Source organism: Antrihabitans stalactiti (assembly GCF_012932915.1).
Taxonomy (GTDB): domain Bacteria; phylum Actinomycetota; class Actinomycetes; order Mycobacteriales; family Mycobacteriaceae; genus Antrihabitans; species Antrihabitans stalactiti.
Window position 1 is genome coordinate 1 of the sequence record NZ_VCQU01000016.1, and the last position, 56,887, is coordinate 56,887.

General features: G+C 62.8%; 59 protein-coding genes, 1 tRNA gene, 1 rRNA gene and 1 pseudogene (1 of these 62 cut by a window edge). 46 read left to right on the plus strand and 16 right to left on the minus strand.

Annotation, left to right across the window (positions count from 1 at the left end; all coding sequences use genetic code 11):
- The first annotated feature begins 3 nt into the window (after positions 1-3).
- From rrf to recN, 7 genes are all read left to right on the plus strand, one after another.
- A 5S ribosomal RNA gene (rrf, locus tag FGL95_RS30135) occupies positions 4-120 on the plus strand.
- A gap of 95 nt (positions 121-215) precedes the next feature.
- Positions 216-1,097, plus strand: coding sequence for a tetratricopeptide repeat protein (locus FGL95_RS30140; protein ID WP_420838101.1), 882 nt, complete (start codon positions 216-218; stop codon positions 1,095-1,097).
- Positions 1,094-2,119 carry an HAD-IIA family hydrolase gene (locus FGL95_RS30145; protein WP_169594369.1) on the plus strand — a complete coding sequence of 342 codons (1,026 nt, stop codon included), beginning with the start codon at positions 1,094-1,096 and terminating at the stop codon, positions 2,117-2,119. The genes FGL95_RS30140 and FGL95_RS30145 overlap by 4 nt, the downstream gene beginning before the upstream one ends.
- A gap of 11 nt (positions 2,120-2,130) precedes the next feature.
- Positions 2,131-2,328 carry a hypothetical protein gene (locus FGL95_RS30150; RefSeq protein ID WP_169594371.1) on the plus strand — a complete coding sequence of 66 codons (198 nt, stop codon included), beginning with the start codon at positions 2,131-2,133 and terminating at the stop codon, positions 2,326-2,328.
- 1 nt (position 2,329) lies between these two features.
- Positions 2,330-3,133: a TlyA family rRNA (cytidine-2'-O)-methyltransferase gene (locus FGL95_RS30155; RefSeq protein WP_169594373.1), complete on the plus strand. Its 804-nt coding sequence runs from the start codon at positions 2,330-2,332 to the stop codon at positions 3,131-3,133.
- Positions 3,130-4,047, plus strand: coding sequence for an NAD kinase (locus FGL95_RS30160; RefSeq protein WP_169594381.1), 918 nt, complete (start codon positions 3,130-3,132; stop codon positions 4,045-4,047). The genes FGL95_RS30155 and FGL95_RS30160 overlap by 4 nt, the downstream gene beginning before the upstream one ends.
- Positions 4,048-4,049: 2 nt before the next feature.
- Positions 4,050-5,801, plus strand: coding sequence for a DNA repair protein RecN (recN, locus tag FGL95_RS30165; protein WP_169594382.1), 1,752 nt, complete (start codon positions 4,050-4,052; stop codon positions 5,799-5,801).
- On the opposite strand, the gene FGL95_RS30170 is transcribed toward recN, so the two are convergent.
- Positions 5,770-6,201 (minus strand): SRPBCC family protein, encoded by a 432-nt coding sequence (locus tag FGL95_RS30170; RefSeq protein WP_169594384.1) that lies wholly within the window; start codon positions 6,199-6,201, stop codon positions 5,770-5,772. The two genes, recN and FGL95_RS30170, sit on opposite strands and share 32 nt — an antisense overlap.
- A 163-nt stretch (positions 6,202-6,364) precedes the next feature.
- On the opposite strand from FGL95_RS30170, the gene steA reads away from it, so the two are divergent.
- The 12 genes from steA (at position 6,365) to FGL95_RS30230 (ending at position 18,307) form a co-directional block, all read left to right on the plus strand.
- On the plus strand, positions 6,365-7,549 hold the full coding sequence (steA, locus tag FGL95_RS30175; RefSeq protein WP_169594386.1) for a putative cytokinetic ring protein SteA: 1,185 nt from the start codon (positions 6,365-6,367) through the stop codon (positions 7,547-7,549).
- Complete coding sequence (locus FGL95_RS30180) at positions 7,546-8,487, plus strand: copper transporter (RefSeq protein ID WP_169594388.1); 942 nt, start codon at positions 7,546-7,548, stop codon at positions 8,485-8,487. Before steA ends, FGL95_RS30180 begins: the two co-directional genes overlap by 4 nt.
- 120 nt (positions 8,488-8,607) lie before the next feature.
- The gene (locus FGL95_RS30185; protein WP_169594389.1) at positions 8,608-10,347 is read left to right on the plus strand and encodes a CTP synthase; all 1,740 of its coding nucleotides are present in this window, start codon (positions 8,608-8,610) and stop codon (positions 10,345-10,347) included.
- On the plus strand, positions 10,344-10,970 hold the full coding sequence (locus FGL95_RS30190; protein ID WP_338080094.1) for an NUDIX domain-containing protein: 627 nt from the start codon (positions 10,344-10,346) through the stop codon (positions 10,968-10,970). The genes FGL95_RS30185 and FGL95_RS30190 overlap by 4 nt, the downstream gene beginning before the upstream one ends.
- Entirely contained in the window at positions 10,912-11,895 is a 984-nt protein-coding gene (gene xerD / locus FGL95_RS30195) for a site-specific tyrosine recombinase XerD (RefSeq protein WP_169594391.1), read from the plus strand. The genes FGL95_RS30190 and xerD overlap by 59 nt, the downstream gene beginning before the upstream one ends.
- Positions 11,896-12,000: 105 nt before the next feature.
- Positions 12,001-12,897, plus strand: a complete 897-nt coding sequence (locus tag FGL95_RS30200; protein ID WP_338080095.1) for a ParA family protein — start codon at positions 12,001-12,003, stop codon at positions 12,895-12,897.
- Positions 12,894-13,709: a segregation and condensation protein A gene (locus FGL95_RS30205; RefSeq protein ID WP_169594393.1), complete on the plus strand. Its 816-nt coding sequence runs from the start codon at positions 12,894-12,896 to the stop codon at positions 13,707-13,709. The genes FGL95_RS30200 and FGL95_RS30205 overlap by 4 nt, the downstream gene beginning before the upstream one ends.
- Complete coding sequence (gene scpB / locus FGL95_RS30210) at positions 13,706-14,380, plus strand: SMC-Scp complex subunit ScpB (protein ID WP_338080097.1); 675 nt, start codon at positions 13,706-13,708, stop codon at positions 14,378-14,380. Before FGL95_RS30205 ends, scpB begins: the two co-directional genes overlap by 4 nt.
- 12 nt (positions 14,381-14,392) lie before the next feature.
- Positions 14,393-15,433, plus strand: coding sequence for a pseudouridine synthase (locus FGL95_RS30215; RefSeq protein ID WP_169594395.1), 1,041 nt, complete (start codon positions 14,393-14,395; stop codon positions 15,431-15,433).
- Complete coding sequence (gene cmk / locus FGL95_RS30220) at positions 15,430-16,110, plus strand: (d)CMP kinase (RefSeq protein WP_338080098.1); 681 nt, start codon at positions 15,430-15,432, stop codon at positions 16,108-16,110. The genes FGL95_RS30215 and cmk overlap by 4 nt, the downstream gene beginning before the upstream one ends.
- Complete coding sequence (gene der / locus FGL95_RS30225) at positions 16,107-17,531, plus strand: ribosome biogenesis GTPase Der (protein ID WP_169594398.1); 1,425 nt, start codon at positions 16,107-16,109, stop codon at positions 17,529-17,531. The genes cmk and der overlap by 4 nt, the downstream gene beginning before the upstream one ends.
- Positions 17,532-17,554: 23 nt before the next feature.
- Complete coding sequence (locus FGL95_RS30230) at positions 17,555-18,307, plus strand: acyl-[acyl-carrier-protein] thioesterase (RefSeq protein ID WP_169594400.1); 753 nt, start codon at positions 17,555-17,557, stop codon at positions 18,305-18,307.
- Here FGL95_RS30230 and FGL95_RS30235 read toward each other — a convergent pair.
- The 3 genes from FGL95_RS30235 to FGL95_RS30240 form a co-directional block, all read right to left on the minus strand.
- On the minus strand, positions 18,304-19,050 hold the full coding sequence (locus FGL95_RS30235; RefSeq protein ID WP_240963425.1) for a lipase family protein: 747 nt from the start codon (positions 19,048-19,050) through the stop codon (positions 18,304-18,306). The two genes, FGL95_RS30230 and FGL95_RS30235, sit on opposite strands and share 4 nt — an antisense overlap.
- On the minus strand, positions 18,972-19,427 hold the full coding sequence (locus tag FGL95_RS32625; protein ID WP_240963426.1) for a hypothetical protein: 456 nt from the start codon (positions 19,425-19,427) through the stop codon (positions 18,972-18,974). The genes FGL95_RS30235 and FGL95_RS32625 overlap by 79 nt, the downstream gene beginning before the upstream one ends.
- A gap of 62 nt (positions 19,428-19,489) precedes the next feature.
- Positions 19,490-20,914, minus strand: coding sequence for an HNH endonuclease signature motif containing protein (locus FGL95_RS30240; RefSeq protein ID WP_169594402.1), 1,425 nt, complete (start codon positions 20,912-20,914; stop codon positions 19,490-19,492).
- A 219-nt stretch (positions 20,915-21,133) separates the two neighbouring features.
- Between FGL95_RS30240 and FGL95_RS30245 the strand changes: the two genes are divergently transcribed.
- From FGL95_RS30245 to FGL95_RS30260, 4 genes are all read left to right on the plus strand, one after another.
- A tRNA-Pro gene (locus FGL95_RS30245) sits at positions 21,134-21,207 on the plus strand.
- 1,580 nt (positions 21,208-22,787) lie between these two features.
- Positions 22,788-25,394, plus strand: a complete 2,607-nt coding sequence (locus tag FGL95_RS30250) for a tetratricopeptide repeat protein (protein WP_169594403.1) — start codon at positions 22,788-22,790, stop codon at positions 25,392-25,394.
- Between the two features lie 369 nt (positions 25,395-25,763).
- Positions 25,764-26,603 carry a bis-aminopropyl spermidine synthase family protein gene (locus tag FGL95_RS30255; RefSeq protein WP_169594405.1) on the plus strand — a complete coding sequence of 280 codons (840 nt, stop codon included), beginning with the start codon at positions 25,764-25,766 and terminating at the stop codon, positions 26,601-26,603.
- Positions 26,604-26,634: 31 nt separating this feature from the next.
- Complete coding sequence (locus FGL95_RS30260; protein WP_169594407.1) at positions 26,635-27,162, plus strand: hypothetical protein; 528 nt, start codon at positions 26,635-26,637, stop codon at positions 27,160-27,162.
- Here the strand turns inward: FGL95_RS30260 and FGL95_RS30265 are convergent.
- Positions 27,152-27,826, minus strand: coding sequence for a hypothetical protein (locus tag FGL95_RS30265; RefSeq protein ID WP_169594409.1), 675 nt, complete (start codon positions 27,824-27,826; stop codon positions 27,152-27,154). The genes FGL95_RS30260 and FGL95_RS30265 overlap by 11 nt on opposite strands.
- Before the next feature lie 6 nt (positions 27,827-27,832).
- Positions 27,833-28,828 (minus strand): M48 family metalloprotease, encoded by a 996-nt coding sequence (locus FGL95_RS30270; RefSeq protein ID WP_169594411.1) that lies wholly within the window; start codon positions 28,826-28,828, stop codon positions 27,833-27,835.
- A gap of 810 nt (positions 28,829-29,638) precedes the next feature.
- Between FGL95_RS30270 and FGL95_RS30275 the strand changes: the two genes are divergently transcribed.
- Positions 29,639-30,199 carry an HD domain-containing protein gene (locus FGL95_RS30275; RefSeq protein WP_240963427.1) on the plus strand — a complete coding sequence of 187 codons (561 nt, stop codon included), beginning with the start codon at positions 29,639-29,641 and terminating at the stop codon, positions 30,197-30,199.
- Here FGL95_RS30275 and FGL95_RS30280 read toward each other — a convergent pair whose 3' ends face one another.
- Both FGL95_RS30280 and FGL95_RS30285 read right to left on the minus strand, forming a co-directional pair.
- Entirely contained in the window at positions 30,200-30,670 is a 471-nt protein-coding gene (locus tag FGL95_RS30280) for an NUDIX hydrolase (protein WP_169594413.1), read from the minus strand.
- A 14-nt stretch (positions 30,671-30,684) separates the two neighbouring features.
- A complete protein-coding gene (locus FGL95_RS30285) occupies positions 30,685-31,449 on the minus strand; it encodes a helix-turn-helix domain-containing protein (protein WP_169594415.1) in 765 nt (254 codons plus the stop codon).
- 179 nt (positions 31,450-31,628) lie between these two features.
- Here FGL95_RS30285 and FGL95_RS30290 point away from each other — a divergent pair, with 179 nt between their 5' ends.
- The 11 genes from FGL95_RS30290 (at position 31,629) to FGL95_RS30340 (ending at position 40,227) form a co-directional block, all read left to right on the plus strand.
- Positions 31,629-31,844, plus strand: a complete 216-nt coding sequence (locus FGL95_RS30290; protein ID WP_169594417.1) for a helix-turn-helix domain-containing protein — start codon at positions 31,629-31,631, stop codon at positions 31,842-31,844.
- Entirely contained in the window at positions 31,838-32,245 is a 408-nt protein-coding gene (locus FGL95_RS30295) for a hypothetical protein (RefSeq protein ID WP_169594419.1), read from the plus strand. The genes FGL95_RS30290 and FGL95_RS30295 overlap by 7 nt, the downstream gene beginning before the upstream one ends.
- On the plus strand, positions 32,242-32,763 hold the full coding sequence (locus tag FGL95_RS30300; RefSeq protein WP_169594421.1) for an RRQRL motif-containing zinc-binding protein: 522 nt from the start codon (positions 32,242-32,244) through the stop codon (positions 32,761-32,763). Before FGL95_RS30295 ends, FGL95_RS30300 begins: the two co-directional genes overlap by 4 nt.
- On the plus strand, positions 32,760-33,488 hold the full coding sequence (locus tag FGL95_RS30305; protein WP_169594423.1) for a hypothetical protein: 729 nt from the start codon (positions 32,760-32,762) through the stop codon (positions 33,486-33,488). Before FGL95_RS30300 ends, FGL95_RS30305 begins: the two co-directional genes overlap by 4 nt.
- A complete protein-coding gene (locus FGL95_RS30310) occupies positions 33,488-34,222 on the plus strand; it encodes a hypothetical protein (RefSeq protein WP_169594425.1) in 735 nt (244 codons plus the stop codon). Before FGL95_RS30305 ends, FGL95_RS30310 begins: the two co-directional genes overlap by 1 nt.
- Positions 34,223-34,287: 65 nt before the next feature.
- Positions 34,288-36,273 (plus strand): hypothetical protein, encoded by a 1,986-nt coding sequence (locus FGL95_RS30315; RefSeq protein WP_169594427.1) that lies wholly within the window; start codon positions 34,288-34,290, stop codon positions 36,271-36,273.
- Complete coding sequence (locus tag FGL95_RS30320) at positions 36,270-36,803, plus strand: hypothetical protein (RefSeq protein ID WP_169594428.1); 534 nt, start codon at positions 36,270-36,272, stop codon at positions 36,801-36,803. The genes FGL95_RS30315 and FGL95_RS30320 overlap by 4 nt, the downstream gene beginning before the upstream one ends.
- A 25-nt stretch (positions 36,804-36,828) precedes the next feature.
- Positions 36,829-37,335: a hypothetical protein gene (locus FGL95_RS30325; protein WP_169594430.1), complete on the plus strand. Its 507-nt coding sequence runs from the start codon at positions 36,829-36,831 to the stop codon at positions 37,333-37,335.
- Positions 37,336-37,384: 49 nt separating this feature from the next.
- A complete protein-coding gene (locus FGL95_RS30330) occupies positions 37,385-38,101 on the plus strand; it encodes a DUF2637 domain-containing protein (RefSeq protein WP_169594432.1) in 717 nt (238 codons plus the stop codon).
- A gap of 1,067 nt (positions 38,102-39,168) precedes the next feature.
- Positions 39,169-39,765: a hypothetical protein gene (locus tag FGL95_RS30335; protein ID WP_169594434.1), complete on the plus strand. Its 597-nt coding sequence runs from the start codon at positions 39,169-39,171 to the stop codon at positions 39,763-39,765.
- 138 nt (positions 39,766-39,903) lie between these two features.
- Positions 39,904-40,227: a hypothetical protein gene (locus FGL95_RS30340; protein WP_169594436.1), complete on the plus strand. Its 324-nt coding sequence runs from the start codon at positions 39,904-39,906 to the stop codon at positions 40,225-40,227.
- A 44-nt stretch (positions 40,228-40,271) separates the two neighbouring features.
- On the opposite strand, the gene FGL95_RS30345 is transcribed toward FGL95_RS30340, so the two are convergent.
- Both FGL95_RS30345 and FGL95_RS30350 read right to left on the minus strand, forming a co-directional pair.
- A complete protein-coding gene (locus FGL95_RS30345; RefSeq protein ID WP_169594437.1) occupies positions 40,272-41,123 on the minus strand; it encodes a hypothetical protein in 852 nt (283 codons plus the stop codon).
- A gap of 53 nt (positions 41,124-41,176) precedes the next feature.
- A complete protein-coding gene (locus FGL95_RS30350) occupies positions 41,177-42,094 on the minus strand; it encodes a hypothetical protein (protein WP_169594439.1) in 918 nt (305 codons plus the stop codon).
- Positions 42,095-42,438: 344 nt separating this feature from the next.
- Between FGL95_RS30350 and FGL95_RS30355 the strand changes: the two genes are divergently transcribed.
- Entirely contained in the window at positions 42,439-43,227 is a 789-nt protein-coding gene (locus FGL95_RS30355; protein WP_169594440.1) for an NRDE family protein, read from the plus strand.
- Here the strand turns inward: FGL95_RS30355 and pgfA are convergent.
- The 6 genes and pseudogenes from pgfA to FGL95_RS33220 all read right to left on the minus strand — a co-directional run.
- Positions 43,199-44,305 (minus strand): cell envelope lipid trafficking protein PgfA, encoded by a 1,107-nt coding sequence (gene pgfA, locus FGL95_RS30360; protein ID WP_169594442.1) that lies wholly within the window; start codon positions 44,303-44,305, stop codon positions 43,199-43,201. The genes FGL95_RS30355 and pgfA overlap by 29 nt on opposite strands.
- Positions 44,302-45,213: a hypothetical protein gene (locus FGL95_RS30365; RefSeq protein ID WP_169594443.1), complete on the minus strand. Its 912-nt coding sequence runs from the start codon at positions 45,211-45,213 to the stop codon at positions 44,302-44,304. Before FGL95_RS30365 ends, pgfA begins: the two co-directional genes overlap by 4 nt.
- Positions 45,210-45,764, minus strand: coding sequence for a hypothetical protein (locus FGL95_RS30370; RefSeq protein WP_169594445.1), 555 nt, complete (start codon positions 45,762-45,764; stop codon positions 45,210-45,212). The genes FGL95_RS30365 and FGL95_RS30370 overlap by 4 nt, the downstream gene beginning before the upstream one ends.
- Positions 45,764-46,222 (minus strand): hypothetical protein, encoded by a 459-nt coding sequence (locus tag FGL95_RS30375; RefSeq protein ID WP_169594446.1) that lies wholly within the window; start codon positions 46,220-46,222, stop codon positions 45,764-45,766. Before FGL95_RS30375 ends, FGL95_RS30370 begins: the two co-directional genes overlap by 1 nt.
- Positions 46,223-46,366: 144 nt before the next feature.
- Positions 46,367-46,834 carry a hypothetical protein gene (locus tag FGL95_RS30380; protein WP_240963428.1) on the minus strand — a complete coding sequence of 156 codons (468 nt, stop codon included), beginning with the start codon at positions 46,832-46,834 and terminating at the stop codon, positions 46,367-46,369.
- Between the two features lie 57 nt (positions 46,835-46,891).
- Positions 46,892-47,182, minus strand: a pseudogene (locus FGL95_RS33220) (helix-turn-helix domain-containing protein); the annotation flags it as partial.
- A gap of 239 nt (positions 47,183-47,421) precedes the next feature.
- On the opposite strand from FGL95_RS33220, the gene FGL95_RS32820 reads away from it, so the two are divergent.
- From FGL95_RS32820 to FGL95_RS30430, 10 genes are all read left to right on the plus strand, one after another.
- The gene (locus FGL95_RS32820; RefSeq protein WP_169594449.1) at positions 47,422-49,038 is read left to right on the plus strand and encodes a hypothetical protein; all 1,617 of its coding nucleotides are present in this window, start codon (positions 47,422-47,424) and stop codon (positions 49,036-49,038) included.
- Complete coding sequence (locus tag FGL95_RS30390; RefSeq protein ID WP_169594451.1) at positions 49,035-49,613, plus strand: DUF8176 domain-containing protein; 579 nt, start codon at positions 49,035-49,037, stop codon at positions 49,611-49,613. Before FGL95_RS32820 ends, FGL95_RS30390 begins: the two co-directional genes overlap by 4 nt.
- Complete coding sequence (locus tag FGL95_RS30395) at positions 49,610-50,530, plus strand: hypothetical protein (RefSeq protein ID WP_169594453.1); 921 nt, start codon at positions 49,610-49,612, stop codon at positions 50,528-50,530. The genes FGL95_RS30390 and FGL95_RS30395 overlap by 4 nt, the downstream gene beginning before the upstream one ends.
- Positions 50,527-51,441, plus strand: coding sequence for a DUF8176 domain-containing protein (locus FGL95_RS30400; RefSeq protein WP_169594454.1), 915 nt, complete (start codon positions 50,527-50,529; stop codon positions 51,439-51,441). Before FGL95_RS30395 ends, FGL95_RS30400 begins: the two co-directional genes overlap by 4 nt.
- A 62-nt stretch (positions 51,442-51,503) precedes the next feature.
- Positions 51,504-53,360, plus strand: coding sequence for a cutinase family protein (locus FGL95_RS30405; RefSeq protein WP_169594456.1), 1,857 nt, complete (start codon positions 51,504-51,506; stop codon positions 53,358-53,360).
- Between the two features lie 27 nt (positions 53,361-53,387).
- Positions 53,388-54,947 carry a peptidoglycan DD-metalloendopeptidase family protein gene (locus FGL95_RS30410; RefSeq protein ID WP_169594457.1) on the plus strand — a complete coding sequence of 520 codons (1,560 nt, stop codon included), beginning with the start codon at positions 53,388-53,390 and terminating at the stop codon, positions 54,945-54,947.
- Positions 54,944-55,504 carry a hypothetical protein gene (locus FGL95_RS30415; protein ID WP_169594459.1) on the plus strand — a complete coding sequence of 187 codons (561 nt, stop codon included), beginning with the start codon at positions 54,944-54,946 and terminating at the stop codon, positions 55,502-55,504. The genes FGL95_RS30410 and FGL95_RS30415 overlap by 4 nt, the downstream gene beginning before the upstream one ends.
- Positions 55,501-56,022 (plus strand): hypothetical protein, encoded by a 522-nt coding sequence (locus FGL95_RS30420; protein ID WP_169594460.1) that lies wholly within the window; start codon positions 55,501-55,503, stop codon positions 56,020-56,022. Before FGL95_RS30415 ends, FGL95_RS30420 begins: the two co-directional genes overlap by 4 nt.
- Positions 56,022-56,339: a hypothetical protein gene (locus FGL95_RS30425; RefSeq protein WP_240963431.1), complete on the plus strand. Its 318-nt coding sequence runs from the start codon at positions 56,022-56,024 to the stop codon at positions 56,337-56,339. Before FGL95_RS30420 ends, FGL95_RS30425 begins: the two co-directional genes overlap by 1 nt.
- 44 nt (positions 56,340-56,383) lie before the next feature.
- Positions 56,384-56,887, plus strand: partial view of a DUF8175 domain-containg protein gene (locus FGL95_RS30430; RefSeq protein ID WP_169594462.1) — the 5' portion only. The gene runs 258 nt beyond the window's last position; only the first 504 of its 762 coding nucleotides appear in the window; the start codon lies at positions 56,384-56,386; its stop codon lies off the right edge, out of view.

The window sequence follows — 56,887 nt, forward strand, 5'->3', positions numbered from 1 at the left end:
AGTTACGGCGGCCATAGCGGTGGGGAAACGCCCGGTCCCATTCCGAACCCGGAAGCTAAGCCCACCAGCGCCGATGGTACTGCACCCGCCAGGGTGTGGGAGAGTAGGACACCGCCGAACATACTTACCGAAAGGGGACCCATATTATGGGTCCCCTTTCGTCGTTTGTGCCGAATAATTGCTGTGCCGGATAGTTTCTGCGGACAGCCATATCCATGCGAAGGGAAATTGCTTTGACGGACAGCAGCGGCGACCGCAAATCCTTCCGTGGCGGTGGCAATCCGAACAAGCCACCAGCGCGCCAAGGGCAAGGATCGGGCGCCCCGCGCCGTCGTGGCGGCGAAGGCAGTTTCGCCGGCGGACGGCCGAGCGACCGTCCAGGAGGCAGCGCCCCCGGTCGGCGGCCACCTCGCCCCGAAGAGCCGGACCTTCCCGACGACGTTCAGGCGACCGACCTCGAACCGAGCGTTCGACGCGATCTGCTCAGCCTCGACAAAACCAACGCCGACGCAGTCGCACGCCACCTCGTGATGGCTGCCCGACTCGTCGACGACGACCCCGTTTCGGCACTCGGTCATGCACGCGCCGCACGGCAGCGCGCGGGTCGTATTGCCGTCGTCCGCGAGACCGCTGGGCTCACCGCCTACCACGCAGGCGAATGGGCCGAGGCCTTGTCCGAACTGCGGGCAGCACGCCGGATGTCCGGCGGTCCAGGACTTTTGGCCGTCATGGCAGATTGCGAGCGCGGTCTCGGCCGTCCCGAGCGTGCCATCGAACTTGGCCGCAGTGACGAGGCGCGAGCGTTGAAAGGTGACGACGCGAGCGAGCTTCGCATCGTCGTCGCCGGTGCCCGCATGGACCTCGGCGAATACGAACAGGCTGTCGTCACATTGCAGACGGCCGACCTCGATCCCGCGCGGACCGGTCCGGGTGCAGCACGCCTCTTCTATGCCTACGCGGACGCGCTCGTCGCTGCCGGACGCACCGACGACGGCGTCAAATGGTTCCTGAACGCGGCTGCCGCCGACGACGAGGGCGACACCGACGCCGAGGAGCGGGTGGCTGAATTGAGTGGTGGAATCGAGGGCGAGCAGTGACTCTGCTTCGCGACGCGTACGACACGCTCCTGCTCGATCTCGACGGCACGCTCTACAAGGGGCCCGATGCTATTCCTGGGGCAGCGCAGGCCCTCGCCTCCCTGCCACAGCGCCTGATCTACGTCACGAACAATGCGAGCCGTAGCCCGCTCGACGTCGCCAAGCACCTCGACGAACTCGGGTTCGTGGCGGACGAGGACGCCGTGGTGGCGAGCTCGCAGGCAGCGGCCCGAGTTCTTGCAGAGCGGCTGGACGCGGGATCCGCCGTCCTCGTCATCGGAACGGATGCATTGGCCGCCGAGATCGAGTTGGTCGGTCTGCGGCCGGTGCGCACAGCGGACGAGAAGCCTGTCGCGGTCGTCCAAGGACACTCGACAGCGACCGCATGGCCGAACTTGGCCGAAGCGTGCCTCGCCATCCGCGCTGGCGCCATCTGGGTTGCGTCCAACGCCGACACCACGCTGCCGACCGAGCGCGGACTTGCCCCGGGCAACGGTTCGATGGTTGCGGCGTTGCGCGCGGCGACGGACCAGGAACCCGTTATCGCAGGCAAGCCCTACGTGCCGATCATGGAAGATGCACTGCGTCGCAGTGGATCCCGCGTGGCGCTCGTTATCGGCGACCGGATGGACACCGATATCGCAGGCGCGAATGCGGTGGGGCTGGATTCACTGCTCGTGCTGACCGGCGTCAGTACAGTCGACAACCTGCTGCGCGCCAAACCGGAACAGCGCCCGACGTTCGTGTCGTTCGCGCTGGACTCGTTGAGTTCGCCGGTCGCAAGCAGCGACACCGAGTGGCGCGCCGAATTCGACGGAACCGATATCGTCCTGTCCGGCAGCGGCGATCCGATTTCCGCATTGACCGCCGCAGCAGCAGTTGCCTGGGCGAATCCCGGCTTCGGGACAGTCCAAGCGAAGGGTGATGCGGCCGGTCGCGCAGTGCGGGTGTGGAACGAATCATTCGAACGTGTGACCGATGGCGCGGTCGCGTCTCGCGCGTCTCGTACCGAAATCCGCTAGCGTTGTCGCCGATGAGTACCCCGATGCCACGACCCGGACAGCACATCCCTGGCCCGTCGCCGACCGTCGAACCACAGCACATTCATGCCGAGGTCGACGGGTTACTCGCGCGGCTCGATAGAGACGAGGCGATCCCACACCAGGCGCGGATTCTCGAGCAGGCACACGATGTACTGGTGCGTGCTTTGGCTGCCGTCGACAAGATCTGAGGTGGTTCGGCGGGCGCGCGTGGACGCCGAGCTGGTTCGCCGCGGACTTGCCCGATCCCGCGAACACGCGGTCGAGTTGATCGGCGCGGGACGGGTGTTGATTGCAGGTGCGGTCGCCAGCAAGCCGGCGACGGCGGTCGAGCCGGGTACGCCGCTGCTGGTTCGCGAGGTACCTGACGAGGTCGTCTGGGCGTCGCGAGGAGCGCACAAGCTGATCGGCGCACTCGATGCATTCGGGCTGGACGTGACCGGCCGCCGATGTCTGGATGCGGGCGCGTCCACCGGCGGTTTCACCGACGTCTTGTTGCAGCGCGGGGCGACCGAGGTCGTCGCAGTCGACGTCGGCTACGGGCAATTGGTATGGCGGCTGCAATCCGACGACCGAGTGAAGGTCATCGACCGAACGAACGTGCGGACTCTCACCGTCGATGCCATTGGCGGTCCGGTCGACCTGGTCGTCGCGGATTTGTCGTTCATCTCCCTTAGTCTCGTGCTGCCGGCGTTGGCCGCATGTGTCACGCCGAACGCAGACCTGGTTCCGATGGTGAAGCCGCAGTTCGAGGTCGGTAAGGACCGCGTCGGTACGGGCGGGGTGGTGCGCGATCCGGCGCAGCGCGCTGCCGCAGTGCTCGGTGTTGCCAACGCCGCAGCAACGCTAGGGCTGCGCACGGTCGGCGCAGTCGCGAGCCCGTTGCCGGGCCCGTCAGGCAATGTCGAATACTTTCTGTGGCTGCGTCCGGACACGGGGGACGAGGTCAACGTGCCGGAGATCATCGAACGAGCTGTCGAGGAGGGTCCGCAATGAGTAGTACGGAAGAGGACCGGCGCGAGATTCTGATCGTCGCGCACCCGGGTCGTGACGAAATTGCCGAGACCGCCCTTCGCGCCGCGAAGATCTTCGCCGACGCGGGTATCGCGCTGCGGGTTATCGAAGACGAGTCCTACAGCACCCAGATCGAGCCGACGCCCACGCAGGTCACGGTCGTCGAAGCAGGCCCGGAAGCGGCAGTCGGCTGCGAAATGGTGTTGGTCCTCGGTGGCGACGGCACCTTCCTCCGCGCGGCCGATCTGGCTCGCAGCGCGTCGGTGCCGGTTCTCGGAATCAACCTGGGACGCATCGGTTTCCTGACCGAAGCCGAGGCAGAGCACCTCGACGAAGCATTGGATCATGTCGTTCGGCGCGACTACCGCATCGAGAACCGGATGACCCTCGACGTCGTCGTCACCCTCGACGATGTCGTCCTCGACACTGGTTGGGCGCTGAACGAAGCAAGCATCGAAAACGAGTCACGGCTCGGCGTTCTCGAGGTCGTGCTCGAGGTCGACGGTCGGCCGGTGTCAGCATTCGGCTGCGATGGAGTACTGATCTCCACGCCTACCGGTTCCACCGCGTATGCGTTCTCGGCGGGTGGCCCGGTCGTGTGGCCGGAACTCGAAGCCTTGCTGGTGATTCCGAGCAACGCGCATGCGTTGTTCGCCCGGCCGCTGGTGACGAGCCCCGAATCGGTGATCGCGGTCGAGTCCGTCGCATCCGGTCACGCTGCGCTCGTTTTCTTGGACGGTCGCCGAACTCTGGCATTGCCGCGTGGGGGCAGGGTCGAAGCGCGCCGCGGGAGTCGGCCCGTGCGATGGGTGCGACTGGACTCTGCGCCTTTCGCAGACAGGATGGTTCGCAAGTTCGAGCTGCCCGTCACGGGTTGGCGCGGAAAGAGGATCTGATAGTGCTCGCGGAAATTCGCATCGACGGGCTGGGCGTCATCTCGAAGGCCAGCGCGCAGTTCCACGAAGGCCTGACTGTCCTCACCGGTGAAACGGGCGCGGGCAAGACGATGGTCGTCACCAGTCTGCATCTGCTCAGCGGAGCCCGGGCAGATCCTGGGCGGGTCCGGCTCGGAGCCGCTCGCGCTGTCGTCGAAGGCAGGTTCACAACGGACGACGTCCACCAGGCTGCACAGACCGAGGTCGGCCGGGTGCTCGAGGCGGCCGGGTCGGATCGCGACGAGGACGGCAGCGTCATCGCCGTCAGGACCGTAGGCAGTGACGGACGGTCGCGCGCGCATCTGGGTGGGCGAAGCGTGCCCGCAGGCGTGCTCGGCGAGTTCACGGATCCGTTGTTGACCGTGCACGGTCAGAACGATCAGCTGCGACTGCTGCGTCCCGACCAACAGCGAAACGCACTGGACCAGTTCGCGGTCGACACCGTCGCGCCCCTGCTGGCGCGCTATTCGAAGCTGCGTCGCGAATGGCTCGACGCACGGACCGCGCTGCTCGAGCGCACCGAGAAGAGTCGCGAGCTCGCGCAGGAAGCGGACCGGCTGCAGTTCGGTTTGAACGAGATCGACACTGTCGCACCGCTACCAGGTGAGGACACGGCGATCGTCGCGGATGTTCGGCGTTTGTCCGATCTCGATTCGCTGCGTGAGGCGGCGACGGGTGCCATGAGTGCCATCGCGGCGGATTCCGATGGTGCGCTGGATCTGCTCGGCACCGCGCGGTCGCGAGTCGAGACGTCCGACGACGTGGCGTTGTCGTCGCTCGGGCCGCGGCTCGACGAGGCAATCGCGATAGTTATCGATGTTTCGTCCGAGCTGAGCAACTATCTATCGGGGCTACCGTCCGACCCGAATGCACTCGACTCGCTGCTGACCCGGCAAGCCGAATTGAAGCAGCTGACACGCAAGTACGCAGCCGACGTCGATGGCGTCCTTGCCTGGGCCGACAAGGCGCGGGCGCGTCTGTCGAAAATCGATGTCTCTGCGGACGCGCTGGCTGAGTTGGCGACACGGGTGGAGACCACGCAGGCCGCCGTAGCTGCTGCGGCCGCGAAGCTGACCGCCGCGCGCGTGAAAGCAGCAGCGAAGCTTGCCAAGGCGGTCAGCACGGAACTGAGCGGGCTGGCCATGGGTAAGGCGACGCTCGAGGTCAACGTTCGCGAAGTTCTTGCAGGACCACAGGACTCGGCGCCGCTGACCGTCGGCGACAAAGTGCTGCATGCCGGTTCGGCAGGCGTCGACGAGGTCGAGTTGCGGCTGTCGGCGCACTCGGGCGCGCAGTCCTTGCCGATTTCGAAAAGTGCATCCGGCGGCGAGCTGTCACGCGTGATGCTGGCGTTGGAAGTCGTCCACGCCGGCAACGAAAAAGGCTCGACGATGGTGTTCGACGAAGTCGATGCCGGAGTCGGCGGTCGGGCTGCCGTGGAGATCGGAAAGCGCCTCGCAAGGCTTGCGCGCACCCATCAGGTGATCGTCGTGACGCACCTTCCGCAGGTCGCCGCCTTCGCGCACACCCACCTCGTCGTCGACAAGAGCGACAACGGCAAGGGTGTCGTGAACAGTGGCGTCAAAACATTGACCGACGACGAGCGTGTCGTCGAACTCGCCCGGATGCTCGCCGGTCTCGACGATACCGAGACCGGCCGAGCACACGCGGAGGAACTGCTGGCTACCGCGGCTGCCGAGCGGCTTCGCGCTTGACCCCGTTGACGAACGTTCCGATCAACTGCTTCAGGCCTGCCTTCAACACGGCCTCCGGTACAGGAAGCTTCGGCGTCGAATCCATCGTGTAGACGACCCGGGTGCCCTTGCCGGAATCGCTGAAGAGGATCGTTCCGGTGTGGCTCTTGACGGGCGCACCCGCGACGATCTTGTACTCGATGCGCTCGCCCGGTACGAGCTTGGTGATCTGCTCGGAGACGCCGACCGGGCCGAGGCCCAGGAAGTGCACCGCGCCTTCGCCTTGGCGTTCGGTTTTGCCTTCGGACTTGAGGCGGGTCTTGATCGGCAGGAACTTGCCGTTGTTTTCGCGGTCGGCGAATATGCCGTACACGACGTCGCGGGGAGCGTCGATGACGGTGTCGACGGTGTAACTAGCCATGTCAAACCTTTCGGAAGATCACACATGCGTGTGGGTCCTAGGCAGCATATCGGGCGCCATTTCGCTGGCAGTTCGGGTCCAACTGGTGCCGATGTGACTGATGTGGCTATTGTTTCGGCGCGCCTCCACGCTCTGAGATAGCGGCGGGGCCATCATCGGACACATGAAAATTGCGGCATTGTTGTCCAGGAGCACGGAGTCGCTGCCCGGCATCAGCGGCATGGCCAGAGTCGATCGCAACACCGCCAGGTTGCTGCGCCGGGTCGGACCCGGCGACATCGTGGTGCTGGACGAACTCGACCTCGACCGCATCACGGCCGACGCATTGGTGGAGGCGGGCGTGCTCGCAGTCATCAACGGGTCGCCGTCCATTTCGGGTCGCTACCCCAACCTCGGTCCGGAAGTCGTTGTGGCCAACGGCATCACGTTGATCGATGCGGAGGCGTCCGAACTTTTCAAGAAGGTGAAGGACGGCACCAAGATTCGGCTCGACGAAGGCGTCATCTATTCGGGTGAGCGCAAACTCGTCGACGGGCGTGAACTGCGCGAGGCGGAGATCTCCGACCGGATGATCGAGGCCAAGAACGGTCTTGCCACCCACCTGGAAGCGTTCACGGGTAACGCAATCGAGTTCATCCGAACCGAAAGTCCGCTGCTCATCGACGGTATCGGTGTGCCGGACGTCGACTTGGACATGAAGGACCGCCACGTTGTGGTCGTCGCCGACGGACCGGACCACGCGGCGGACCTCAAGAATCTGCGACCGTTCATCAAGGAATACGCACCGATCCTGATCGGTGTGAACGCGGGTGCGGACACGCTGTGCAAAGCCGGTTACCGCCCGGACCTCATCGTCGGCGATCCCGAGAACATCACCGCCTCGACGTTGAAATGCGGCGCGGAGGTTGTTCTTCCTGCCGATTCCGATGGGCACGCGAAGGGCCTGGAGCGAATCCAGGACCTCGGCATCGGAGCGGTGACGTTCCCGGCGTCGGGTGCGCCTGCCGACCTCGCGCTGCTGCTCGCTGATCACCACGGTGCAGCTCTGATCGTCACGGCAGGTGCCGCAGCGTCGCTGGACGAGTTCTTCGACCGCAGCCGTCGCAACACCAACCCCGCGACCTTCTTGACCAGGCTGAAGGTCGGCACGAAGCTCGTCGATGCGAAGGCGGTCGCGACGCTGTACCGCAGCCGGGTTTCCGGCGGTGCGATCGCGTTCCTCATCCTCGCTGCGCTGCTCGCCGTCATCGTTGCCCTCGTGGCGTCGAACATGGGCGGCGAAGTGCTGGACTGGGCTATCGCAACCTGGAATCACTTCGCGCTGTGGGTGCAGGGGCTGCTCGAGTGATCTCGATGAAGCAACACGCGATTTCGATTGCCGCGATCTTTCTGGCGCTGGCAATCGGAGTCGTGCTCGGATCGCAGACCCTGGCATCCGGTGTGCTGTCAGGGCTGCGAGACGACAAAGACGACCTGTCCCACAAGGTCGACGAACTGCAGAACGCGAACAACCAGCTCGAAGTGCAAATTGGCGCAGCCGACAGCTTCGACGCCACCATCGCGGATCGGACCGTCAAAGATGTGCTGGCACAGCGGTCCGTCATCATCGTGACGACGCCCGACGCCGACGCCGGCGACGTAGACGCCGTCACCAAGCTGATTCAGGCCGCGGGAGCGGCTGTGACCGGCAAGGTCGGCCTCACCACGGCCTTTGTCGACAACGTCAACGGCGAACGCCTCAAGACATCGCTCACCAACATCGTCCCTGCCGGAATTCAGTTGAAGACCGGTGCAGTCGACACGGGCAGCATCGCAGGTGATCTGCTCGGTTCGGTCCTGCTCCTGAATCCCACGACAGCGCAGCCCCAAAGCACGCCCGAAGAGCTCGCGCTTGCGCTCGACACGTTGCGTAGCGGTGGCTTCATCGAATACGACCAGGTGCGGCCGGCTCAGCTTGCTGTCGTCCTGACCGGCAACCCGACCGGCACCGACGAGGGCAACCGCGGCAGCTTGGTCGCACGGTTCGCCGGTGCGCTGGACGCACGCGGTGCCGGAGTCGTCGTTGCAGGCCGTGCCGGGTCTGCGGATCGCAACGGTCCCGTCGCGGTCGTGCGATCGGATGCGGGGCTGTCGTCGGCAACGTCGACGGTCGACAACGTCGATCGCCAGTCCGGCCGAATCACCACAGTCCTTGCGCTGCAGGAGCAACTGGCCGGGGGCGCAGGACGGTACGGCACCGGCACAAAAGCCACAGCAGTCACAGTCGGTGGTGCACCACACAGCTAGTTACGTTCGCGCGTCGTTTGCCGCAGATGGTGGTCGAAGTGTTACCGTGAAGTCCCGTGGGACGGCAGGCCCCAGTAGTACTCCAGAGCCAAGACCTGCAGCGTCGTCACGGGAGCAGCTGTGCAGAACACGAGCGCGCATCATTCACGCGTTCATTCGCGTATCGCCACCAAGCACATTTTCGTCAGCGGCGGCGTCGCGTCGTCGCTCGGCAAGGGTTTGACTGCGTCGAGCCTGGGCCAGTTGCTCACTGCGCGCGGTCTTCGGGTGACCATGCAGAAACTGGATCCGTACCTCAACGTCGATCCAGGCACCATGAACCCCTTCCAGCACGGCGAGGTGTTCGTCACCGAGGACGGTGCCGAGACCGATCTCGATGTCGGCCACTACGAGCGATTCCTTGACCGTGACCTCCCGGGCTGGGCGAATGTCACTACGGGCCAGGTGTATTCGACGGTCATCGCGAAGGAACGGCGCGGCGAGTACCTCGGCGACACGGTCCAGGTGATCCCGCACATCACCGACGAGATCAAATCCCGCATCCTCGCGATGAGCGGTCCTGACCTGCAAGGGCAGACGCCCGACGTGGTGATCACCGAAATCGGTGGCACCGTCGGCGACATCGAATCGCAGCCTTTCCTGGAAGCGGCCCGTCAGGTCCGCCACGACGTCGGTCGCGACAACGTCTTCTTCCTGCACGTCTCGCTCGTGCCCTACCTCGCGCCGTCGGGTGAATTGAAGACGAAGCCGACGCAGCACTCCGTCGCTGCGTTGCGCAACATCGGTATCCAGCCGGACGCGTTGATTCTGCGATGCGACCGTGAGGTTCCCGAGCCGCTCAAGAACAAGATCGCGTTGATGTGTGACGTCGATATCGACGGCTGTATTTCGACGCCGGATGCGCCGTCGATCTACGACATCCCGAAGGTGCTGCACCGCGAAGGCTTGGACGCGTACGTGGTTCGCAAACTGGGCTTGCCGTTCCGCGACGTCGACTGGACCGTGTGGGGTGACCTGCTCAAGCGAGTCCACGATCCGAGGGAGACGGTCGAGGTCGCACTCGTCGGCAAGTACGTCGACCTGCCCGACGCTTACCTCTCGGTCACCGAAGCGCTGCGAGCCGGCGGGTTCGCACACCGCGCGAAGGTCGAGATCAAGTGGGTGCCGTCGGATCAGTGTGAGACGCCTGCGGGTGCGCAAGCGGCACTGGGCGACGTTCATGCCGTGCTGATTCCCGGCGGGTTCGGCATCCGGGGCATCGAAGGCAAGGTCGGCGCAATCCGCTACGCCCGGACGAGGGGCATTCCGACGCTCGGTCTGTGCCTCGGCTTGCAGTGCATGGTCATCGAGGCTGCTCGGTCCGTCGGGCTCGATGATGCGAACTCTGCTGAGTTCGAACCGGAGACCGAGCATCCGGTGATTTCCACGATGGCCGATCAAGAGCAGATCGTCGCAGGTGAAGCCGATCTCGGTGGGACGATGCGGCTTGGTGCGTACCCAGCGACGTTGGTGCGCGGCTCGGTCGTCGCCACCGCCTACGGGGCGGAAAACGTCTCGGAGCGGCACCGTCATCGCTATGAGGTCAACAACGTCTATCGCGACAAGATCGGCCAGAGCGGGTTGGTGTTCAGCGGAACCTCGCCGGACGGCCACCTTGTCGAATTCGTCGAACTGCCGGCGAGCGTCCACCCGTTCTTCGTCGGTACGCAGGCGCATCCGGAGCTCAAGAGCCGCCCGACCCGGCCACACCCGCTGTTCTCGGCACTGGTGAGTGCCGCGCTGAAGTACAAGGACGCCGAGCGGTTGCCCGTCGACATTCACGGCGAAGACACGGCAGCGGTCGAGTCGGTTCATCAGTGACCAGGCACGAGTTCGAGACACTGTCCTCCAGAACGGTGTACGAGGGCGCGATTCTGGCGTTGCGGATAGACGAAGTCGCGATGCCTGGCGGTCGAGTCGCCGAGCGTGAGGTCGTCGAGCACCACGGTGCAGTGGCGGTCGTGGCAGTCGACGACGAGGGTCGACTGGTGCTGATTCATCAGTACCGGCATCCGTTGGGGGAGCGGCTGCTCGAATTGCCTGCAGGGCTGCTCGACGGCGTCGACGAAGATCCTCTCGAAGCCGCGAAGCGTGAGTTGGCCGAGGAGACCGGACTTGCCGCGCGGCACTGGTCGACGCTGGTCGACATTGCGGTGTCGCCGGGCTTCACCGACGAGGCTTTGCGTGTGTATCTCGCCGAGGACCTGGTCACGACGCATCAACCCACGCCCGAACACGAGGAAGCGGATCTCGAGATCGTCCGGATGACGGTCGAGGAGGCAGCCGCCGCGGCGTTGGAGGGCAAGATCGTCAACGCCACCGCCGTCGCAGGAATCTTGGCGTTGCAATCCGCACGCGCCACTGGTTTCGCACTGCGGCCCGCGAATGCGCCGTGGCCGGGCCAGCCGACGACGTTCGCACGTCGCAAGGCGCGCGAGGACTGACGTGCTCGATCGCGAACTGCAGGCCTATCTCGACCACCTCACCGTGGAACGCGGCGTGGCGGGAAACACCCTCAGTTCGTATCGGCGTGACCTCTCGCGCTACCTGGGCTTCCTGACCGATCTCGGCATCGACTCGCTTGCGAAGGTGCGTGAAGCCGATATCACCGCGTTCGTGGTCGGTCTGCGCCGCGGTGATCCCGAGGCGAAACTGCCTGCGCTTGCGGCAAGTTCGGCTGCGCGCGCGTTGGTTGCTGTCCGCGGACTGCACAAGTTCGCGACCTCGGAAGGCATGACCGACGCCGACGTCGCACATGCGGTGAAACCCCCGACACCTGGTCGGCGGCTGCCGAAGTCCTTGCCGTTCGACCAGGTGCTCACGCTGATCGAAGCCGCAGGAGGCTCCAGCGAGACCGACGGACCGCGCTCACTGCGCGACCGCGCCATGCTGGAGCTGCTGTATTCGACCGGTGCGCGGATCTCGGAGGCCGTCGGGCTCGATGTCGACGACATCGACGTCGAGGAACGCTGCGTCATCCTGCACGGCAAAGGCGGCAAGCAGCGGCTGGTACCGATCGGGCGACCGGCGGTCGCTGCTATCGACGCTTATCTGGTTCGTGGCAGGCCCGCACTGGTGTCGCGCTCGAATCCCGCGCTGTTCTTGAACGTCCGCGGCGGTCGGCTTTCGCGGCAGAGCGCCTGGCAAGTGTTGCAATCGTCGGCCGAGCGCGCAGGAATCTCGACGGGGGTCTCACCGCACACGTTGCGGCACTCGTTTGCGACGCACCTGCTCGATGGTGGCGCGGACGTTCGGGTCGTTCAGGAACTGCTCGGTCATGCTTCGGTGACCACGACGCAGATCTACACGCTTGTGACGATCAATTCACTTCGCGAAGTATGGGCAGGCGCACATCCGCGGGCGCGCTAAGGTCGTGCATCGAGACATGGGATGCGTGTCCGTCCACGCTTGATCGAGTGAGACGGTAGCGTTTACGCGACGTGGGGAACGACCATTGGACGAGGAGTACGGACCGTGAAGGCACCGCAGCGTAGCGCAGCGGCGGCCGAGCAGCCCGCCGGACTACAACCCGGTGATATGGGCCCGACCGGTCGGCCCTTGCGCGCGATTCCGATACCCGAACCGCTGCGCAGCCATGGCCCGGCTCAGATCATCGCGATGTGCAATCAGAAGGGTGGCGTCGGCAAGACGACGTCGACCATCAACCTCGGTGCTTCGCTGGCCGAATACGGCCGTCGGGTGTTGCTCGTCGACCTCGACCCGCAGGGTGCGCTGTCTGCAGGCCTCGGCGTCGCACATCACGACCTCGAACTGACCGTCCACAATCTGCTGATCGAGCGCAAGGTCGGCGTCGACGACGTGTTGATGCGTACTCGCGTCGAAAACCTGGACCTCCTGCCGAGCAACATCGACCTGTCGGCCGCCGAGATTCAGCTGGTCAACGAAGTGGGCCGCGAGAATGCGCTGGGTCGCGCGCTGCACCCGATCCTCGACCGCTATGACTACGTCCTGATCGACTGCCAGCCCTCGCTCGGACTGCTGACGGTCAATGCGCTGGCGTGCGCCGAAGGCGTCATCATTCCGATGGAATGCGAGTACTTCAGCTTGCGTGGCCTTGCGTTGCTCAACGACACGGTCGACAAGGTCCGCGACCGGTTGAACCCGCGTTTGGAGATGTCGGGCATCGTTGTCACGATGTTCGACCCACGGACCCTGCATGCGCGCGAAGTGATGCAGCGAGTCGTCGAGGTGTTCGGCGACATGGTCTACGACACCGTGATCAACCGGACTGTCCGGTTCCCGGAGACGAGCGTCGCCGGCGAACCGATCACCACCTGGGCGCCCAAATCCACTGGGGCAGAGGCCTATCGAGCTTTGGCGCGCGAGGTAATCTACCGGTCGACACAGTGACAGCGGTGGTCGAGCCCGAGGTGGCCGAATCTTCGAAGCAGGGCTTCCATGTGTCGCTGCGCAACTTCGAAGGACCGTTCGACCTGCTGCTGAGCTTGATCAATCAGCACCGGCTCGACGTCACCGAGGTTGCGCTGCACCAAGTGACCGACGACTTCATCCGGTACACGAAAGAACTCGGCAGCGAGTTGCCGCTGGATCAGACGACGGAGTTCCTCGTCGTCGCCGCGACCTTGCTGGATCTCAAGGCCGCGCGGCTGTTGCCGTCCGGCGATGTCGAAGACGCCGAGGACCTGGCGCTGCTCGAAGCTCGCGACTTGCTCTTCGCTCGCCTTCTGCAATACCGCGCGTACAAGCAGGTCGCGGAACTGTTCGGCGAACTCGAAGCCGCTGCACAACGTCGTTATCCGCGGTCGGTGTCGTTGGAGGACCGATTCGCGTGCTTGTTGCCCGAGGTGATGCTGGGCGTCGGGCCGCGTCAGTTCGCCGAAATCGCGGCAACCGCATTCACCCCGCGACCTGTTCCGACTGTCGGCCTGGAGCACCTGCATTCGCCTGTCTCTATCGCCGAACAGGCGCTGGTGGTCCTCGCCATACTGCAGGAACGTGGACCGGACACGTGGTCGACCTTCACCGAACTCGTCTCGGCGTGTGAGTTGCCTCTCGAGATCGTTGCTCGGTTCATGGCGCTGCTCGAGCTGTTTCGCGAGGACAAGGTCGAATTCGAGCAGCCGGAAGCACTGGCTCCGCTTTCGGTCCGGTGGACCGGCGAACATGGGTCTATCCGTGTCAGTGACGAGGATTACGCGTGACAGAAAACAACGTGGTCGACGAGGAATCGCCGCAGCTCGAGCTGCTGTCAGACACCGAGTTGCAGGCCGCTCTGGAAGCAATGTTGCTGGTAGTCGACTCGCCGGCGGCAACAGACCAGCTCGCAGCCGCGGTAGGTGACGGTGTCGAGCGGGTGGAGGCGATGCTGCGCCGTATGGCTGCCGACCTCACCGAACGCAACAGCGGAATCGACCTCAGATACGTCGGTGACGGCTGGCGTTTCTACACGCGCAGCGAATTCGCCCCGTACGTCGAACGCATGTTGCTCGACGGCGCTCGGTCGAAGCTGACGCGCGCGGCTTTGGAGACTTTGGCAGTTGTTGCGTACCGTCAACCATTGACGCGGGCTCGGATCAGCGGTGTTCGAGGTGTCAACGTCGATGGCGTGATCCGAACCTTGCTGGCGAGAGGGCTTATCGCCGAGTCCGGAACAGATGTCGATTCCAACGGGACGTTGTACGTCACGACGGAGCTTTTTCTGGAACGACTCGGTTTGGCTTCCCTCACCGACCTGCCCGCGTTGGCGCCGTTGTTGCCCGATGTCGACTTGATCGACGAGATCAATGACAGTGCTGAAATGGATACTCGAGTGGCCAGAATGCGTAAGACACCCGCATCGGCGACCGAGCCACCGATCGAAACCGAAGATTAACAGGAAGAAAAAGTGAAAACTCCCGCTCGCCGAGATGGCACACCGGACAGAAATAGACGAAACGAACCCAAGCGGTCGGATGGCGACAGGCCAGATCGCCGCAGGTCCGACGCAGCGCCCAAGGCGGCGCGCGCGGCCAAGCCGACCGAGGGTGGCAAGCCCGCACGACCAGCGCGTTCGGCGAATCCGAAGCCGGCAACCAATCCGACGAAGTCGACGAAACCGCAGCGCAAGCAGGTCCAGGCGCCGAAATTGAGCAACGCAAAGCCTGCCCGTCAGCAGAACCCGGAAGCCGGGCCCAAGAAGCGGCTCGCGTGGGGCGAGGGCATTCGGTTGCAGAAGGTCCTCGCGCAGGCCGGCGTCGCGTCGCGCCGCGCGGCCGAGGAAATGATCGATCAGGGGCGCGTCGAAGTCGATGGCCTGATTGTTCGAGAACAAGGCATGCGCATCGATCCTGCGACCGCGATCGTTCGCGTCGACGGCACTCGCGTCGTCGTGCAGGAAGAACTCGTCCACGTTGCGCTGAACAAGCCGCGCGGCTGGCAATCGACAATGGCCGACGACTTGGGCCGTCCATGCGTCGGCGACATTGTCGCCGAGCGGATCGCGGCAGGTCAGCGGCTGTTCCATGTCGGGCGACTCGACGCTGACACCGAGGGTTTGCTGCTGCTGACCAACGACGGTGACCTCGCCCATCGGCTCATGCACCCGTCGTTCGAAGTGTCGAAGACCTACATGGCGACCGTGCAAGGCATCGTCGCCAGGGGAGTGAACCGACAACTCAAGGACGGCGTCGAGCTCGAAGACGGTCCGGCGAAGGTCGACCAGTTCACGATCGTCGACGTCGGCGACGGCATCACGCTGGTCAGGGTTGTGCTGCACGAAGGTCGCAAGCACATCGTCCGCAGGCTCCTCGAGGCTGTGGGGCACCCAGTGATCCGACTCGTGCGCACGGATATCGGTCCCGTCGCGCTCGGTGACCAAAGGCCGGGGACGCTGCGCGTTCTGGGTCGAGACGAAGTCGGCAAGCTCTACGAGGGGGTTGGGCTGTGAAGCTTGTAGTTGCCATGGACGGACCGTCGGGGACGGGCAAATCCAGTGTTTCGCGCAAACTCGCGACCCGGCTGAATGCAAGTTACCTGGATACCGGCGCGATGTATCGTGTTGCGACGCTTCAGGTTCTGCGCGCAGGCGTCGACCTCGATGATGCCGAGGCAATCGCGGCCGCGGTCGCCGATTTGCCGCTGACGATCGGTACGGACCCGAGCGGGGAGGTCGTGCTGCTGAACGGCGAAGACGTCTCCTCGGAGATTCGTGGTGGCGACGTCACCAAGGCCGTGTCCGCGGTGTCGGCAGTCGGTCCGGTCCGCGAACAGTTGGTCGCGCTGCAACGTGAGTTGGCGGCGTCGGCAGAGCGGATCGTCGTCGAGGGTCGCGACATCGGGACCGTCGTGCTGACCAACGCCGACGCGAAGATCTACCTGACCGCATCCGCCGAGGCCCGCGCGCAGCGCCGCAACGAGCAGAACATCGCCGAGGGTCGGGGTGACGACTATGAGGCAGTGCTTGCCGACGTAGAGCGCCGCGACAACCTCGACTCCACCCGCAAGGTCTCGCCGCTGCGTCCCGCCGAGGATTCGGTGACGGTCGACACCAGCGAGCTGGGCATAGACCAGGTCATCGACCGGTTGTACGAAATCGTGTTCGAACAAGCGAGAGTTTCACCATGAGTGACGAAGTGCAGTACGCCGGCGACGGCATTTGGAACGAGGAAGCCGACTGGGCACTCGTCGATTCAGGCGAGGATGCGGACGGCGAGTCGTTCGTCCCGATGCCGACCCTTGCCGTGGTCGGTCGCCCGAACGTGGGCAAATCGACCTTGGTGAACCGAATCATCGGGCGCCGCGAAGCTGTCGTCGAAGACGTTCCCGGCGTCACGCGCGACCGAGTTTCCTACGAAGCCAACTGGTCCGGACGTAAGTTCATGGTCCAGGACACCGGCGGCTGGGAGCCCGACGCCAAGGGGCTGCAGCAGTCCGTCGCGAGGCAGGCCGAGTTGGCCATGCAGACCGCCGACGCGATCCTGCTGGTCGTCGACGCGGTGGTCGGTGCGACGGCAACGGATCAGGCGGTAGCGCGGGTTCTCCGGAAGTCGAAGACACCGGTGATCCTGGTAGCCAACAAGGTCGACAACGAACGTGGCGAGTCCGATGCGAGCGCACTGTGGTCGCTCGGGCTGGGGGAGCCGCGGCCGGTCAGCGCGACGCACGGTCGAGGCACCGGCGACTTGCTCGACGACGTCCTCGCTGTGCTGCCAGAGACGCCTCGCGAGGATTCTGGCGCGGTGGGCGGGCCCCGTCGAGTTGCGTTGGTCGGCAAGCCGAACGTCGGCAAGTCGAGCCTGATCAACAAGCTGTCCGGCGACGAGCGCGCGGTCGTGCACGACGTCGCGGGCACGACCGTCGACCCAGTCGATTCGCTCGTCGAACTCGGTGGCAAGACATGGCGTTTCGTCGACACCGCGGGACTGCGCAAACGCGTGTCCCACGCCAGTGGTGCCGAGTTCTACGCGTCGTTGCGGACGAAGTCGTCCATCGACGCCGCCGAGGTCGTCATCTTGCTGATCGACGCGTCCGAACCGCTGACCGAGCAGGACCAGCGAGTCCTCAGCATGATCGCCGACGCAGGTCGGGCGCTGGTGATCGCGTTCAACAAATGGGATCTCGTCGACGAAGACCGCAGGCTGCAGCTCGAGAAGGAAATCGACCGCGAGCTGGCGCGCGTGCCGTGGGCGCAGCGTGTCAACATCTCGGCGAAAACCGGTCGGGCCGTGCAGAAGCTGGTCCCTGCGCTAGAGACTGCGTTGGAATCGTGGGACAAGCGCATTTCTACCGGTCCGTTGAACACCTGGCTCAAGGAAGTCATCGCCGCGACGCCGCCGCCGATGCGTGGTGGACGCCTGCCTCGCGTGAAGTTCGCGACGCAAGCCGCGACGCGCCCGCCGACGTTCGTGCTGTTCACGACCGGCTTCCTCGAGGCCGGTTACCGCCGGTTCCTGGAGCGACGTTTGCGCGAGGAATTCAACTTCGACGGTTCGCCGGTGCGCATCTCGGTTCGCGTGCGCGAGAAGCGGGACCGCGGCGGGCGTTGATTTCGGTCTGACATCATCGTCGGATGGTTATCGCGAACCCGCTGCCCGACTGTCCCGAGGGCGCAACGCCGTTCGAAACCTCGTGGCCGGTACGACTCGGCGATACCGACGGTGATGAACGGCTGCGGCTCGACGCGGTCGCGCGGTACTTGCAGGACATCGGCTACGAGCATCTAGAGGCGTCCGTCGAGGGCCATCTTCATCGCGGCTGGGTGGTGCGGCGCAACGTCATCGATGTGCTGAAGCCGATCGAATTCGGCGAGCGAGTGGTGTTGCGGCGCTGGTGTTCTGCACTGTCCAATCGTTGGTGCAATATGCGCATCCAGATCAGCGGTAGCGGGGGAGGGCTGATCGAAACCGAGGCCTTCCTGATCCATTTCGGTGAGGAATCGGGCGTGCCCACCCGGATGAGCGACGCGTTCATGGCGCCGATGCTTGCGACCACCACCGAGCACCGGCTCCGGTGGAAGGCCGCGCTGTCGCCAGTGTTGCCGGAAGGCGACGATGTCGAGGTCATGGCTTACGGCCTGCGGGTCATCGACATCGATCGACTCGGTCACGTCAACAATGCCGTCCATTTCGCGGGGATCGAGGAGATGCTTGCGCACCACGTCGACGTCATGGCTATCCCGTACCGCGCAGTGTTGGAGTACTCGAAGCCGTTGATGGCGGGCGACGCTGTACGGCTGCACGGACGGCGGGACGGATCGTCGTTGGACGTCTGGTTCGAGGTCGGCGGCGAGGTCCGTGCGGTGGCGAAAGTCGCTGCGCTTTAGGGTTTGTCGAAAATCTTGTGCATGAAGGCAATCGCGTCGGGTTGTGACGAGAACACCGTGTCAAGGTGATTGTCCGGATAGACGCGAATGGTGACGTCCACGCCGTTGGCGATCAATTCCGCGCCGAAGTCGGCTGTCAGTGGGGGTGGAACGACGTCGTCGTTCAGACCCTGCGCGAGCATTAGCGGTCGGTCGTACCCCGATGTCGGGACCTCCACCATCTGGCGAAATGCGGAGACCAGCGCGGGGTCGTTCAGCGGCCGTGAGAGCAGGTCTCCGATGCCGCCGATATTCAACTTCTGCTCGGCATCGGCGTAACACGTCTCTTCGAGACCATCCAGTACCTCGACACCGTGTGGCGTCAGATAGCTGTCCAGGTTCAGTTCTGGGTGAGCTGCGCGAAGGGCGGTCAGAATCAGCGCGAAGAACGTCGTCGTACCCGAGAACGGGACTTTCGGAACGTACGGGCCCGCTAGCGGAAGCAGGCGCTCGAGCCTTGTCGGCGGAGCGATGGCGACTCCACCGCGATAGTCGAGATCCGGAGCCGTCGCGTTCGCCAGGTGCGCGGCGAACAGTGTTGCGTGCCCGCCCTGCGAATATCCGGTCGCCGCCCACTTTGTCGACAACCTCGGATCTACGGCGCGAGCAGCGCGTACGCCGTCGATCAAGCTGTGCGCTTCCGACGGCCCGTCCAAGTACGGATGAACACCCGGCGTACCGAGCCCGGCATAGTCGGTCGCCATGACGGCGAATCCCTCGTGCAAGAACCGGCCGACGTAATCGCGAGCTGTTGCCCCCACCCGAGGTACGTCGGAGCGCATTCGTCACCGATTCCCGTCGTCCCGTGTGCTCGTGCGATGACCGGCCAGCCGCCTGGTGGAGGATCGCCCTCGGGGATGTAGAGCGCGGCGTTGGAGAGCATCGGTTCGCCGTTCGCCCCCACGGTCCAATAGGTGACTTTCTGCGATGACGATGCCCAGGGGGTCCACTGGTCGTTTCGAAGGGCTCCGACGAATTCGACTGTGCCGGGGGCGGTTGTTGGTTCGGCATTCGCGGTCGCCTGCGTGGCGAGTAGTGCGACGAGCGCGAGGATGGCAAGTAGCCTGCGAAATGCGAACACAGCACGAGCGTTGCACATTCTTGTCGGCCACAGGCGCCTGCCCTGGTAATGACCTTGCGTGGCTATGGTTTTCGGGGTTCGTCATCGTCGATTCCTTCGAGTAGGTATTCGCCGGGGTGGTGGTAGTGGTTGATCCGCGGTTTCTGTTGCGGGTCGATGTGTTTCGGCGGGATCCAGAGGGTCCGGCCGGGGTAGCGGTGCCCGGGTGGGGCGACGATGGTTTCCCAGTCGGTGTCGTTGACCCCGACCAGCGGGTGGTGGATCGGGCAGGCGAAGGTCAGCTCATCGACGTTGGTCAGGCCGTGTTGGGCTTCCCATTCTCGGCAGTGATGACAGTCGCAGTGGCTGGCCGGGCGCGAACACCCCGGGAAGGTGCAGCCTTTGTGTTGAGCGAAGATCACGATCCGTTGATCGGGTTGCGCGAGACGTTCGCTGCGGCCGAGGTAGAGCGGGCGGCCGTCGTCATCGAAGATCGCCAGGTAGTGGTGGGCGTGGGCGGCGACGCGGATGGCGTCGCGCATCGGCAGCAGTGATCCGGTGTGGGTGGTGGCGTTGCCGGTCGCGTCTTGGAGTTCTGTGAGGGTCATGGTGACGACGACGGTGACGGGGAGGCCGCGGTGTTGGCCGAGGTCGCCGGAGGCGAGCATCGCCCGCGACATCGCTTTCAGCGCGTCGTGTTGGCGTTGTCCGGTGGTGCGGGTGTCGCGTTTGGCGACGTCGTCGGTGGGGTCACCGTCGACGATGGGGGCGTCGTCGTCGGGGTTGCACATCCCGGGTTTGGCCCATTTGGCGAACACCGCCTCCAGATACGCCCGCAGTTCGGGGTCGGCGCAGAACGAGCCTTTCGTCATCTTGTCGGGGCCTTGTTTGCCGAGGTCGAAGGACCGGCGGCGGGCGCGGTCTTTCTCGTCGGTCAGGGTGCCGTCGGGGTTGAGGTGGGCCAGCATCCGGTTGGCTGCGGCGCGGAGTTCGTCGGGTCGTAGCGTGCGTGCCAGTGTCGCCAACGCGGCTTCGGCCTGCTCGCGGGTGTCGATGTCGATCGTGTGCGGGAGGTTCTTGAAGAATTCGCGAATGACCTTGATGTGCGGGTCGCCGATCTGACCGGCTTTCTGCCCGGCGGCGGTTTCGGTGTAGATCGGGTCCAACGGTTGGCCGGTGATCGTTTGGCGTGGTCCGAGTTCGTCGGCGAGGTGGGTGCGTAACCGGGCATCGCCGGGGGTGATGCGCAGGGCGTCGGCGAGGACCCAGGTGAGGTTGCCGTTGCCGAGTTCGCGGTACACCCATTGTTGTTGGATCTGCGCGATCAGGGTGTGCCCGACCGAGGGGATCATCCGCGCCACCGTTTCCAGGCGTTGCAACACGATCACCCGTTCCGGGTTGGACAACGCCTCGAAGTTCAGATCGTGCAGTGCGGTGGCGGCGTTTTCGAGCGCGGTGAGGGCGGCGTCGACGGTGGTGTCGGCTACTCCGGTCGCGGTCGCAAGCATGTTCGTAGTGTATCGGGACCCACTGACACGTTTCGGTGAGCGATCAACGGCACCAACGGTTTTCGTGACAGATGTGACTGGACGGGTTGTTGTCTCCGGAGGGTCGGAAGTGACCCACGCTCCATCGCATCGACGCTTCGAGGGTCGCGGTAGGAAGTGATTAGTAACCGAGACATCGGCTGAGGTAGTCTCATCGAGCGCTCGCGGTGCGGGCGTGAACGGGCTGTGGCGCAGCTTGGTAGCGCACCTGACTGGGGGTCAGGTGGTCGCAGGTTCAAATCCTGTCAGCCCGACAAAGTTTGTGCAGGTCGGACGTCCTGGTAGCTAGACAACTCGGACTCTGTGCAGAATTCATGCAGAATGCGTCACCGCCAGTGCGGGCTGGCATGAGCGCCGAGCGGTGCCAAGAACCGAACGTAATTAGCGTCTACACACTCGCCGATGAATGGACAACCCTGAGACCTTGCCGACCGGACCAATCGGGATGTCGAAACTTCACGATCAGCGGATTGCGAGCTGGCCTGTCCTCGGGCAGCAAGTCACCGCACACACCGCGCTTGGCGGGTTGGGATTGACAGCATCAAAGCCGCCGTCGTCCCTTCACCACAGCGAGCTGCTCACCGACGCGGTATGCGGAATCACGAACGATGCAATCGTCCTCGAAGACGGCGAACCCTTCGCTCGACTCGACCAGCGTGACATGGGCTTAGGCTCAAATCGAACCACCGACGCTTATTAGTGGGGGTCTGTGGCCTACATCCCGGGGGAAGGCGTATGTCGATCGCCGATCCTGACGCTGCAGTTGGTTGTCGCTATGGGTGACAATACGGTGTGCCCTTCAATTGCCTCGCTCTCAACGTCATGTTGTCGGGACCCGGCGACGTGTCAGTTCCGATCGAAACGATCGAAAATGTGCTCTACGACTGGAACCGAGAACGTGCTACGAGTAGCAGTATTGTTCTGCTCCCTCGGCATTGGTCCACTGACGGCGTGTCTTCGTTCTCGCTCGGCGCAGACGGACAGGCGGAGATAAATAACCAACTCGTCGAACAAGCGGATATCATCTTTTCGGTTTTTCACGCCCGAATCGGCAGTGCCACAGCGCGATCCGTATCGGGAACAGCCGAGGAAATAGACAAAGCGATCGAGCGAGGCATCCGAGTGCACGTGTTCTTCTCGACAGCGGCGATTCCCCATAGCCATGATGCCGACCAATTCGCAGCTCTCAAGCGGTTCAAGGCTTCACTTGGCGCGCGCGGGCTGTACCGAGAGTTTCTCACAGACGACGATCTGCGTGGTCTCGTTCGGCAATCGTTGGAGGCAGACATCGTCGCGTTCAATTCAGCAGATCAAGTTTCGACATCGCGTGACGGGGTCCGCCTCATATCACGCTACGAGTATCGAGACGTCGTCGAAACCGATTCAAGCGGTCGTGTTCAAACTCGAAAGCACAGTCAGCGAATAGTGATTCGAAACGAAGGCGGTGCGACCGCTAGCGACGTTACATTGAGGTTCGACCCCGTGAGTGACGGCTCTGTTCCGATCTTGTTGACACAGGACCAATCCGCAGCACATTTCGCGGCTATGGACCCTGAATCGGAGGTTTCGGTGCCGATTGCACTCCCGTGGGGGACGGCATCAAACCAGCGCGCGACTCTTACGTGGTTCGAAGGGGGCACGCGAAAATCGCGAACGCAGACGCTGACCTTTTGATACGAGGTGTATCGGCGCGGGACTCCGGCGGACATGCGCGTAATTGCCTGATTTTGGTGCGTGCTGCGCGTTTGGCGGGTTGAATTGCGCACAGGCTGTTGCGACTCGGCTACGGGCGGCTGCTAGGAGATGGATGGTCGTGCGGACTCGGGGAGCCTTGGTGCGGTCGTTGCGGGGTTTGCCGCGCGGAGTGCTGCTCGCGGTTGTGGTGGCGTTCGCGGCGCTATCTTGGCAGTTGCTGGGCTTGCTCGATGCACACGTGTGGATTCGAGCTGCGGTTGCGGTTATGGCGTTTGTCGTCGCGGGCGCGGTGGAAGTGGATAAGGAATTGCTCCGCCGGCGTGAGGCGAGAGAAGTTAACGAGTCTGAGCAGAAGGAACGAGAAGAAGCGGAATTCCGCTGGCTACACGACGTGCGGGATTCGTTGCGTTGTTGGCCGCTGCCGACGGTCGATGATGTCGATCCGTACGCGTTGGGGGTGACGCGGTCGCGGCTGGCAGATAGATACACGTCGTCGGGGGAAGGTGTTGCGGAGTACATCGGTCGCGATGTCGATCGTCGCTGCGCCGAGCGGTTGCGGGGTAGTGGGCTTTTGCTCTTGGTGGGAGTGCCCGCCAGCGGTGTCACACGGAGCGCGTTCGAGTGCGCGCGGGGTGTCCGGTCAGGTGCGGTGGTACTCGCGCCGCGATCCCCGGATGGTCTGCGGGTTGCGCTCAACGACCTGGATGTGGTGTCACGATTGGCGGCTGGAACGCAGGTCTTAGTGTGGCTCGATCGAATCGACATGTTTAGCGAGAGCGGTTTAACGGCGGCGATGTTAGAGCTGCTGCGCGAGCAAACAGTGGGATTGCGGGTCGTGGCGACGATTGCCTCGACTCGGTACGAGATGTGGGTGACCGGCCACTCTGAGTTGGCGGAGTTGTTCGGCGAACCTGTGACTCTGGGCCGCGCGCTCTCGGCTTCCGAGCGGCACCGTGCGGAAAATAGGTACCCGAGTGTCGATTTCGGCGAGGGCATTGCAGGAGCGTTCACCGCGGTGACGGCGTTACTTCGCCGCTCGCGGGCGGGGCACTCCGGGTGTCCGTTCGAACCCGCTGGTGGTGATTGCGGATTATCCCGGGCGATGATTGCGCTCGCCGCGGACTGGCGAGCCACCGGGACAACTAGACCGTTGAGTGTCCATACCTTGCTACAGCTTGTGACACAGCCACTCGGTTCCAATCGGTCTGTCGATCCGGCGCACGCGGCCGAAGCGTTGCAGTGGGGGTTGGAGCCCCTTGTCGAGGGGCCCTCTTTGCTGTGTCAGGTCGCCGATTCCGATGGCGGCCAGTACGTGGCTATGAACGAGCAACTCGCCGAGGTGCTAATGGTCAATTCTGAGGGACCGTCGTACGAGGCGTGGTGCGGTGCGATAGCCGACGCGGAGAGCCGGCGTGATTCCGAAGCTGTGGGTCAAATTGGCTTCCGTGCGCACATGACTGGTTGCAACGTGATCGCGGGTTACGCGTGGGCCGCAATAACTGATCTCGATGAACCAGCCGCCGAATGGCTAAGCAAAGCCGCTGCATACAGCTTCACACACCGCGACCCGGCTGGTGAGTTACAACCCCACTATCGACTCCTAGACCTGATCGAAGCCACGTCGGGGCCTGACTCTCCGCGTGTAGCGATGACGCTCGACCAGTTAGGAAACGCATGGCGAAAATGTGGACAAGCCGCGACAGCTCGCGACTTGCACGAGCGGGCGTTGCGCATCGCCGAGACGACATACGGCCCTAGACATGTCAATGTCGCAGTCACCCTGGAAAGGCTTGGCAATGCATGGTTCGACCTCGGGCGACCAGACATCTCCCGCGACATGCACGAACGGGCGCTGCAGATAAAGGAGCACTTCTATGGGGTAGACCATGTTGAGATCGCTACTAATCTCGGGGAACTCGGCGGTGCATGGACATTCCTCGGGGAACCCGACAAAGCCCGCATTTTCTACGAACGGGTGCTGGTAATTCAAGAGCGGGAATATGGACCCGACCATCCAGACGTTGCGATTACTTTGGATAATCTCGGAATAGCATGGAGGAAACTCGCGCAGCCCGATACGGCCCGCAGCATGCTTGAGCGCGCTTTGCAAATACAAGAGCGGGCATTCGGGGATGATGACCGAGAGGTAGGCGCCACAGTTGCTAATCTCGGCGGAGCATGGTTTGACCTCGGGCAGGTCGCAATCGCCCGCGAAATGCTTGAGCGAGCATTGCGTATCGCGGTGCGTGAATATGGACATGATCACGCGAAAGTAGCGGGTTTGCTAGCGAACATCGCCAGCACCTGGAACACGAGCGGCGACCCCGGCGCTGCGCTCGGAATGTACGAGCGGGCGTTGCGAATCCAAGAGCGCGAATATGGCTCAACACATCCGGTGGTTGGCGCCACCATCGCCAATCTCGGAAGCACGTTATTTCAACTCGGCCGTCATTCGAACGCGTGCGAAAAGTTTGAGCGAGCGTTGCAAATTCAAGAAGGCGCATATGGGCCCGATCACCCCGAGCTCGCCACCATCCTGTTCAATCTCGGTACTGCACGTGGCGCTCTCGGACAACTTGCCGCGGCGCGCGACATTCTGCAGCGCGCGTTACAAATTCTGGCCATTCATTTCCCGGATGGGCATCCCGTTGGCAAGGCCATCGCGGAGAATCTTCGCATAATCGCGCCAGACCTAATCGTGTATGACAACGGTCGGATCTACAGTCAAACGGACACGACAATCTGACAGATCGGTCCGTAGATACGCCGCCGTCATGTCGACGTTTCACCTTCGATGCCAAATTCAACTTCAGGCGTGTCCTAGACGACGCTCGCCACTGACCGCCCGCGCGAACGTTCCATGGGCCACCGCAACTGCTTACTCAGCCGAGGCTGGAGTGCCTTAAGGGCTTCGAGGCACCCCGCACTGACGACGCCGACGCGAAATCGGCCGCAGCAGACGACTTGCAATTGGGCGCTCCGCGACGGACTGGTGTACGCGGGCAACGTCGAGGCGTGCCAGCCAGTCGCGAAGATCGGTGATGGCGCCTCGCTGATGCGGCCGATCTAATACTACTGTGGTGCGCACGATCGTTGCTCCAACGAAGGGGGAAGGGTGGCCGCCGCCGAGATCGATCTCAAAGCAGCTATTAATGCCGTGTCGGATGTAATTCAGAACCGTCCGCGTCCTATCCGCGAGTTCGACCAGATCTATATGAAGACTGGCGACATAGTGATGCAAAGCGAGTTCGTCGCCAACTGGGCTCGGGACAAGCAGCTCGCATTCATTGGCGATGGAGACGCAATCAGTGTTTGCGTTGCCTACTTGCACAATCGCGGGATAATCGACTATGGACCGTCGCGCATCACCGTGTTCGATTTCGACGAGCGAATTGTCGGGGCGATTAATCGATTTGCTGACCGCGAGCGCCTCGCCACGCTGGAGGGTGTTCTGTATAACTGTCTCGATCCATTCCCAGTTACTCGACAATTTGACAACTTCTATACGAATCCGCCGTGGGGCGCCAGCAATAACGGTGAAAGCGTCAATGTATTTGTGAAGCGCGGGATCGAGGCTGTCGGTTACTCAGGGGAAGGGCTCGTCGTCATAGCCGACGACGAAGAACTCGACTGGCCCAAGCAAGTGTTAGCGCAGGTCCAGGGCTACGCAGCCCAAAATGGATTCTTTGTGAGCAGAATGATGCCGCGCCTACATGAGTATCATCTCGACGACAATCCGGGACTCAGGTCTTGCAATCTCATCTTCGGCTCGTTACCAGGAAATAGCCGCAGCTTTGAAAGCGCGGAGGTGACGGACCCCGCGGTACTGGCTAACTTTTACGGTCGCTCCCAAGAGCCGCGCGTGCACTACGTCCGGGAAAAGAAGCGACTTGATTACGGTAAGGCGAACGACGGCGAGTATGAATTTGAATTGATTGAGAGAGGTAGTCAATAAGTTGTTAGAACCCGGAGATGCGTTGCTTTTCATGAAGATTGGAACACACGCGCAGGAGGACCTGCGCGAGATCATCGCGCGGAAGCGACTAGAGATTGAGCAGGAAGGCCTTGCGATGTGGGGGTATGGGGGAAACACGTGCCATCCGACCACCATGGTGCAACCGTTCGCGCGCGATCAAGCCAATTCTGGCCATAGGATCGTGCTTGCAATGGAGCCGATGGATTCCAAGCATTTCGCGGAGCCAATCAGGGCCGAGGAATACTCAGTTGATGGACTCCAGTGGGCCCCCGTTCCCGACGGAATTAACGTTTTAGGTTCGCGATATGCACTGTGCGTTCGCGACTTACGCGAGGTCGAGGACGAAGTGGACTTAAGCATGACGCGTGTCGCGTTGGGAAACAGCAAGGGAAAGATTGGAAGCCGTTACGTTCGTGGCAGGGTTGACAAAGCTTGTCTCGAGGTCACGGCCGGCGCTGGCCCGGACGGCTCTGCGCTGAAGCGGATCGGGCTTGTCGCGGAGTTGATCGAACCGTACGCGGTCTTTCTCAAGAACTAGGAAAAGAATCGCCTGGATGTAGCAATGTGGGTGCTGCGTTACGTAAGTTCTGTATGTAGCTTCTAAAGGCTCGGGCAACCGTCGCGTCATCGGGGAGAGACGGGTTCCAGCAAGAGAAGCAGATTGATAGTGCCGTGTCTACCGCCCTTTCCGCGCATACCTTGCTGCGACTTGTGCCGTACCCCGTGGCGTTCGATATTCCAACGATGACTTGTTCTAGGCATACCACGCGACCCGCCAAGGACTCAAGCGCAGGACAAAATACCTTAAGTTCTTCCGCAGCTTGAATTGCGCGTTTATCGCCCGTAATCAGTGTCTCAAAGCCGCGGGTAATGACGATGGCGCAGAGTTGACTTTCTCCCAAATCTAGGCCGACGGATTGCCGGTTTGCAAGCTCCTCAAGTTCAGTAGCTAGGTCGATTTCGGATGCAGTCGGCTCAAGCTCCTCGACGTCGGCGAGGAATGTCGTGAATTCGACCAAAGCCGCTGCGCGATCTTCGATCCCGAACTTGCGTGCAAGAACCTGCCTGACTACGAATCGCGCGGCCCCTAGGATCCCGACCGAATAGGCGCCGTCCGACAGGGCCGTGAGCTCGGATAACAGGCGATAACAGCTCATCTTGATGATTACGTCGTTGTCGACTGCACGTCGTGCCGTTGTCATTTCATCTCACTTTGACAAAATCCGACGCAAGTAGTCAGCGCGATCGAACCCGATGCTGCCCCATTGCAGTTGCCTGGCTGCGATGCTATTGATTGCGATACCGACATCCTCCGGCGATTGCTGACCGGGGATTATCTTGAGCGCACCTATTGATTCTCTCCAGCGGCCGGATGAGTAGGCTAAGCAAAGCGCGATGGTGCCTGGATCGATTCGTGTTGACTCCGCAGCGACCATCGCGGCATTCGCCACTTGCGTCGCATTATAGGTATCAACATCGGCGACAACGTCGACTGTGTCGTGGCCTGTAAGAAGGGCGAGGGCGTACCCATCGGCCTGTAGCTCCTCATCGTCACGTTCGGTTGATTCCAGAGGATTGTCTATATCAAGAATAGCGGCTGTGTCTGTGATATGTCCTGCGGCAATATGCCCCAATTCGTGCGCAATTATGAATGCTACCTGCGCGGGAAACCGCGAGTTTAGACCGATGAGTATCGCGTATCGATCGCCGAGTCGGATGCTCATGGCGTGCATCCGTTTCCGCCTCAATGGAAGGACATTCGTTTTGACGACCGGTATACCGATTCCCCAGCATGCAGCAAGTAGGTCGCTCAGTTGGATATACTGAGCCGAAGCCAGAATCGCTTCGCGGAGGCCAATCGCAGATCCTGGTAAGGCTACAGCGCTATCTGGCGCGGCCGAGATTAGCGCTCGACCGACCGCGACACCGAACGAAGTGAGGACAAGCTGCTCGTTTGGCGTTGTGCCGCCGAGGTTCTTGAACTTCGCCTCGTCCCTCCACATGAATACTGGTGGACCGTCGAAGAGCGATCGAGGCGAGATGCCGAGCCGGCGTGCAACCGTGTACCTTAGCTCGGCGGAAGCGGATGTAGACGATTCCGCGTCAGAACTCCACCACTCGGGCCAGACGGCATCGATTGCAGCCCGTGTTAGCCCGGTGTTCGTTAGCTCGCGTCTAAGCGACCTCTCAAGATTCGATGTCATCGCCCCACTTTCTCTGTCGTAGTGCCGGCTTTAACCGGAACTCTATCGGCGTGGCGTTCGCGAAAGAGCAGTTCCCTGCGTGTCGCACGACTTATGATTCGGGCGACACATCGAACAACGCTTAGGAGCCGCCGTTGCTACATCCAGATGCCTTCTGTTGGAGCAAGTTTGGTACTGAAGCCGGAGAGCCGGCCGAGAAGATTCTTGCGCGCAAGGAGCTGGAGCGGCAACGAAACGGCGGAACATTCTTGTGGGGTATCGGCACGAGCATTCGGCCGTCGTTGATGGCCCTGCTTCAAGAAACTAGCGATCCCCAAGTGCTCTTCACGCCGATGTTGTCCGCGCCGTCTCGTGTCGACGTCGCCCCAGACCAGGTTGTCCTCTGGACCGCCGGAATCGGCATGGATGGCACGAAGTACGAACTTCCGGCATATTCGAGGGTTACAAGTCGCGCTAGCCGGAGGGGTCATTTCGCCCTAGTTTGTTCGAACGATATTGGGTTGGACGAGTCGGGCCGGTCCGTGGGTTCGATAGATCGATCGGGAGTATGCAACTTGCTGACTGGCAGCGCTGTCGGATCGTCGCAAGTCACCTCGGTCGTAAGGCGGGTAGCTGGATCGCGCCGAATGCAACGACCGTACTGCGTCGCGTTCACCGCACGACTTACGTACCCGTATTTGGTTTCTCTACACTCGCCGGTCGATGTACCTGGACCTTCACCACGTCATCGGCTTGTGCGACGAGACGAATCGCCGGCTCGCCTGGCCTCGATTCCAGAGGTCGTCCGTCGCTGAGTTCGATGGAATCGCTATGCCGGTAGAATCGGCCCTCATGGTAGCGGTTGGTGCTCGCGAACTTGCGATGGTAGCGCTCGCTGGTCCATTGCCGCGACGCTGGTTGCATGTGCAAAGTGTGGGCGCCCACGCGGAACAAATCGCTGCAGCGTTCGGTGACGACGCCGAAGACTTGATTTCCGCTTGCTGGCTCCACGACGTCGGTTACGCACCTGCATTGGCGCACACAGGTTTTCATCCTCTAGACGGTGCGAGGTTCTTGCGATCCGAAGGCTGGTCCGAGCGCATTTGTGGCTTCGTTGCGCACCATTCATTTGCCGACCTTGAGGCCAACCTTCGTGGGATCGAGGGTCTGGACGAGTTCGAAAACGAGGACTCGGCGATTCGCGACGCCGTCTGGTACTGCGACATGACAACTGGTCCAAGTGGCGAGCGGGTCGATGTAGACCAGCGCCTGGAAGAGATCGTGTCTCGCTACGGCCCTGCAGATGTGGTGTCGCAGTTCGTAAGTCGTGCGCGAGGTGAGCTCGTCGCCGCGGTGGAGCGTACGGAGCGCAAGCTCCGCGCGGCGAGTTGATCAGCCGATATAAGGCTCAGCCGACTTGGCGTATCCGTGATCGATCCGAAGTCGCACTGACGGATGGATATCGAGACCGTCCAGTTCATCTTTATCCACCCAACGAACGATCTTTGACTCGTCAGATGGTCGGAGCTCTCCGCCAACAGGCTTGGCGCGCAAACAGATCGAGAACTGCTGTCGGACTTCGCCGTTGGAGTACGCCATGACGTGGTTGGGGTTAGTGTAAAGGCCGACAATGCCAATGACCTCGGTGTCAATGCCAGTTTCCTCGCGCGTCTCGCGTACTGCGGTCTCTGAGATGTACTCGCCGACGTCCTGGCCACCGCCGGGAATCGCCCACAGACCATTGTCGGTCCGCTGAATCAACAGCACCCGGTCTTGGTCGTCGAGTACGAATGCCGTCGCAGCAACGACGATGCTGTTGGCCGTAGGTGCGTCGGGGTCGTAGTAGTGCTCGATGCGTGCCATCGAAACGATTCTAGCTAGTTCCGTCGAGTCAGCAGCTCGGATGGCAACGGCTTCGAATCACCCCACACGGAGTTGAAGCTGTCGGCGTACGTATCGAAGAGGTCGCCGCCGGCTAGCTGGCGCAGATGTAGCACGGGGGAGTGTGCGGCCATGAGTCCGTAAACGTGAGTGTTGACAAGCATTTCGCTGTCGAAACGATATATCGAGTTGTACAAGGTGGTCTCGTGCAGCCGGAGCTCAACACCGGGCTCGTCCGAGAGTGACTGGAAGAAGAAAATCGCGTTGCGGATCTTCGCGGCGATTGCTTCTGGACCGATCTTCTCTTCTTTGCTGCGACTCGTGACGTTCAGGCTGTCTGGATCGCCGAATAGGAATCGGATTTTCGTTCCGGCTTGCGCCTTAGCGCGAAGCGTCTTGATCAGCTTGTGGTTCTCCGTCAGGAACAATCCAGCGTAGACGAGAATATCTAGTTGATTTGCAGCACTGTCTATTAGCCGAGACCAAACCTCACGCGGCATCTCGTGCCGATGGGGGTAGACGGCGACAACCTCGGACGTAGCCACTTCTGCTGCGCGTTCTGGCCCGAGCGCGTCCGGCCACAGGAAAGACTCTGATTCGCGGAGCAACGCTGCGAGCGCGTGCCTGTGTTTTGGATACGGCGTTCGGTCCTTCGTGATCCATCGTTCGATGGTCTTTGCGTCGACGCGAATCGCTTCCGCTGCCGTGTCGGGTGTCAATCCTTGGCGAAGTAGCGCGTCGCGTAGCCGGTCGTTCGTCACTGTTCCCCCTAGGAGTCGGGACGTCTAGGGACGAGTTTACCACAGGGACGTCTTGAGACGTCACATCATGTGGTGCTGTCGTCCCGTCTGCGCGCGCGAATCTGGTTGTGCCCGAACCGATCCAAATGCGACCGATCAGGTCACGCGGCCGGGCGTATTCGCAGAAGGGACTTCATCCAATGAGGACGCGTAATCGATCCGGCGGCGGGGCGCCAGTTTTGATCAGCATTCAGGAGGGTGCCGAACTTGTAAGAATTCATCCGAGAACTTTGCGCCGATGGATCGCGGAGGGCCGGCTGACGGGCTATCGATTGGGTACCCGCGCAATCCGCGTCGACCAGGGCGAGTGCCTCGCGCTCGCACAACCATTCGCGACTGCGGGTGGTGCATGGTGAACGCCGACGAGATGAAGTTCCGCGATCTCGGGCGGCTGTTCGACCTGTTCGAAGATATGGCGGCATCGGCCCAGTCAATAAGCCCCGATGGCAGGAAGCGTGAGTCTCAATTCTCTAACCAGCGGCTCATGCTCGCGGTCAGTGCGATGGTGGGCGTCGCCAACGATCAAACGGCAGTCTTGAATATCCTCCGCGAGCGCGCCAGAACCGGAGGGAACGCAGCGCGTGTGAGTCGAGGTGGGGCTGGCATCAGTCGCGGCGCGCAGCAGGGGACCGGCGAATTACGCGGGCTGCTCACAGAATTCGGCCGCGGACTTCGCTACGCCGACAGAGGTCCTCGCCCAGATCGCCGCCTTGGCGGTTCGGCGCGGGGCGTCACGCAGACTGGGTCCTTCCGATGATCGGGCCAGTACCCGCGAGCTGGCGGGAATTCAAGGAAGACCCGACGGGGGAGCGGCATCATGGGGTGCCGTTGCATTTCTGGCGCAATGTCCCGACTGGTCTCGCGACAAGACGGCAGCTCGATCGAATGGGGTTGCGCCGCAATGGACAAGACATCGCCGCTCAGGCCGTCTTGCTGCGGAAGCGCCGAGTCCCTCTGGTCGCCTATTTCTACCGGGTCGACCAAGCCGCGCCGAAACGAACCCCGAGCCAGCGCCAGCTTGAGGCCCTGACTTTGGCAACATGGACTCGGCAGGCCGACGCGATGGAACGCCACGGGCTCGACGCGACAGGTTTGCGTCAGCAGATCGAAGGTGCTCGCGCGGACATCGCTGAGCGAGCTGAATCTCGTTTGACAACAACGGACCTCGACTGCAGGGCGCCGAAGTCGGCGAGGACCAACACCATGACTCGTCCGTTTGCATCCGGTGACGGATTCGACGAGGTGACCCACCACGGTCAGGAGTGGGACCGATGACCGGCGACATGAGCAGCGACGGAGGAGAGTTTGTCCGCGATCCGTACGTCGATCTGCCGCCGGCCGAACGTATTTCGCAACTGGCCTGCGACCTGCACGACGCGCGGACACGGTTGGAGGAACTGCAGAGTCTGCTCACCCCAGGCGCTGAGGCAGGACGCCACTTCGTCGCAGCGCAACCCGAGATCGACCGGCTCGCCCATGAGGCGGATCGTCAGCGTCCGTATTGGCTTGCCGTCGAAGACGGCTGGGAACGCCTCTCCGACGCCGAGGAAGCGAATCTTGATGCCCGCCGACACTTCCACACCCTCCTCACCCGAATCGAGCAAGACCGCACCGATGGCGGCGAGACGGCAGTGCCTTGGTTGGACTCGCAGCTATCTGAGGCAGCCCGTGCGATTGGGGACGCGGAATCACGCCGAGACCAGGCCACGTCCGACTTGGCCGCGGCGTCGGAGACGTTGCTCGATCAGGTCGGGCTGGGCGGGTTGATAACCCACGACGACGTCGATAAGGCCCGCAACGACGCTATGGATCTCGACTACATCGAACGCAACCTCGCTCGTGAACGGGTCGAGGCGATCGAAGGGCAGCTGTTGCGCGCGAACGGAACGCTGCAGCGCTCCTCGCCGGGAAGTGAGCTGATCGAGGGCCACCCGTTCGCGCACGCCGCTAGCCGTACCTTCGGTGCCGAGTCTGGCCACGCCCACGAATGGGAGCGGTGATGAACACTCAAATCAACCTCGGCCCCCGCGACATGGACGCCTTGCTATGGCTCGCCGAAATGTACGGCCAACCGATGACCGTCGTCGCCGGACTGCTCGACGTGGACATTCACAACGCGTATCGGATCGTGCGGCGGTGGCGTGCAGCCGGCATGGTTGCGAAAGCGGGGTACCGGCCGGTGCCTGGACCGTCTTGGGTGTTTCCGACGCGATCGGCAGCGGAGGGTCTACTCGATTCGTATGTGCGGTACTGGATTCCAACCGCAAAGATGGCTGCTCATCACTCGACCGTCGGGTGGGTGAGGCTCGCGTTGACCGGGCCGAGCCTCGACCGATGGACCTCGGAGCGGTTGCTTCGGCTCGAGGTGGGACCGGCCAAAGCGGGGGAGACCCGCAAGCACATCCACGATGGCCGCTACACCGATGATCTCGGTAAGCGCTGGGCCGTCGAGGTCGAGCTGACTGAAAAGTCAAAAACAGCAGGCGAATTAGCGGTGCGGATGGCGTACGAGACCGCACGCGATGCCGGCCTGGACGGCCTCATCTACTACTACCGAACCACGGCCGTGAAGAAGGCGGTCACACGGGCAGCGGCATTGCTGGACGGTCCGGGGAAGGAGGGCGCACCGAAATTCTTCACCGTTGATCTGCAGGATCTGCTCGCGGACAGGACTTCGGCCCGCTCCTCGCAGGACGTCGCTCTCGACGAAGCCGATGGGGCGATGTCGTCATGACAGCGCAGACGCTAGTGGTCCCGCCGAATGGCCCACCTAGTGATCTCGTCAGACGGGGTAATGAGTTGCTGGACAAGCTATCCAGCTTGCACATCGGCGACATCCTGCACGTGATCGGGATTATCGCCGCGACATGGTTGGCGGTGCTCATCCTGGTGCTCGTCGCGGCCACCGTGTTCGGTTGGTCGCCGGCGCGGCTGCGGAACTGGAGCGTCGGATCGCTACTGATACCAAGCGTGGCCATGCTGACCGATGTCGGCTGGACCGCACCCATCCTGCAATTCCATGGCGGCACGGCCGAAGTGCTTCATGGCACGCTCTCGAACGGCATCTCCTCGATGGCGGTGTTGATTGTCCCAGCCGCCTGGATCGCAGCGACCGCGCTGTACACGCACAAGCGGGTCAAGCTCGCCACGACCGGCTATCAGAACGCGGCCCACACCGAACGTGCAGTGTGGGCGCACACACAACGTCAGTTGCGGTCGGCGGGGCGGATGTCGCGCCACGGAGTGCCATTTACTACCGGTGGTTTGAATCCTCAGCCCGTGCTCGGTCGTTTGGCGAGCGAGGATTCCTCGGCGCCACCCAAGTCGATGCTGCGGGAGTTGTTCGGCCGCAACGAATCGCTCCTTGTCATGCCGTTGATCAAATTCGCCGAACACCTGATCAGCGTGGGCAACACCGGGTCCGGAAAGACAACGTTGATGTTCAGGGCGATCCTGTCCTGGTACGTGACGGTGTGGACGCGGCATGGCCAGTGGTGGCGCACCAACCGCCAAGGTCGCCCGCTGGCGATCATCGTTGACTGCAACGGCGGCCCGAAGAGTGTTGATGCCGCGGAAGCGCTCCGTGACGTGTTCGTCAGCCGTCTGGGCGTCCCGGCGGATCGGTTCGGGATCTTCCCGCGCGACGTGCAGCTCGACCTGTGGAACATGGACCGTGACGACATGCGCGTCGTTTTGGGGTCGATGATCTCGGGTGGCAATACCCCGACCACGGACACCGAGAAGTACTTCCACGAGATCCGGGAAACGCTGATCCACCTGATCGTCGACGCCCCCAAGGAGTTTGACGCGGACCGGACGCCGATAGGGGAGAACCCACCCAGGGACGGGATCGAATTCTTATCCCGGTTCGAGCCGAACAAATTGGCCCGTCTGTGGGGCGGGGTGTTCGACGCGAGGGTGCCGTGGGGTGGCGCACCTGGGGTGGACTTGGAGATCGGCTCCTTGCTCGCGGGCAAGCAACCGGTGCTCCATTCCGCGAGAGCGGAATTCGGCAATCTGCTCCGGGTCATCGGCGCCGGATTCGACGGCGCCACGACGTTCACCGATTTCGACGTCCTCTACTGCGTGTTGGAAGGAACCAGCCAACCCGACCGCGCACGCGCCCAATTCGGCGCCCTCGGTTGCATGTTGGAGCAACTCGCCACCAAACAACATGGCCGCACGTGCCAGGTGTTCTTCGACGAGTTCTCCGCGGTGTCCGACGGCAAATCTCGTGCGGCGGCGTGGGTGCAACGATTCCGCAAGGCCTCGATCGGCACCGTCTGGTTCGCGCAAAACTGGATCGGCCTCGGCCCCGACGACGACAACCGAGAGAGCCTGGTCGACGCCGGGGCCGGCGGTGCACTGTTGGCCCGCCAAGAAGGTGGGGACAAGCTGTGCAAAAAGTTCGGTACCAAACGCGGTTTCGAGCTGTCCCGCAAGCTGATCCGCGGCGCCGCCCACGGCGACGAGGGAAATATGCAAGCCCACGATGGGTGGTTGGTCGACCCGAACCGACTGCGCACTCTGTCCAAAGGCGACATCGCCCATGCGTCCGCGGGCAGGGTCCGTTGGGGCCACATCACCCCGCTCGACCACGCCGCGCTCGCCGCACTGCGGCCCCTCGTCGGGATCGAGGCAATGGAAACCCGTCCCGTACAACCGCAAACGTCCGCCCCATCGGCCGCAGAGAACGTGATCGATCTGGCCTATCGACGCAAATCCGGCAGCCCAGAGTTCGAGAAACCATTCAACACTGACGAACAAGAAGGTGGCCGGTCATGACGAGCCCGGACGAGCACGGCGAAGAGTTCCGGAACAACGACGCGAACGAGATCGTCAACCGGATCATTGTCGACCAGTTCGAACCCGAGATGCACGGCACCGAAGCCGCCGACCTCGCGACCAAACTGGTCGCGGTCCCGATCATTCCGGACGGCGGATGCATCGGTCGGACGTTCGGAACCCGACTCCGCGAGACGAGCAGTGTCCGCGACGTATTGCGGGTGTGGTCGCCAGGTCTGAGCGCGACGGCCTTGTTCGTGTTGTGTGCGTTGGTGTTTCCGCTGACTCCGCCATTGGTGGCCTACGGGATCGCGATGGTCGGGTTCGGGTGGTGGCACGCCGCTGGGCGACCGCGGCTGGTCGCAGTCCTTCGAATGCTCTTCCACGCGTCCAAGTTGACTTTGCGACTCGGCGCGCAGGTCGGGCTGTTCCTGGTCCGCCTGGCCCGCGTCACGGGGCGGGCGATCGCTCGTAAGAAGAACGCCCGCCGCATCGCGTTCGGAGCCCGCCTCCGCCGCAGCACGAATTGACCGAACCCGACAGGAAGGAATTGCCATGTCAGAGAACGATGCCGATGAATACAGCACTGAAGTTGCTCGCGGGAGACTGGGGCCAACCTCCGACCGGGAAGTCGGTGTTGCGGCTGCCGACGCCGAGAAACTCAGCACCGCAACGGAATCGATCACCGACTCGGGGGGCGTCGATTCCGCCGTCGAGAGGAATGCGCTCCAGACCCGAAATGATCACCTTGCACAACAAGTGGAGGCCTTGACCCGGCAGAACGAGCGCCTCGTCGCGGCGCTGAAGTCCCAGAGCATCGAGCGCAATCAACTCACGACGACCGTCGCAGAACAAAGCCGAGCGTTCGCGTACCTGCAGGCCCGATTCGATCGTGTTACTACCGAGCTCCACCGGTTCGGCGATGAACTAGGAGGCGACTGGTCCGCGCAAGCCGAACCGCCCGGAACAGCCGATGAGCACGTCAACGGCTTCGCTGCCGCCGCATCGGAATCGGGCCGCGGATTTGGCGTTGGCCGCGACAGGGAGGGGATGGGGGAATGAGCACTGACGGTGAGCACGCCGACCGTCTGCTCCTCGTCGGGTGCGCGCTGTGACCGCCCCGGAGCGAGCTGCCCGCTACAGCGCTGTCACGACGACTGTCACCATCGGCGCCGCCAGCTTCGTGTTGTCGTTCGAGGCATTGCGTGACCTGGCGGCAATGGCCGGCCAACCATCGGGGTTGGCCTGGCTGTGGCCAGTCATTGTCGACGGCTCGATTTTGCAAGCGACTGTCGCGGTCGTCGCATCGTCCGGGCACGCCGTCGCAGCAGGATCGCGACGCTTCTTCTGGACAGTCCTGGGTGTCGCCGCGTGCGTGTCGGTCATTGGGAATGCACTGCACGCGACCGTGTCCGACGGGCGAGTACTCGCGCCGGTCGTCGCGGCTGGTGTCGCGACTGTCGCACCGGTGTCGTTGATGGCCGCAACGCACGGTCTTGCCGTACTGGTCAGGAACCCTGCGACAACGCGCGACAGTTGCGCGACGGGCATTGCGACAGCTGCCGACTCGGATCGGGCGGTCGACGACGCAACCGCGACGGGCGACGACGACGGCGCGTCGCGAAACGACACCGATCCGTCTGGTCCGGTTGATCGTGTCGCGCGCGTGCTCCAACTCGGCCGTGAAGGGTTGTCGTCTCGCCAGATCGCGGCTCGGATCGGTATCCATCACTCCACGGCCGCGCGCATTCTCGCCGACAACCGCGACACCAGCGGCGCCAGTTTCCGTCTCATCTCCGGCGAACGCGACGACGACCAACATCAGTGAACGCACATTTGTCGTCTGGAATCCAAATGAGACGACACCTCGGCGGCGTCGATGTGAAATGGCATGCGTGCCGCCCATCGTCTCGAAAAGTAAGCCCGTGAGCGCTTTTCGCCGACTGGACGACCCCCGACGCTCCACAAGTCGGGGGTCGTCTTGTTTGTCGCGAAGAGTCTCATTCGCAGTCAGCGTGCTGAATCACACCGGATACACGGTCGGGCTCGCGAAGTTGGCGGCACCCACCGGACCCGGTGTTGATCTTGCTTACCGGTGCGAATCGATGGTCCCTCGATGGTCAATCTATTGACACAACTTGTATCACCGAATGGCACCCGATTCTCGCCAATTTATTGGCCTGACCTGCGTCAACGCGCAGCCCCCACCCACCCACCCGAGTCCGGTATCTCATACCCACTTCGTGAACAGGCATGAGATACCGGACTCAGGTGGGTGGGTGGGGGCTGGAAAAGACGAAGAGATCAGAAGCGGAGGACGAAACGATAAAGCGACAAATGACTGAGTTTGGTTGGGTTGGGTACTGAGCTTGCGTTTTGTCGGTGCTTGCGTTGGGAAGGCGCGAGCTTCGCCGCGCCGTCGCGGGTGGACGAACGTACAAGGCGGCGGTCTACTGACGGCGCGGACGCGGTGTTGAGGGTTAGGTCGCGTGAACGCAGCGACGCTGAGGCGGGGCGCGCACGACAGCGTGGTGGCGCGGCGCGTGTCGGATTGACCTGCCGCGGTTGACGTGTCGGACGGGCAGTAGGGAATGCGCCGCCTTCGGCGGCGTGGGGTTGGGAGCGTGGTCGGGAGGGTCGTCGTCCGAGTCGCCCAAGCCCACCATGCCGGGGGCCCGTCCCGTCAACCCACGCTCCCGGGCCCTTCCGCGTGTTCTCCTTCGTCGCCCACGCGCTCCGACCACTTTCACCCAGCCTGCCGGCTGCGGTCGGCTGCATGTTCTCGCGAGGGAGAAAGTGGCCGACGACGGCCCTCCGCTCTTCGGGGTTGACGGGCCACCCTCGACCTGGTGTCCGTGTGCGTCTCTACCGACTCGCAGAAAGGCACCTACCGAAATGACCAAGAAAACTGCCCCGCAGATTGCCCCCCACGCTCCGCGCGCTGGCATCATCACCGACATCACCTTCACCCTTGCGGGTGAACAACGCGGCACTGTCGATGGATTCAATATCGGGACCTACGAAGCGAGGGTTGTGCTCCGTTTAGGCAAGCTGCGAATGACCTTCACCAGCGCGCAGCAAGCCCAGCATGTGCGCGGGTACTTCGCGATGGCGCGCCAAGGGATGCTGCTGGCTCCGCAGTTCGCGCCGATGCCGCGGGTCGAACTCGATGAGCACACCCAAACGAGCATCGTCGCGGTGGAGTGGGTTGCCACCCCCACCGGGAGTGCCAGCATCGAGCAGTTCCGCAATCCGCGCAGCGGGAAGGTGTCCAACTATGTGGCGCTTCGGATCGGGAATCTCACCTTCCGAATCCTGGACCGGATCGCGCTCGACAGGGTGACCGAGCTGCTCGCAAAAACTCACGGGCTGGCGTGCGTCGCCTTCCCCAGCGGTGAGGAGTTCACGGTTGATCCGACCGCCGCTGATTGGCACGAGCGAAAGGACGTGCGGTTCGCCCGGATGGGGACGGGGTGGGTGCCTACCCGCTAAGCGGGGCTCTTATCCACAGGCCCGGGGCTTATCCCCAAGTCCCGGGTCTTTCTCGGTCACGGCCATGGCCGAGAGCCAAAGCGGGGAAATACTCAAGACAGCTGCAACCGCAACCACTCACACGCAGGAGCGCACCTGATGACCACGACCGAATGGCAACTCACGGTTACAACCTTCGCCGGCGATCTCATCGACGCCCAGCGCGGATGCAGCAACGATCGCAATACCGCGATCTGCGAACTCTTCGCTGCCGCGCATGATCACGTCGTCGAGCGCGACACCGACATCTTGCCCGTGTACACCCTGATCCTCGCCGGCCAGATGATCGGCTTCGTGGCAACAGGTCAGACACCAAGAACCAGGCACCCCGATCTCGGCGGTGTGATCGATCAGCTGCAGGTAGTCGAGACCGCAGTGCGAACTGTCACTTTAGAACGGCGTGAGTTGATTCGGCGCCGATAGTGCCCGCGCACCCACGAGAGCCGTCTCGGGGTCGAAACGGCGGTCTACCGGTGCATTGTGAAGGTGATCGGCCGGTGTTGCCAGCGGTCATTCCAGCGGAACTGGATGGTCTTCGGCACTCCGTCCAATATCCATGTCAACGAATCGGGACGTTGAAGCACACCGAGCAGAGGATTGATCTTGTCGTCGTGTAGCAGGGCTTCGGACTGGTTAAAGATGCACATGGTGAAGCTAACTCCCGCGAGATCTACGATCCCTCCCAACAACGTCCGTGGATCGTGCTTGATGAGCGGCTGAGCGGACCACCATTCGTTGATCACAACTTCAGCCCGGGTGAACGGATCGAACTTCAGATGCGAGTTCGATAGGTTGCCTGTGACACCCAACCCCCAGGTTCGGGGCCACTCAGCGCGGTCCAACAGCAAATCGATCGACTCGTCGGGAATGATCGTGGTGACGCGCTTTCCGTCGCCCTCGGTAAAGACATCCGCGGCGGCGTGAGTGATGATTAGCTTAAGCACCCATCGCTGAAAGTCGTCCCCCGATACCTCGATCGTTTCCGCTGGGCCCCACTCGCCGCCGCCGTTCTTATATCGAATCGCTATGTCCCGAAGGAACGTTGCGAAATCTAGCGCCGTGCTGTCTGCGTCGGAAAGGTCGTTGTTGTGCCGTGTGCATAGCACGTTGGCGACAAAGTTCTTGGGCTTAATGTCGACAGGGATGCGATAGTTCGCGGTGGGCTTGATCACCACACTTGGATCGTCGAACGTGTAGAGCTTGATAAGAGCATGGGAGACGTAGTGTTCGCCCGATATCTTAGTCGAGCACCCGCCTCGCGAATTCGCATAACACTTCGGGTGCTTGTAGGTCAGGTCGGGCGGTTGCCGAACGGTCATGTGATCCCTTGTCGAGCGTGCGGTGCGCGTGCTGCCGTGTTCAGCGGCTCGCCCTATGTGTTAAGCCATGTCTGACCGGTCAATTGATCAAAGTCGAGAACGGTTGTCGTCTCGATTTCCTTCCCGGACACGTCGCGATAGGTGAGATTTGCGGTGTGTTTAGTGGGGAGATCGGTTGTGCTTCGTTTGGGCCCGTAGTCCCAGACAGCCTTCCATTCTTGGCCCGGAACCAAGCAACTGAGAGTGTCTGGAATCGGCAAGTCTTGGATCGGTCGGCCTTCGCTATCGGGGCTCGTTTGCGGTCGTGGATCGATGTTCGGGCGAATGTCGAAGGCCGGCGCAGTACCGAAATTCCTGATGATGAGGTTTGTGAAGTGCCGATTCTGTGGCTCAAGTTCGAGGTACGCCATTACGTAGGGCGCTAGGCCGCTTTGCGGCTCAGGGGCATTGGCTTCGAGTCGCAGGCCGTCCCGGACCTTCGCGACGATATCTTGTACTGCACGTCGCGCAAACTCTTCCGGGTCGTCGAATTCGTGGTAGATCGACGAACTGCCCATGCGATCTTTGTACTTTCGCAGAAGCTTCATCTGCTTTTCGTCGAACGTTTCCGGGGCCACTGGACGGCGCGAGAAGTACAACAGCGCTGGTTTCTTCGCGGCGACCACGCGGTCGATTTCGTGCTCACTCGCCGCTGTCTTCTTGTCGGGCATTAGTTGGCCAATTCGGGTCCAGAAGATCCCGACTACGAGGTCGCACGTGTCGACTAGTTGCTCGTCGAGGATGTCCTGAGGAAGCTGGCCGACCGTCGGGATGCTGTCTGTCTCCCACATTCTGGGAAGCAAGACAACTTTGCTAGTCGGAGTGTTGCGCGCGTTGTGTTCCCACATTTCGCGGCGGAGTGCGTCCCGCTCTTCGTGGACGTCGCCAGGCGACGCGATGAACACATGGACGACGTGGGCTGTGTAAGTCACGTCGACCGTTCTACTCGGCCGCTGCCTGCGTGAAGTTCTCGGGCATACCGATTTACATGGAAATGTCCCAAACTAACCAGTCCTGGTTGACACAAGATGCTCGTCGGCTCGCAGAATGTAGCCACGGAAGGCGCGCGCGAGCCATGTGTGCACCACCGCAAAGGGATCGTTGCGAGGTCCGCTGAAGGATTCCTACGTCCATTGGGCGCCGTTGTCGGAAACAACGAGCGAGGCGCGGGCGTCGCGAGTCAACCTCCCATATTGTGAGGGTTCGACACCAAGAAGTATGTGGTGCTAACTCGTTTGCAGCTGATTGATGTCGCAGCCTTGAAGGGGATGGTTCTGTGTGTCTGGTCCTGGTCGCATGGCAGGCGCATCCGGAGTTCCCTCTGGTCGTCGCGGCCAATCGCGACGAATTTTATTGGCGCGCAACAGACTCACTCGGATGGTGGGATGAACCCCGGCGCATCCTGGCAGGTCGCGACAGGTCCAGCGCAGGAACTTGGATGGGAATCACGTCGAACCTGAGGTTCGCAGCTGTCACCAATGTACGGAGCGGACCACGCAGCGGCGGTGATAAACCGTTGAAGTCACGCGGAAACCTGCCCACCGACTTCATGCGTGCCGACACGACTCCGCAGGACCAGGCTTCCGCCGTGCACGCCGAGGGTGGCGAGTATGGCGGGTTCAACATGATTTGCTCAGACCTGCGCGACCTGTGGTGGGTGTCGAACCGCTCGCCGAGGTCACCGCAGAACGTCGAGCCGGGTATCCATGGAATCTCGAACGCGGCATTGAACACGCCGTGGCCCAAAGTAACTGGCGGGAAGGCCGAGTTCGCGGCTGCGCTCGCGGCGGACGACGGCTCGGACTCAGCGGTCACTAGTTACTTAGATCTGTTGCACGACAAGAGGTATGCACCTCGAGCTGAGCTTCCACACACCGGCGTCGATCCCGTCTCGGAGAAGCTGCTGTCTTCTCGCTTCGTTCGGATGGGGTTCTACGGGACCAGGTCGTCGACAGTGCTACGCGTTCGTCGGGACGGGTCCTTCGATGTGACCGAGCGCCGGTTCGGGCCGCTCCGGCAGATTGGTGAAGCGCGGTTTACGAGCGCGGAGACGCAGCGCTTGTAGTTACCTGCCCGTCGGCCGCTGCCACTTCGCTATCGAAGCCTGGCTCCGGAACGCGGCCTCCCGATCGCCGGGTGAGGACCGCCGCGGCCGCGAACGACAGCAGACCGATGCCCGCGAGACCTATTGGTCCGTAACGATTTACGAGTAGCAAGTTCGAACGCGCCTCCTTAGCGACGCTCGTGAGGTGTTGGAGCGTTGTGTCGCCGAATTTCGTCCTCGCATCCAACGTCGTCAATGCGTGCGGGTCGTCGATGCTTCGTGCGAGGTAGCGATGCAGGTGTTCTTCGACCGCCACGATTGCGCCGGAGACCGGTTCTACCCAGAGGTCGCGTTCGTTCTCGTACCACAAATCGAATGTGACCTGCTGATCCCCGCCGGGGATGCCCCAGTTCGATGCCGCGAGAGTGAGTTTCGCGTCGGGCTGTCCAATCCTGAGGTTGATTGGATCGAGCTTCTGGTGGAAGTGGTAGAGCTGCATGCCACCTTCGACGCGGTCGTCGTCGGTATAGTCGATCGGTCGAGTGACCCGGGCGATGGTGTCGAAGTACGGGTATGACGTCCGCTCAGTGTCGAATGGAAATTTGTACTGAAAGCCTTTCCTGACAGCGGAATCCGGTGGCTTGTTCTGCACCGTCTGGAGGAAACCGGGTGGGTCGGCGACGGGCACCCCCGTCGATCGGTCGAGGGTGACTCGGTCGACCGAGGCGCTAATCGGGTCGTTGTCGGGCCGGTCGGCGCGATTCATCGACGTCGCCGCTTGCAGGGTGACGACGTCAGCGTCGGACGGGTCTTGAACGGTGACATACACGCGGAAGATCAGGGGGACACCGGTTTCAGTGGCGGCATGGCCGTTCGAGGTCTGGGTGATATCGACCAACGAGGACCCGGGCGCGACGGACAGCGTGTTTGCCTCGATGTCGAGTGGGATCTTTTCGAGCTTCGGAACGGCGTAAGTCGGAAGGAGAATTGCCGCTGTCAATGTGAACGCACCCAACGCAATCAGCGCACAAACGCCGGTGCGACGTCGTCGCGATGTGAAGGTCGTCCGGTCGCCGTCTGCGGCCGAGTGTCTGGTCATGGCGTGACTCCAGCGTCGAGAATTTCGATCATCATGCGATGGGCGGCGAGCGGGTTTCGGCTCGCTTGCCACGCCGCGTGCCGGGTCCGGGGGATGAGACCGGTTTCGAGTACGGCGTTGGATTTCGGCGTCACGGCGTGCCAGTGCATCGTCAGTTGTCGAATCTGGCGGTACCGGCGCAGCCGCTCAGGCAGTTGGGTGCGCGCGTATATGACTGCGACACAGCAGAAGAGCAGTGCAGTCAATGACAATAGCGATCGAGATATGAGGATCGTGTGGTCGGTGTACCAGTTGGTGAAACCGAGATCGTCGAGGACGAAGAAGCTGACCTTGTGTACACACCACAGGATCAAGCTCCAACACGTTCCTGCGACAGCGATCAGAACTGTCCGGATAGGGCCATTCTCGACCAGCCGCCAGACCCGACGAAGATAGAAGAGGCACACAATTGGCGTTGCCGCAGTTGTCGCGAGTATCGCCGCCCAGAACACAGCGAGAGGTCCCGTCGCCCGCAATGGTTCTGTGGGCGCCTCGATGTCCGGTGCAGGCGAAAGCATGAAGGTCACGATCAGGATCGTCCACAGGATCAGCGTGCCTGCCACGACTCGCCGCATCGATAGTTGATGGCCGGCGACGCGCAGCACGAGCGTCAATCCATTCCACAAGGCCGCCGTAAGTAGCAGCCAGGCGACAAGACCGGAGATGCCCCAGACACTAGTCAGGGTGTGAAATCGGGGGTCGATCTGCCCGTACGCGATCGGTTCGATTTGCAAGAGGCTGAAACCCGCCAGCAGCATGAGCAGGTTGGTGAAAGTTCGTGTGTTCGGTCTGTCCCGATAGGTCGGCAACCGCAGAGCGATTATCGCAACCAGCATTGTCGGAGCGAGCCACTGAATGAGTCCGTTCATACTCGCCACCCGATCAGAGCCGCGACCCGACGTACCAACTCCCTGTCACGTTGCTCGGCTGGTTCGCTATACAACTCTTGGCGTAGCTCGTCGGCGTGCCCCATGATGAGGGTGGCTAGCCATTCCGCTTCGCGTTCGATCGGATGGGTGAAGTCGGTGCGGGCCAAGCACACTGGGGTGCCTGCGAGGCGCTCGACCATTTCCGGGGTGATTCCCGGTGCGGCTCGCGACAGTGTCTGTTCGATGTAGGACTTCAGGCGGGCGGAGTCGGCTCGATGCGCCATCACCACATGCGCGATTTCGTGGCAGATGATGTGTTCTCGGTACTTTCCGGCGGCGCCCTGTTTGACCAAGACGACATCAACGAGGTCGGTCGGAACCCACAGGCCGGAGATCTCGCCGCGTTCGGAGATGGCGCGGGGGAGTTCTTCGACCTTGATCAACCTGCCAAGTTGGAATCCGAGGTCGGCGATGAAACGTTCGATCGACCAGGGACGCGAGAACGGCAGTCGTTGGAGTGCAACGGCCGCTCGGTTGTACGCGGGATCCATCAGCTCGGCGATGGTGGCGGACTCGCGTATTTTGCTCGGACATTTTTGATGAGAGCACAGAGGTCAGCGACGGTGTCAGTGCTCAAGCCGTCCGTTCTGCTTCTCAGACCGAGCATGGCCATGTCCTCGTCACGAAGAACGAGGTAGAGGTCCAAGTTTCGATCGATGAGCAATTGGTCGTCGATCGTGCCGACGAGGTAGTTCTCGTCGGCTGCGAAGTGCCGCGCGATCGCGGACAGCATCGTTGGGTCGGCCTTATCGGTCGCCCCGGACCGTAACGCTGCGATCGTTTGCGGAATGACAGGTTTGCCTAGGAGCGTCGAGACCCCTGCGGCGACCTCGGAATCGGTCGGAATGGGCTCATCTCGACGCCGGCTGACCTCGAAGAGTCGGCTGATGCGGTAGGACAGGGCAAGACCGCCTTGCGGCAGATCGATTGATGTTCTCTTTTGGCTCACAACGGACCTCCGGAAATCTCTCCGAATGACAATTGGCATGGTGGAGATTGGTACCAGCAACGTTGCCGCAATCTCGAATGAACTCACCGACTGCGCTCAGGCAGTCGATGTCTGTGCTTACTCCACCGGGCGACGTTCCGCCACTTATCGGGTCGCCGTCGAGTCGTCTCGCTGTGATTCCTCCCATCGTTTCCGAAACGAAGTCTCCATCTCGTCGTCGACATCGAGCAGTCGACCAGCCAGCCATCTGCGATAGAGCCGCTGCTCACGTTCGTGTGGATCGTCAGAGTCAGGTGGGGAGTCCAATAGGTGTCCGACTGCGAACTCTACGATCGGATGCAACGCGACGCCCGGGCCTCCGTTCCGTTCGAGAAGCACTGTGACGTACGCGCCGGAGACGCGAGAGGTGAACCGGTTCAGGTCTTCGCGGGCGGCCGCCAATTTCGGAATCAAGCCGCCGTTCAACGCTTCTTGTTCAGCGAGGCTGTCATTCAGCACACGTTGGAGTTTGAGCAAATCCGTGAGGTCGCGGTCCGTCATCACCATTTCGCGGGGACCCAGCGCCAAGGTTTTCACCGCCGACGATGGTTGCTGCGAGTCCTCGATTCGCATGGGCGTTCCTCCGGCCCAAGTCCGCGCTGCGCTGCCGGGCACCCACTGAAGACTTTCGTCTAACTTTCGGAGCGTGCTGTGATTGGGCCTCTGGCCCGCGCCGGATTCAATCTTCCGCAGCGTCGGCCCACTCGGCCCACCGGCTTCCGCGACCTCGTCCTGCGATAGGCCCAAATCCTCACGCCGTGCCTTTGTGACCTGGCCGAAGTGGATCGGTGAGGGCGCACCAGGGTCGTCCATGAACGCCAGCATACGACACCCGGGGGCGTATGTGGGAAAGCTAACCGAAAGTTTCAGGCCGATTAAGTAAACAAGCGAGGAGTTTGTTTCGTAGTTTTTTCGTTGCATTTACGTATTCGGCTGCTTAGGGTCCTGGTGTGCAGGGAGTTCAGCCAAGGGTTCAAGGCGGCAGAGCTTACGCACGGTAGACAGCGCAGTTTGCTTTCGATGAGCGGGAACGCCGCGGAATTGGCGATCGAGCGGCTTCCCGAAAGAGGCTCCCCGGCCGTTGGCACGACCGGGGAGCCCCAGTACCGACCGGGTTACAGCCCGATCAGTGTTTCAGGCGCAGAAATGAGGCTTCTGCAGTGACTATTTTAGCGTCGGCCGAGGTGATCCCGGCCTATGACGAGAACATCCTGCCGCCGCATCGCGAATTGGTCGCGGCGATGGGCGCCGGCTACGTGTCGGCTGCGGTATGGCTGGCCGTGTTGTGCGCCAATGCATTCGGCGAGTGCGGCACGCGGGTATCAGGGTCGTGCGCGCTCGACATCGGGTCGTTATTCGTCCTGTTTGCGCCGGAAACACCCACCGCTGCAATCACATACGTCGAACTCACCAGCCGTCATCACGGCGTGCAGATCGCGTCCGACGAGGTAAGGCGCATAGCGCACGCTCTTCTTGTCGCCCTCGACAAGAGCCCTCACGCGCTGCGGCCACCTCGCAACCCAGGATCCAAACATGTTTCCTCGCAAACCCATTCATCGATCGCGTCGATGCGCGATGTACCGGAAGGACACATTCGTTTGAAGAACTACCGATCAGCCCTACCGATTGCGCTGCCGTTGTTGGCGGCAGTGACGGCGGCGGGAGTCGCCGGAGCCGTTCCGGGTCAGCCCGGTATCGCGGTGCCATCGCCGGATCAACCGGGGGTGACCTCGCCATCTCCAACACCACCACCTCCGACTCCTCCTCTGCCCGCGCCGGAACCGCCCTCGTACGTGGCCCCGTATGTGCCGGCTCCGCCCCCGAGGGCTGTGCCGACCCGCCCGATCCCGCAGTATTCGAACCCTGGCCCGGCGGAGGAAGTCGACTCTGATGTCTCCACCGCTCCTCCGGGCCCGGTGCCCGAAATCGAGCCTCCTGCAGGAAAGGTCCGGGTCGGCGCCTACACCGCGGACAAACCGGACTGGATGTCAACCGCGGACAAAGACCTGGTCAACCGGTGGGCCAGCTTCACCGAGGCGAAGTTTTCAGAAGGATGGCGTGCGACGGGCTTGTCGCCGAGCGAGGCCGACAAGCGCGCGGCAGCCGCTGTTGCCGCGGGGACGCTCGGTGCGGGCGTGACCGCGACGGTCGCCGGAACCACGGCTGGCGTGATCGGCTGTGCGGGCGGCGCCGCGACCGGCGCAATAGTAGGCGCGATTGTCGGCACCTCAGTTACGCCCTTTGTCGGTGTCGGACCGGGTGCTGGCGTTGGCGCCTTGGTTGGCTGCGCGGGCGGTGCAGCTCTGCTCGGCGTGCCAGTCGCGCTTGCTGGTGCGGTTGCGGGCGGAGTCGGTGGAGCCGCATTCGGATCCGCATTCGGCGCCGGCGACGACAATGCGGACGCGAGCCTTCCGCCGATTCCAGGATTGACGATAGGCCCCGCCTTGCCGGCCGCCGACCTCGCGAAGCCGGTTGTGGACGCTGCTCGTTCGGCACTTGTAGACGTCGCCGACCGGAGCGCGCCCGCGGTTGAGACCGCTGCGCCGATACTGAATGCGGCTCTCGCGCCAGCCGTTTCGACAACGCTCGAAGCGGCGCAGCCAGTACTTGATGCGGCGCGGCCGGTTATCGAGCAGACGCAACCGACCTGGCAACCGATCGTAGACAACGTCGCTACCGTCGCCGCGCCGTTGGTCGAGGCCGCGCAGCCGTTGCTGTCACCGTTCCAATCGATGGTGGCTCAGATACCGCCGCTGATGCCGCAGGTCGCGCAATGAACGCCGAGGAGGCGTCGCCTCGTAGCTCGGCAGCAAAGAGTGCATGGCGACTATCGTCGACCCTCCTCGCGCTGGCACTCGTCCCGGTCGCGGGTGTCGCTGCAGCATTGGCACTGGTGTTTGGCACTGGTGATTCATGGCCCGATGGACCGACCGCGCTCCTTCCGGAGACGTCGAATGATGCGAGGTCGGCGACGTGGTGCCCCGAGACTGTCGTTGGCGCGTTGATCACCGGTGCCGGTCGAGGTGATTTCGAAAGTGGTCCAGGTCTGATCTTGCGGATGAACCACGCCATCTACGTCGAGCGAGATGCGGATGCGGCCCGCTCGGTATTCGCTCAGGGAGCCGCGGTCGCTTCACCTGCCGAAACGCGGTCGGCACTCGCGGCCTTGCCAGCAGGTGTGCAGCACTGCGTGCGCATCAGTCCGCTGGTAGGTGATCGGTTCGCCGTGTCGGTGGAAGAGCGATATCCGAGTGGGCGAAACCAGTTGTGGGACACAGTCGTTTCTATCGGGCGCCAGAGCGACGGGCGGTTGCTGATCACTGCCGTCACGCCAGCAGGGGGCGACGGATGAGCGTCGTCGACGTCAGCACGAGCGGGTCGGCACCCGGCGACCGAGAAGACCTCGCCTGGTTGTACGGCCCGGCGCCGACGAGATCACCTACAGATTTGCCACCCCGCCTGTCTGGACCCGATCGGCCGGACACGCTTCGAGGATGGCCATCGCCAACGCCGGGCGGAGGTTTGGTCCGAGTTCCCCCGACCCTGTTGCTCGGGGCCAGTGGTGGCGCAGGCGTCACGACCACTGCATACGGCGTGGCCTCGGCTGCGGCGGAGGAGCATTGCCCCGAGGTCGCGCCCGTCATCGTGGATGCGACACCAGCGGGAGGCAGTGACCTCGCATCCCGCACAGCGGATCATCGCCCGCCGTCCGCGACAGTCCAGTCCTGGCTGGCGTCAGATCATCCAGGCGTCGGACTTCCTTCGGCGGTGGATGCAGTGTGTGGACTGTCGTCGTCCGGTGCGCGCGTTCTTGCGAGAGACGATCGGCCACTGCCGCGACGCGAGTCGCTGGTCTCAGTGCACCGCATTGTGTGCAATGCGGGCTTTACTCCGGTTTACGACGGGGGTTCACCGGTGGGATCGCCTGCAGTGCAACCACTCCTGGCTGACGGTCGGATCTCGGTCGGCATCGTCGTCGCGGGACGGCCCGACGCCGCGAACAGGCTCCGGCCCGTCCTGAGCTGGCTCGACGACCACTACGGCGACTACCTGCTGGCGAACACCGTGATCGTGGTTGCGCAGCAAACGCCGTTCGGCGGCGGCGCCGTCGTGAACCATCTGCGTGCTCACCTTGGTCGCTGGGTGCGATCGGTGGTGGAGATCCCATGCGATCCACATCTTGCGATCGGCGAGGCCATCAGGTGGGACATACTCGCCGAAGCGACGAAGGAAGCGTATCGACTCCTGCTCAAGGAGCTGTCGTCGTGACGCTGATCAATGACGAAATACTCGATGATCCAGTACCCCTGCCCGCGGGTTGCGAAGTTCCCGCCGGCGGTGCCGATCTTCCTCCCCAAACAGCATCCGCCCTCGTCCCCGGGGAAGACGGTGCGCGCTGGTATCCGCGACTGGGCACGGCACCTGGGGTGTGCGAAACCGCTGCGGTGTCGTCGGTGGCAGATGCGGTCGCGCCTCCAGACTCTGTGGCGGATTGGTGGGCGTCGTGGGGGCACGGTGTCGCAGCTGCCGTGAATGTCACCAAGCCGACCGAAGATTCCGAGGGGATCGACCGGTTGGCGGAATTAGACGCTCGGCCAACGATTCCGGACCCGATCGCGGAGGCGCTGCGACCCGTTCGTTCGCGGCGTTCGCTTTCGGAGCGCCGTTATTTGGTCCCGGTCGTAGCTGTTGTTCTGTTGGTTGTAACCACCGCGATCACACGCGCCGTCCTTGTCGGCGATGACGAAACGCCGCCGACGGCTACCGCGTCACCCGTTGTGCCCGATGGCTGGTGCCCCGAAGAGTCGTCCGGCGCATTCATGCGCAGCGCGCGCGAGGGCAGCGACCGCACCGGCATGGACGCGTTCGTGAAACTGCAGTGGTCCTATTTCCAGCTCCGCTCGGCGGACGCCGCATGGACAGTGATTGCGCCGGACGCGCAGCTCCCACCCAAGGCGGAATTCGCCAGTGCCGCAGCAACAGTGCCAGCCGGAACCCGGCATTGCGTTGCGATGACAGCACTCGCGGCCGACCGCTTCTCTGCCGAAGTAACCGAAGAGCGTCCCGGCCAGCCAGCCGTCGTGCACCGGGAGCTTGTGACCACTCGGGCAACACCGGACGGGCGATCGGTAATTGTCGCGATCACGGCCGCACCCACACCCGAGGGGGGAGCGCGATGACAACAATCCGCACGAGAACATTTGCAGCCATTATTGTTTCGACCGCAGTGTCGGCAGCGACAATGGCTTATCCGACCTCGGCTCCCGCGACCCCGGCCGGCGGGTGCCCAGCAGTTGTGGCCGAGTTCATGGCTGGGACGTGGGAGACAAATCCCGCAGCCGATCCGACCGTGCCCGTGGGTGTGTTGAAGTCGGTGGCCGATCCGATCGCCGCAGCGACCAATAGGCAAGTGACGATTCGGTTTCCGGGATACGAGGCGCGTGCGTTCGACAACTCCGACACGTATGCCGGATCCAAAGCGACCGGAGTAACGGCCCTGACTCGCGATCTTGCCGAGCAGTTGGCAGGGTGCCCGCAGACCAAGGTCACGATCGCCGGATTCTCCCAGGGCGCGGACGCCGCCGGCGACGTCGCGGCGGCGATCGGCGCGGGTCGCGGGCCGGTCACACCGGATCGAGTGTTGGGTGTTGCATTGCTCGCCGATCCCCATCGCGGCACACAAGGCGCGCAGGACATTTCGAACAATCCCGTCGCGACCGGGATCGCGGGGCCGCGGTCGGCGGGTTTCGGCTCCCTATCGGGAAGAGTTGTTCAACTCTGCTTAGGCGGCGACCAACCAGACCTTTACTGCGCAACAGACACCAGCAAGACACCCATCATCGCCGCGCTCGGCAAAACGCTCTCCGGCTCGACACCGTCGGGACCAGGAACACCAGGGCTGTCGGAGGCACTCGTCTCGGACTATTCGGGTGCCAATGTCGAAGACCTAGCGACGAACTTGGCCACAATCGAGGATCAAACCCACGAAGCGACGCCTTCTAGCCCGACGACATTGAGCTCGGCGGCGACAGCAGTCGCGAATACCCTTCTGCCGCTGGTCGACACAGCGACCTGGTCGCGAAATAACCCTGCGGTCGCCACCCAGCTCAGTAACGCATCGCCCGGTTCCCCGGAATCGGCGGCGAAGAACGTCTTGGACACAGTCAGCAACATGGACCTCACCGGTGCGGTCAACAACGCGATCAGTCTTGCGAATTCGGCGCAAGCACTCCTCACAGGCGGGAATGTTCCGGCAGGCTCGCTGACCGGGACCGGGCAGCAGCTGCAATCTCAAACGGCACCACTCACCGCCACGCCACTCGATCTGCTCAGCACCGGCACCAGCGCATTGTCACTCCTCAAACCGTCGGTACTTGTTGGTCAAGTGGTGAACGCGGCTACCAATGGCGTGAGCTTCGCTGAGAATCTGCCCAAAATCATCGCCGCGTTCGGCCAGCTCGGCGGGCTAGTGCTCGAACCGAACCTGGATATCGCGGGCAAAATCCATCGAGCACACGGGATCGTTCAAGACCTGAACAACCTGTTCAGTCCGATCATCGACCTCGCTGCGGGTGTGGATCTTCATCTGGCGTCGTCGCTGCTGTCGGCGTTGGCTCCGTTGGACCCCTCACCGACCACGTCGATCGCGTCGCTGGTCGTCGGTCTGATCGGAAACCTCGACATCAAAAGGTTGGCCGACGATATCGGCGGCCTGCAGGAAGCGTTGTGGAAAATACTCGACGGTGGCGACTGGCTCGGCGCCGGTTTGAAGGTGTTGACGACAGTGCCGGACCTTATCGCCGTCGCGGTGGGGACGCTTTCCGGAGAAGCGAAAACGTCGTCGGGGACACCTCGTTCGTCCACGGCAACCCCGACAACACTCCGGGACGCTGCGACGTCGCTGGTGTCCACAGCCGGGACACAAGGTGCCGATCAGCTGAGCAAGCTTGCATCCGAAGGTTTGACGGCGGTCAGCTTCTTTGCTTCCCACACCCACGACCAGGGCTACAACACCCGTGCCATCAACTCTGCCGGTGACACAGCGGCGGCGTACGCGACGAAATTTTTGCTCGGCAAGATCCAGCCGGTCCTGGGATGACTACGACTGTCGAGAGGACTGAACCGGATGGGAAAAGCGATCGTCGCGTCGCTCGGGTTCATGGCAATCGTGGTGGCGATCCCGCTCGCGATCGTCTTGGCGACTGCGCAACACGAATCATCGAAATGCGCAGCACCGCAGATGAATTTGGCGGCACTGCCGCAACTTCAGCCCGGAGCGACCTCTCCGCTGTCGCAGTCGGGGACCCGCACGTTCCCAATCGCTGCCGACCAGTACACGCTGACGCAGCACTTTCGTGGCGACGCGCATCGAGGCGTGGACCTGGCGGCAACCGACGGAACCCAGATCTACGCGGCCGCAGACGGGAACGTGGTCGATGCAGGCCCCGCTTCCGGGTTCGGACAATGGATTGTGGTGGATTCACTCGACATGGCGGGCACCAAGTTCTCGACCGTCTACGGCCATATGTGGGAACACGGTCTGCACGTGAAGACCGGAGACACGGTCAGGGCCGGCCAGCACATTGCCGACGTTGGGAACAACGCCGATTCCAGTGGTCCGCACCTGCATTTCGAGGTGTGGCAGGGCGGGCGCACCAACGGCCAGGCAATCGATCCGGAAGGGTGGCTGACTGGCGCCGCCGCACCGACACCCGATGCTCCTTCTACTCCAGGGCCACTGTCCACCGCGTGCCCGGACGGGTTCGGGACACCTGGTGGCCAGCTGGCCGCCGGGACAGTGCCGCCGGAGCTCGAGATGTGGTACCGGCAGGCAGGTTCGCTGTGCCCACAGATCAGTGCGTCGCTCTTGGCTGCGCAAGGCAAGCAGGAGAGCGGATTTCGCCGGGGCCTGACATCACCCGACGGTGCGGAGGGGTTGGCGCAGTTCATGCCGAGCACGGCGACGAGCATCGACCCACTAGACGGGCAACCGTATGTGATCGATGCCGACCACGACGGGCAGGCATCTGTGCGGGAAGACGGGGACGCGATCATCGGCCAAGGCCGGTACATGTGCGCGTTGGCTGCGGTCATCGACAGGTGGAAAGCCAGCGGCGAAGTGCAGGGCGACACTGCCGCGTTGGCGTTGGGTGCCTACAACGCAGGCGAGGGCGCGGTGCACGACTCACATGGCATCCCGAATCAGATTCCACGTCACTTCACCGAGACCCAGCCCTACATCACGGCGATTCTGTCGGACGAGCCGAACTTCCGTGCGGCAGGCGCGTCAGGCGAATTCGTGCCGAATCCTTCCTCGCCCAAGGGCACTCAGATTGTGGCAGCGTCGCGGCAGTGGCTGGGCACCCCGTACGTCTGGGGAGGGGGAGGACCGCAGGGGCCATCCAACGGCGGTCTCGACTGTTCAGGATTGACGTCCGCCGCGGTGTTTGCGGCGACCGGGATCTCGTTGCCGCGCACCTCGGAGGAGCAGTGGACGGTCGGGGAGGAAATTCCGATCGATCAAGTACAGCCGGGGGATTTGCTGTTCGGCGAATGGTCCGGCGGCCGGCCTGGCCATGTCGCGATCGCGACCGGAGGCGGGCAGATGATCCACGCACCTCAGACGGGCGAGGTCGTCAAAGAGGCGCCAATTCAATCCGGCATGAAGGCCCGGCGGGTTTCGTGAACCGCCGGAGCCGGCTGGTCGCCGCGTTGCTGACAGGACTCGCGCTCGTCGGGTGCGCGACCGACCACACCGCTCCCGGACCGTCGTCGCCTGCAGTCGCAGACCCATCGCCGCTGTTAGACGAATCGGAAGACCCAGGCGATGGCGAGGCTGTCGCAGCGGAAGCGATGCGGCGCATTTTCACGTGGCGCCCAGCACTGGACACGAACCCGGAATCGGCGCTGCCCCGCGCTCGGGACCTGCTCGGCCCGACCCTCCTCGCGGTCCTGGATCGAGCAGCTGCCGCGCAAGCGACCCTCGTCCCACCACGGCGCGGACTCCAATGGGGCCAATGGACACAGGAACGCGCGTGGGTAGACGCGCAGGCATGGGTCTCGCGCGAACGAGAAGCCCCGACTGATCCCGACCTCGACCACCTGAATCGAAAGGTCGGGATCGCTCAGACAGTCACCTGGCCGAACGGGCGCAGCGAGATCCTGCCATCGACAACCGTTCTCGCGCAACTGATTCACACCGCCGCCGGATGGCGGCTCGACTCCTACGAGGTGTTGAAGTGACGTCCCACGATTCTTTTCAAGATCCAAGTGCCCCGAGACGGTGGCCGATCGTCGCCGGCATCACCGGTGGTGCTGGCGTCTCGACGGTGCTGGCGTTGCTCCGGCTACCCACCCACTGCGACGCGGGTGTGTTGGTTCCGGATGAACCTGTCGACGTGCTGGTGACGCGGTCCACATGCGCGGCGGTCGCGGCCGCGATCGACGCCGCAGCAGCGCTGAGTCCGGCCCCCGTGCTGGTCGTGGTGGCCGACCGGCCCGGCCCCGTCCCGCGCACTGTGCGGCAACGAATCCGGATGACCGAACCCCATCTGCCCGCTGTGGTCAGCCTCGACTGGATAGACCCGCTACGCCACCACGATGAACCCTTGGCACTGCTTGGCCACGAAGTGCACGAAACCCCCAGCCAAGAACGCACCAAATGGGCGCGCGCCGCGCTCGATGCGGCGCAAAGAATCGTCGACACCCTCGCCATTGCACTGACCGCGGCTCCGCAACCAAACCAGGAGGTTACCCCCTGATGTCTGTATTCCTCAGTACAGCAAACGATTTGTTGGCAGTCGCGTGGCATACCGGCGACACAATCTTGGCAGAGCCCGGAGTTCCGAACCCGCCGGCGAAAGATCTGCCGGGGGACCTCGGAACGACCTTGGATACCTGGCTCGGCTACGGCAAGACCATCTGCAACTACGCCGCCGCCGCGGGGATTCTCGCGATCGTCGTCATGCTTTTCGTCGGCGTCCGTGGCCGCTCGACGCTGGCCAAAGACGCGCTGACACACCTGCCGTGGGTGATCTTGGGTGAAGTCCTTCTCGTCAGCGGCGCCACGCTCTTCTGAAACCCAATGCGTCCCGGCCTATTAGAGACAAGGAGACAAGAACGATGGCACGTAACAAGCTGATCGACCCGGCGTACGCACACTCACGAGCATTGCCGCGTCCGGTCGGGGTTTGGGTTGCGGGCGTCGTGGCGGTGGTGGTCGTCATCGCCACACTCGTCGCACTCACATCCCGAGGTGGAGAACAGGAATCGGCCACCCCACCGACCGACCCAGGTCCCACGAATGCGCAGAATCCAGCGATCCCCGCCCCTGATCCCAGCAAAGTCCACAAGCCAACGGATCCCGACTGGCTGACGGCCGCACCCACGGGCTTGGTATGGCGCTCGGTCCCAAATGTGGTTCTACAGCTACCGTTTTCACCAGCGGATGGCCCGCTGAAGGTAGACGAAGCCAAGGGCACGGCGACCGGCTACAGCCACACCCCGCAAGGGGCAGTGATCGCCGCCGACCAGATCACCCGGCGCCTTGTGATGGACAGCACCAACTATACGAACGTCCTTGCAGCGACGACCGGACTTAGTGCAACGGCCCGAGCAAATCTCGAA

Bases quoted from the DNA above. Each gene is read 5' to 3' on its own strand.
- FGL95_RS30140 (WP_420838101.1), top strand. From the start codon at position 216: ATGCGAAGGGAAATTGCTTTGACGGACAGCAGCGGCGACCGCAAATCC.
- FGL95_RS30270 (WP_169594411.1), bottom strand. From the start codon at position 28,828: ATGACATCGAATCTTGAGAGGTCGCTTAGACGCGAGCTAACGAACACC.
- FGL95_RS30405 (WP_169594456.1), top strand. From the start codon at position 51,504: ATGGCTTATCCGACCTCGGCTCCCGCGACCCCGGCCGGCGGGTGCCCA.
- FGL95_RS30425 (WP_240963431.1), top strand. From the start codon at position 56,022: ATGTCTGTATTCCTCAGTACAGCAAACGATTTGTTGGCAGTCGCGTGG.
- FGL95_RS30160 (WP_169594381.1), top strand. From the start codon at position 3,130: ATGAGTAGTACGGAAGAGGACCGGCGCGAGATTCTGATCGTCGCGCAC.
- FGL95_RS30345 (WP_169594437.1), bottom strand. From the start codon at position 41,123: ATGACCGTTCGGCAACCGCCCGACCTGACCTACAAGCACCCGAAGTGT.
- FGL95_RS30230 (WP_169594400.1), top strand. From the start codon at position 17,555: ATGGTTATCGCGAACCCGCTGCCCGACTGTCCCGAGGGCGCAACGCCG.
- FGL95_RS30305 (WP_169594423.1), top strand. From the start codon at position 32,760: ATGACCGGCGACATGAGCAGCGACGGAGGAGAGTTTGTCCGCGATCCG.
- xerD (WP_169594391.1), top strand. From the start codon at position 10,912: ATGCGCCGTGGCCGGGCCAGCCGACGACGTTCGCACGTCGCAAGGCGC.
- FGL95_RS30390 (WP_169594451.1), top strand. From the start codon at position 49,035: ATGAACGCCGAGGAGGCGTCGCCTCGTAGCTCGGCAGCAAAGAGTGCA.
- FGL95_RS30260 (WP_169594407.1), top strand. From the start codon at position 26,635: ATGAAGATTGGAACACACGCGCAGGAGGACCTGCGCGAGATCATCGCG.
- FGL95_RS30300 (WP_169594421.1), top strand. From the start codon at position 32,242: ATGATCGGGCCAGTACCCGCGAGCTGGCGGGAATTCAAGGAAGACCCG.
- FGL95_RS30340 (WP_169594436.1), top strand. From the start codon at position 39,904: ATGACCACGACCGAATGGCAACTCACGGTTACAACCTTCGCCGGCGAT.
- FGL95_RS30265 (WP_169594409.1), bottom strand. From the start codon at position 27,826: ATGACAACGGCACGACGTGCAGTCGACAACGACGTAATCATCAAGATG.
- steA (WP_169594386.1), top strand. From the start codon at position 6,365: ATGAAAATTGCGGCATTGTTGTCCAGGAGCACGGAGTCGCTGCCCGGC.
- FGL95_RS30335 (WP_169594434.1), top strand. From the start codon at position 39,169: ATGACCAAGAAAACTGCCCCGCAGATTGCCCCCCACGCTCCGCGCGCT.
- FGL95_RS30395 (WP_169594453.1), top strand. From the start codon at position 49,610: ATGAGCGTCGTCGACGTCAGCACGAGCGGGTCGGCACCCGGCGACCGA.
- FGL95_RS30370 (WP_169594445.1), bottom strand. From the start codon at position 45,764: ATGGATCCCGCGTACAACCGAGCGGCCGTTGCACTCCAACGACTGCCG.
- pgfA (WP_169594442.1), bottom strand. From the start codon at position 44,305: ATGACCAGACACTCGGCCGCAGACGGCGACCGGACGACCTTCACATCG.
- der (WP_169594398.1), top strand. From the start codon at position 16,107: ATGAGTGACGAAGTGCAGTACGCCGGCGACGGCATTTGGAACGAGGAA.
- FGL95_RS30280 (WP_169594413.1), bottom strand. From the start codon at position 30,670: ATGGCACGCATCGAGCACTACTACGACCCCGACGCACCTACGGCCAAC.
- FGL95_RS30365 (WP_169594443.1), bottom strand. From the start codon at position 45,213: ATGAACGGACTCATTCAGTGGCTCGCTCCGACAATGCTGGTTGCGATA.
- FGL95_RS30295 (WP_169594419.1), top strand. From the start codon at position 31,838: ATGGTGAACGCCGACGAGATGAAGTTCCGCGATCTCGGGCGGCTGTTC.
- FGL95_RS30235 (WP_240963425.1), bottom strand. From the start codon at position 19,050: ATGGCGACCGACTATGCCGGGCTCGGTACGCCGGGTGTTCATCCGTAC.
- FGL95_RS30310 (WP_169594425.1), top strand. From the start codon at position 33,488: ATGAACACTCAAATCAACCTCGGCCCCCGCGACATGGACGCCTTGCTA.
- FGL95_RS30325 (WP_169594430.1), top strand. From the start codon at position 36,829: ATGTCAGAGAACGATGCCGATGAATACAGCACTGAAGTTGCTCGCGGG.
- FGL95_RS30240 (WP_169594402.1), bottom strand. From the start codon at position 20,914: ATGCTTGCGACCGCGACCGGAGTAGCCGACACCACCGTCGACGCCGCC.
- FGL95_RS30275 (WP_240963427.1), top strand. From the start codon at position 29,639: ATGCCGGTAGAATCGGCCCTCATGGTAGCGGTTGGTGCTCGCGAACTT.
- FGL95_RS30290 (WP_169594417.1), top strand. From the start codon at position 31,629: ATGAGGACGCGTAATCGATCCGGCGGCGGGGCGCCAGTTTTGATCAGC.
- FGL95_RS30170 (WP_169594384.1), bottom strand. From the start codon at position 6,201: ATGGCTAGTTACACCGTCGACACCGTCATCGACGCTCCCCGCGACGTC.
- FGL95_RS30320 (WP_169594428.1), top strand. From the start codon at position 36,270: ATGACGAGCCCGGACGAGCACGGCGAAGAGTTCCGGAACAACGACGCG.
- FGL95_RS30380 (WP_240963428.1), bottom strand. From the start codon at position 46,834: ATGCGAATCGAGGACTCGCAGCAACCATCGTCGGCGGTGAAAACCTTG.
- FGL95_RS30410 (WP_169594457.1), top strand. From the start codon at position 53,388: ATGGGAAAAGCGATCGTCGCGTCGCTCGGGTTCATGGCAATCGTGGTG.
- FGL95_RS30150 (WP_169594371.1), top strand. From the start codon at position 2,131: ATGAGTACCCCGATGCCACGACCCGGACAGCACATCCCTGGCCCGTCG.